Source organism: Mesorhizobium sp. M1252 (assembly GCF_040318265.1).
Taxonomy (GTDB): domain Bacteria; phylum Pseudomonadota; class Alphaproteobacteria; order Rhizobiales; family Rhizobiaceae; genus Mesorhizobium.
In genome coordinates, this window is sequence record NZ_JAMYLX010000025.1 from 1 (window position 1) to 57671 (window position 57671).

Below are 57671 nucleotides of genomic sequence, written 5' to 3' on the forward strand. Positions count from 1 at the left end.
AAGGCACCTTGCTCTCCTTGCAAAGGGCCGAAAGTGTAACCCATGTCTCCGGAATGAACTGTCACCCATCTCTCGGGAAGGGCAGTCATGCCCACTGACAGCCAGTACATCCTCGAACGCATCCGCCAGGGATGCGTGGAGTTGTCCGACGACGAGTTCGCCATCGACAGGCTGGCAAAATATGTCGGCAACGGGAGAATCCGCTGGCATGTCGAGTTCCGTGGGCATCGCATCGAGCTGACAACCGGCCAGATCAAGAAGCAGCCTACCTTTCGCAGGAAAATCCTCGAACAGGCTGGCGTTCTGCCGCCGCAGCGTGCCGGGGCCGATTACCGGCGATGGGCACTCGATCTCAGGCGGAATGCCATCGAGCTTCCCTGGCGCGACAGGCCGGTCGATGCCGGTTTTGCCATCGACAGGCTGACCAGCCACGGCGATGGGCGCTGGACGGTGGAATATCAGGGCAAGGCGATAAAATTCACGACGACGAAACTGCGCCGGCAACTCAGTTTCCGCAAACGCATGCTGGCCAAGGCTAAGGTGCTGCCGCCGGAATTGGCCCCGGCTGCCTATCGCAAGTGGATGGACTGGCTCATTCAAAACGCGACTGAGGAAGTGCCGCAGGCCGGCGAAACCTCGATCACAGAGAAAAGCTGGCTTGACGACCTGCCGGAGCTGGCCGGCTGGGAGGATGAAGCGCCGCCCGAGAATTGATTGGGTTCCAATAATCATGAAGTCGAGCGATGCTTCTCCGGAACTGCGATTGGGCAGCGGACGTTCTGGGGATACAGACCGAGATCGGAAGCCTGCCAAAACTGCCCTGCAATAACCGCGTGCCAAGCCTGATATCCTCCGGCAGGAGTGGCCGCCGCCAAAGCCAGCGGCCGGCGCCGCTCATCAAGAGATTGCCTGAGTAAGGCGCCGGCCAGGCGGGCATTGGGGTACCCGCCGATGCTACATTAGCATTCGCGCATAGATTCGATATGGCGCGAACGCGGAAGTGCCTTCACAGCAGCATTACCGCAACTTTTCCCAAGACCCCGAACCCGCAACGCTGCGATGGTTGGAACGCCCAGCGTTTCCGCGCGGCTTGCCCTTGACATAATCATGACGACGTTTCTCACCGCTCTTGCATCCGAGGGTCCGCCAGCCGACCGGGCGAAAGACATGGACCTCTATGGATGGTTGATCGGCAGCTGGGACATGGAGACGGTTCACCGCCGCACCGACGGCACAATTCAGAAATGGGATGGCGAGTGTCACTTTGGTTGGGTGCTCGAAGGCCGCGCCATTCAGGACATCTGGATCAGGCCCAGGCGCCCTGCCCCGTCCACCATGTATGGCACGACCTTGCGCGTCTTCGATCCCGGGATCGGTGGCTGGCACATTATCTGGAGCGATCCGCTCAACCAGGACTATTCGCGCCAGATCGGGCGGGCCGAAGGCAAGGACATCGTCCAGATGGGCGCCGACTCGCGCGGCCTGCAGGCGCGGTGGCGGTTCACCGAGATCACCGCCGCCAGCTTTCACTGGATCGGCGAGGAGAGACGAGCGGAGAGCGACCCCTGGCGGGTGACATATGAACACTTCGCGCGCCGGACGGGATCCTGAAGCACGCGGGCCGTTCGCTGTCAGCTTCTGGTATCAGCTGGGCATCTAGTGTCCCAGCACCTTGGCCTTGCAGGTTGGGCTGCGGTGAAAAGGATGCTTCCTCAGGCACGTGCCGATGTTGGCGTTCGGCGCACGACTCCGTTGAGTCTCAATGTCAATCTACGGTCCTCTGTCAGTCAAAACGGGGCTATCTCTACGACTTTTCATTCCATCAAACTGTGCCACGCTGATCGAGCGCTTGCGTCCGCAACAGTCTTGGGCGATGTTCCCCTTATGCCTTGGGAGGGGCTGGGGATGGAATATAGAATGCTGGCCGTCTTTACGGTCGCACTTGCGCTTGGTGGCTACCAATACAAAGCCGAACCAATGCCAATCGCTGCGTACAATCTGTATTCAAGTTATGCGAGAAACTACCTGGCAAATATTTGCTTTTCATTGATTCTACAGGCCTCAATAGGTCGATCAAACCGATATGAACTGCGCCGCTCACAGTTATCCGATCGACATGCGAGCCGGATTTTCTGGATCAGTTCGGAAGACGCTCGAGTCACTGGTCACTGAACTCGAAGTGGTTGATCAGCCAGTCGATGCCGCTGGGCTAGCCGAACGCAAAAGCCGTGGAATGATTGTAGTGAAAGGAGAGGAATTGAACGCTCGGCTTCGGGTCGTACCAGGCTTCTGGTCCGCCGGCATTGAGACTGACGTCGACCTGGTTGCCTCAATAACTGTCGATGGCCGTAAGGGTCGGCTACTCGGTTCGACGGTCGAGGGTCAAGGCAATGCTCAAGGTGATGCCGGCGTCGTTTGCGAGGGTGGCGCTAAATCGCTCACCGACTCCGCCGAAAAGGCGATGAAACAAACGGTGGGCCGTCTAGGTGAAGCTTTGACCAACTCGGAACGCGTCCGCAGCGGCATTTGAGGAACTGGAGACGATGGCGAGCCACCCGCTGCCTGATCGCTTCTCGCCGCCGAACGGCAGCCCGGCGCCCAGTCGGGATGGTTGATGCAGATACTGCCCGGTGCACCTGCGGGGAAGTACGGACATAGCCTAGCGCGATAGCGATCAGCACCAAACGAGTATCTCAAAACCCGCCGGTACAAGCGCGCCCAAGAACCTTCATATGTACTGAGCGCGAACAGAGGCTAGACAAGCGAAGATTCCAATAGCATTGTTGGCACTGGGACGGGGCTCGACCGGCAAGCGCAAACGATGCTTGTCGGTGGTTGGCAACTGCTAAACCGTACAGCCGCAATTGCCACGGCTGCGAGACCAAGGAGTCCCAAGGATGCCGAACCCAAGCCAAACCAGCGATCAATGGTGGGTCAACGACCAGACGCCGGACAACCCGTACGGCAAAAGCGAAGATTACGGGGCCTTCCTCACCTACCTTGGAGCGCTGGACCGGTCGATAACGCCGGCGATCGCGGCGGGAACGCTGAGGATCAATGTCTCCGAGCTCAATGACCATCCCGAATACAAGGCCGCCGCGATCGGCGCCTTGCAGATGTGGGCCAGTGTCACCCCGTTGAAGTTCGAAATCGTCGACAATGCACCATACAACAGCGCAACGGACTGGATGCAGGTTGTCAGCCCCGAACTGGGCGAAGAGGACGACGGCAGCGCCTATTCCAACGACCGCTATGTCAGCATCGGCCAGCGTTTCCACGACACCGAGGTCAACAAGACGGATATTGGCGGCTATGTCTTCGATTCCTTCATCCATGAATTCGGTCATGAGTTCGGCCTGAACCACCCCGGGCTCTACAATTACAGCGGCCCCGGCGGCGTACAGATCAATTATCTGAACAATGCGACCTGGACCTACGACCGTCAGCAATACAGCGTCATGTCCTATTTCGACGGGATCGATGTCGGTGAAACCAGCCGCTGGTCGGCGTCAACGCCGATGATGGCCGACATCGAGGCAGTCATCCGCCGCTTTTTCTCCACCGTCGACGAGAACGGCGTGCGCACCTATCAGCATATCGATCTCAACACGGGCGACAACGTCTACGGCTTCGGCAGTGCCGTGGATGGCTACCGGCTGACCTCGTCGGGCATGCAGCACGATATCGGTTTCGTCATCCATGACACCGGCGGAACCGACACGATCGACTTCTCCGGCTCGACGGCCGGCACGATCCTCGATTTGCGCGCCGGACAGTTCTCCAGCGTCAACGGCCACAGCAACAATGTGTCGATCTTCGCCGGGCACAACGCCGACGGCACCGACTATTACATCGAGAACGGCATCGGCAGCAGCTATGACGACGTCCTGATTGGCAATGACGGAGCCAACGTGCTGGATGGCCGCGGCGGCGGCGACCGCATGGCCGGCAATGGCGGCGACGACACCTACTTCGTCGATTCCCTCGACGACATCGTGCGCGAGGAAGCGAATGGCGGGAATGACACGGTCATTCTGCTGAACCGGAACTTGAATATCCGGAAAATCGCCAACGTCGAACACATCATCTATGCCGACGAGTCGACACTCCAGCCTGGAGACGGCGGCACCGAAACCCCGCCAATCATCGGCGACAACACGATGACCAGCGTCATCTTCGGCGACAATGGCAACAATACGCTCGACGGCGGCGCCGACGACGACACGATCTTCGGCCAAGGCGGCGATGATCTCATCATCGGCGGCCGCGACTCGCTCGCCAGCCGCGACATCAACAACACCATCGATGTCGCCGACCTTCCAGACCAGACCGAGAGCGACGACGGCAATGACACGCTCTATGGCGGCCGCGGCAACGATACGATCCTCGGCGGCCAGGGCAACGACATCCTCGACGGCGGCGACGGCGACGATACGCTGAGCGGCCAGGATGGCGTCGATATATTCAGGGGCGGCGCCGGCGTCGACACGGTCGACTTCAGCAAGGAGAGCCCCTTCCAACTGCTCGTCAACCTCGAGACGAACGTGGCCAGCGGCGGAACCGCCACGGGCGACACCTTCTACAGCATCGAGAACCTGATCGGCTCCGATGACCGCATCGACCGTTTCATCGGTACGTCGGCGGCAAATCATTTCTGGGGCCGGGGCGGCGGCGACTATTTCAACGGCGGCGGCGGCAACGACATACTGGATGGCGGCAATGACGGCGACATCCTGTACGGTGAAGCCGGCAACGACACGATCATCGGCGGCGCCGGCCAGGACTATCTGGATGGCGGCGCCGGCATCGATACGGTCGTCTACGAAGGCAGCTCCGCCGGCGTGACGATCGACCTCGCCAATGGCACGGCCAATGGCGGCGACGGCGATGGCCCGGTGCAGATCGTCGGGCGCGGCACCGTTATCCGGCACGACATCCTGGTCGGCTTCGAAAACGCCGTCGGGTCGTTCTTCGACGACCATCTCATCGGCAACGCCCAGGCCAACAAACTTTCCGGCGGCGCCGGCAACGACACGCTGACCGGCGGTGGCGGCGCCGATATATTGAATGGCGGCGCCGGCAGCGACACGGCGGACTACGCCGACGCGGCCAGCGGGCAAAACCTCAAACTGGGTGGCGGCAAATCCGGCGGCGACACCTATATCTCGATCGAAAATCTGGCTGGCTCGGGCTTCAACGATCACCTGACTGGCGATGGCGCGGCCAATGTGCTGACCGGCCAGGGCGGCGCCGACAAAATCGACGGCGGCGGCGGCGATGACACCCTGCTCGGCGATTTCGCCTATCAGGGCGATGCTCCGCCACGCCCGGGCATGGGCACCGGCTACGCCACGCTCGGACCGGACGCGACCAACAATTCGGTCTCGACCGCCTTCGACATCTCGAACAACTTCTCGCTGACCGCCGACCCCGACATCTTCGATTCGACGACCACCCTTCACACCACCGTCAATGCCACCGGAAACGGCTTGGGCGGATATTACAGCATCAACCTGGCGGCCGGCACGATCATCACCATCGACATCGATGGCATTGCCGACCCCAATGTCCATGACAGCATCGTCAGGGTGCTGGACAGCGATGGCAATATCGTCGCCCAGAACGACGATGGCGGCAACGACCCCGGCTCCAACAACGGCCGCGATTCGAGCACCAGCTTCATCGTTCAGGAAACCGGAACCTACTATATTGTGGAGGGCGAATGGTCGGACTCGGCTCCTGGCGATGGCTGGGTCGAATCCGTGCCGGAGGGCTCGACTTACAAGCTGAACGTGTCGGTCGAATTCCCGCCGGCACCAGCTCAGCCGGGCGTTGCGGGCGCCGATACGCTCAACGGCGGCGGCGGCAGCGACCTTTTGGATGGCGGGCTGGCTGCCGATACGCTGACCGGCGGCGCCGGGGACGACTATTTCCGCTTCTCGACAGAACTCGGGAACGGCAATATCGACTGGATCAAGGACTTCAAGGTCGCCGACGATACGATCCTGCTGGACAACCTCATCTTTGCCAGCGTTGGCGGCGACGGCGCCCTCGCTTTGGGCTCATTCTACACGAGCGCAGCCGGCGCTGCTCATGATGCCGACGACCGCATCATCTACGACACCGACAGTGGAATATTGTCTTACGACGCCGATGGTTCCGGACAGGGAGCAGCCGTTCAGTTTGCACACCTGAACACAAATCTGGATCTTTCGGCTGCAGACTTCATCGTCATCTAACGCGTTGCCGGGAGGGGTGCCGTCAGGCTGCCCTCCCGCATACCCCAGCGCAGTGAAAAGGGAGAGGACGCGATGACTGACCGCCGCACGGTGTTAATGGCCGCCGGAGTTGCGGCAGTCGCCGCGGCCACCGGGGCAGCGGCAGCGCAATCGCCAGATATTCGCGCGCCAGATATTCGCGCAACAGATATTCGCGGCGCCGTCACCTTTGTGGGCGGCAAGGCTATCCCGGAAGGTCATCTCGAGATCTATCTTGAGGATTCCGCCATTCAGGACAGTGGGCGACGCCGCGCCGCCAAAACCAGCCTCAAGAGCGAGGGCGGCTCAAAGACGATAGAATTTTCCTTGCCCCTGCCCGCAAGCTCGACCGCTTCACCAACGCTGCAGGTCGTTGCGCGCCTGGAGCGTGCGGACGGCTGGCTGGTGGCGCGGGGCAGCGCGCAGTTCCAGGCCGGCTTGCCCGTCCATGTCACACTCAAGGCAGTTATCTATTGAAGGGACGAGATGCCATATCCTGATTGCGAGCCTGCATGCAGCTGACGCCATCGACGCCGCTTACGCTGGTCGGAATCCTGGCGTCCTTTCGACGTGCGTTTTCGGGCATCGTACTGATGAGCGGGGTCGTCAACGTGCTGACCCTGACCGGCTCGTTCTTCATGTTGCAAGTCTATGACCGCGTCGTTCCGGGTCGCAGCGTGCCGACGCTGGTCGGCCTGGCGGTGCTTGCGGGAACATTGTTCGTGTTTCAGGGAGTGCTGGAGCTGATCCGCTCTCGCCTCATGGTGCGGCTGGGACAGGGGTTGGACGCAAAGCTGAGCCCGTCGGTCTATTCGGCGCTGATGCGCCTGCCGCTGCGCGCCAAGCCTTCCGGCGACGGGCTGCAACCCCTACGGGATCTCGATCAGGTCCGCTCCTTTATCGGCAGTGCCGGACCGACCGCTTTGTTCGACCTGCCATGGATGCCGCTCTATATCGGCATCTGTTTCATTTTTCATTTCTGGATCGGCGTTACCGCGCTTGCCGGCGCCGTTGTCCTGTTTGCACTGACGCTTCTGGCCGAGTTCCGGACCCGCGGCCCGACAAGGATCGCCGGACAGCACGCGGCCGTCCGCAGCACGTTGGCCGAGGCGACAAGGCGCAATGCCGAAGCCATGCAGGCCATGGGTTTTGGCGGGCGTATCGCCGAGCGGTGGTCTGCCGTCAATGCCGAGTACCTGAACGCCCATGCGGCAGCCAGCGATGTCGCGGGAACGCTTGGCACGATTTCCAAGATCCTGCGGTTGATGCTGCAATCGGCAATGCTGGCGATCGGCGCTTATCTGGTCATCAAGCAAGAGGCGACCGGCGGCATCATGATCGCAAGCTCGATCATGATGGGCAGGGCGCTGGCTCCGATCGAACTGGCGATAGCGCATTGGAAGGGTTTCATTTCGGCGCGGCAAAGCTGGGCACGCCTGAAGCAGCTTCTGTCCGCGCTGCCGGAAGGCGCAACCGGCGTGACCCTGCCCGCGCCTGTCAGCGCGCTGGCGGTCGAGAATGTCAGTGTCGCGCCGCCGGGCGAACGCACGCCGGTGGTGTGGGATGCAAGTTTTTCACTGGCCAGGGGAGCGGGCCTGGGGGTCATCGGCCCGAGTGCTTCCGGCAAATCATCGCTGGTGCGTACGCTTGCAGGTGTCTGGCTGCCGGCGCGCGGCGCCGTGCGGCTGGACGGCGCGACGCTTGACCAGTGGCCGGCCGACGAGTTGGGCAAACATATCGGCTATCTGCCGCAGGATGTGCAGTTGTTCGACGGAACGATCGCGCAGAACATCGCCCGCTTCGACCCGGATGCGTCGTCCGACATGGTGCTTGCGGCAGCCAAGGCCGCCGGCGTGCATGATCTCGTCGTGCATCTGGCCGACGGTTACGACACAAAGGTTGGCGAAGCCGGCGCCTCGCTGTCGGCGGGGCAACGCCAGCGTGTCGCCCTTGCCCGCTCTCTTTATGGCGATCCCTTCCTGGTCATCCTGGACGAGCCGAATTCCAATCTCGACTCAGAGGGTGAAGTGGCCTTGTCCGCCGCCATCCAGGGCATCAGGGACCGCGGCGGCATCGTTATCGTCGTCGCGCACCGATCCAGTGTGCTGGCCAATGTCGACACCGTGCTGGTGATGGCCAATGGCCATGTGCAGGCCTTCGGTCCGAAGGATGAGGTGCTGAACAAGGTCTTCCGATCGGCGGCACCGCTCAAGGTCGTTGCCGCCACGGAGAGAGGCGTTCCTGCATGAGCGAGGACAGATCCGCTTTGCATCATCGGCAGGTCCGCCGCTATCTCGTGGCTGGCGTTGCTACCTGTCTGCTGCTTGTCGGAGGTGTTGGCGGCCTGGCGGCAGTGACCAAGATGTCGGGTGCGGTGATCGCAGCTGGCCGGCTGGTGGTCGATTCCAATGTAAAGAAAGTTCAGCATCCGACGGGCGGCGTGGTCGGCGAGATCAGGGTGCGTGAAGGCGACCGGGTCAAGGCGGGCGATATTCTGGTGCGGCTGGATGAAACGACAACACGCGCCAATCTGGCGATCGTCTCAAAAGGTCTGGATGAGTTTTATGCACGGTTGGCGCGCCTGGAGGCGGAGCGTGACGGCAAGGACACGATCAGCTTTCCGGACGTTTTGACATCGCGGCGCGACGAAGCCGGTGTCGCCGCATCGATGGCCGGAGAACAATCGCTGTTCGATTTCCGGCACCAGGCGCGGTCTGGCCAGCGATCGCAATTGCGCGAACGGATCGCGCAGTTGAAGCAGGAGAGTGCCGGCCTGACCGAGCAGCTGCAGGCGAAACGCCGCGAGATCGAGCTGATCCAGATCGAGCTGGAAGGTGTGCGGTCGCTCTGGCATCGCAAGCTGATAGGAATCGACCGCATGACGTCGCTGGAACGGGACGCGGTGCGGCTCGAAGGCGAGCATGGCCAGTTGACCGCGGGAATTGCCCAGGTGAAAGGCAAGGCGTCCGAGATCGAACTGCAGATCATCCAGATCGACCAGGATCTTCGCAGCGAGGTCGCGACCGATTTACGCGATACCCAGGGAAAGATCTCCGAGTTCGTCGAACGCAAGGTAGCGGCCGAGGACCAGTTGAAGCGCATCGATCTGCGCAGCCCGCAGGATGGCGTGGTGCTGCAGTTGGCGGTGCATACGATCGGCGGGGTCATCACCCCCGGCGAACAGGTGATGCAGATCGTACCGGTGACGGACGGCCTGACCGTTGAAGCGCATATCGCACCCCAGGATATCGACCAGGTGACGATGGGCCAGAATGCGATTTTGCGCCTGTCGGCGTTCAATCGGCAAACCACGCCGGAGCTGACCGGGACGCTGTCGCGGATCTCGGCCGATCTCACCATCGAAGAGCGCACCGGAGCAGCCTTCTATGTGGCGCGGGTGACGCTGCCCAAAACCGAGGTCGCCAAGCTGCGCGGGCTGGCGCTGGCGCCAGGCATGCCGGCCGAAGTGTTCTTCCCGATGGGCGACCGGACGATGCTTTCCTATCTGGTGAAGCCGCTGTCGGATCAGATCCAGAAAGCTTTCCGGGAAGAGTGAAGCCGCACCTTTAAGAGCTGAAGCCTCGAGACCGGCTGGTTGCCGGTCCCCAAGGGTTAGGCCTACTCCGCCGCCTCGTAGCCGGCGATGCCCTTGATCTCGAGGAAATCCTCGAGCCCGTATTCGGCGTATTCGCGGCCGTTGCCGGATTGCTTGTAGCCGCCGAAAGGCAGGCCGGCGTCCCATTGCGGATAGTTGATGTAGACAGTGCCGGTGCGCATGCGGGCGGCGACTTCGCGGGCCTTCTCGATATCCTTGGCCTGGATGTAGGACGCCAGCCCATAGACAGTGTCGTTGGCGGTGCCGATCGCCTCTTCCACGGTGTCGTAAGGCATGATCGCCAGCACCGGCCCGAAGATTTCCTCGCGCGCGATGCGCATATCTGATGTGACGTCGGCGAACACGGTGGGGCGGACATAGTAGCCGCGGTTGAGCTCGGCCGGACGCCCCGGTCCACCCGCGACCAGCGTGGCGCCTTCATCTATGCCGGCCTGGATCAGGTCCTGGATCTTGTCGAACTGGATCTGGCTGACCACCGGGCCGAGCTTGGTGCCGGCCGCATCGGCCGGGCCGACGGTCAATTTTTCCGCCGCCGTCTTGGCGTAGACGGTGGCCTCGTCGTGACGGTCGCGCGGCACGAACATGCGGGTCGGCGCATTGCAGGACTGGCCCGAGTTGCTGAAGCAGCCGGCGACGCCCTTGCCGACGGCCTTTTCAAGATCGACATCGGGAAACAGGATGTTGGCCGACTTGCCGCCAAGCTCCTGATGCACGCGCTTGACCGTGTCGGCGGCCGCCTTGGCGACCAGGATGCCGGCGCGGGTCGAACCGGTGAACGACATCATGTCGACATCGGGATGGCTGGACAGCGCCTGGCCGACGCCCGGGCCGTCGCCATTGACGAGGTTGAAGACGCCCTTGGGAACGCCTGCCTCGTCGATGATTTCGGCGAAGATAATGGCGTCGAGCGGGGCGATTTCGGACGGCTTCAGCACCATTGTGCAGCCGGCGGCGAGCGCCGGACCGACCTTGCAGGTAATCTGGTTCAGCGGCCAGTTCCACGGCGTGATCAGGCCGACGACGCCGATCGGCTCCTTGACGATCAGCGACGAGCCCTTGACGTGGCGGAATTCGAACGACTTCAACACCTCGGCCATCTTCTGCAGATGCGCGAGGCCGACGCCGACCTGGCTGTCCAGCGCGAACTGGCGCGGCGCGCCCATTTCGCGCGACACGGCCAGCGCCAGATCGGCGCTGCGCTTCTTGTAGACCTCGATTATGCGGTTGAGGATATCGAGGCGCTCCTCGACCGAAGTGAAGCCGAATGTCTCGAAGGCGCGCTTGGCGGCCGCAACCGCCTTGTCGACATCGGCCTTTGAGCCGAGCGAAATCTGCGCGAAAGCATCTTCGTTTGACGGGTCGATGACGTCGAGTGTGCCGGGCACGACAGGATCGACCCACACGCCGTCAATATAGAACTGCAGATTGTGTGACATGGGCTTCTCCTCGGGGGATTTCTGATTGATGGGGGGCGATCGCCGGATCGTCGTATCGGCTCAGGAATAACGATGGGGCAAGAGCGATGTCAAACGCAAGGGCGGGCGATTGAGCCGACGGCTACAGAAGCGTGTGCCCCGCCGCGACCAGAAGCCCCCTTGCCGCGGCTTCATCCTTGGCTTTGACGAGCAGATGGTCACCATCGAAGGTGGATACCAGAAAAATGCCGAGTTCGCTTTCCGACAATGGCTTTATCACCGACAGGACGATGCCGGTTTCGTCGAAGGCAAAGGGACCTTGGAGTTTCAGGGCGACCCAGTCCCTGTCATGCTTCACCCCGTCCGGCACCCGATCCTGCAGGCAGACGACCGAAAGCTCGTCCTCTGTCCTGGTGATGCTGACGAAGCCCGGCCCGTCCGCCCAGCCGGGAATGCTGTCTTTTGCTTCGAGGCGCGAAACCGCATACCGCCCCGTGAGCGGCTTCAACCGGACCCTGACTGCCATCCGATCCTCCCTGTTATCGGCCATCACCCAGTTTCTTGCTCATATAGACCGTCATGCCGTTCATGAACGGCTCCTCCCGGTTGATCGTATAGCCATGCCGTTTGTACAACAACACATTGGCCATGAAGGCGCCGTTGGTCAGCAGGCGCAGCTCGAAGCAGCTGGCCTCCAGCGCCTTCTGCTCCGCCCGTTCCAGCAACAGCCGGCCGATGCCCCTGCCCTGCGCCTGTGGCGCGACGCAGACATTCTCGATCCAGAGATGATCGTCGGCCAGGATGGTCTCGATCATGCCGACGATGCGGCCATTTTCGATGGCGAGATCGAACGGATGTTCGGCGACCGCCTTGTCATAGTCGGCGCGCATCGGCAGCGGCTCGCGGCCGATCAGAGGCACCCATTTGGCATAGGCGGCACGCACAATGTCCCTGATGGCGGCAGCGTCCGCCGGTTGGGCCGGCCGAAACAGGATGGAAGAATTGGACATGGCAAAGGCTCCAGACATGAAAACCCCGCCGGCAGACGTCGCGGGCGGGGCTGGAACGAACGAACCGGAATTTTATTGGGCCGGTCCTTTTCGTCGCGCAAACAGCTTGCCGCGCTGCGTGGTGCAGGAACGGCGTCGCTTGGCGATGGCGAACGAGAAAACGAACATGACGCCACGCTGGAGCAGGAAGCGCGGCGCTGTCAAGATTTTGGCGTTGGCCCAGCCTCCGAGTTGACCCGCGCGGCTAGAGCGGGCGGCGCCGGCAAGGCCATAAGTGTACTGCCAGGCAACGCCAGTCTTCACCTTGCGCGGTGGTTGCTCGCCTAAACTGCTGCGCCGTCGAGTAGGGCTCTCGTACGCGTACAAAAAAACAGCAACAGCTAATATTGTTGGACATTCAACCTACCATTGGTTCAAATTTCTATTTGATCTAATCTTGGCATCATAATATAAGCGGAGAAGCACTGGACGGGCTGACGGGGGGGCGCCATGCATCGAGGGCTGGCAAAGCGTACAATCTCACGTTTGTTAGGCGCGATGACGGTCGTCTACGCGCTCGCGGGCACGACGTCAGCGCTCGGGCAGTCTTGTAGTCCCACACAGACAGCTCATGCTTTTAGCTTTACTGGCGGCGACCAGTCCATCTCGGTTCCTGGCAACACCCATTCCGCCACAGTATACCTCAAGGGAGCGCAAGGCGGGGTTGGCAAGAGCGGCGCCGGCACCATCGGGGGCAGCCCATTGAGCCCAGGCGGCGCCGGCGGGCTCGGCGGCCAGGTGAGCGGTTCCTTGACTGTCGCGCCGGGTGACATCCTTTCTGTCGGCGTTGGCGGCCGTGGCTCGCTCGCGGTCAATCCCGGTGGCGCGAGCGGTACTCCCGACGGCGGCAATGGTGGCGGGGCGACCGACCTGCGGCTGGGCGGAACCCGGCTGGCAATTGCTGGCGGCGGTGGCGGCGGTGGCAACGGGGGCTGGCACACTACAAATTCGATAGCTGGTGGCGCCGGTGGCAAGAGCGGGGGATCCGGCTCGGCAGGAACCGATGTTTCGGGCGGCCTTGGCCCCTTTGGCGGTGAAGGTGGCACTGTAGGTGCCGGTGGCGCGATCGGCGCTGGGTGCGATAGTTTTCCTGGCACGGCCGGTCAGACAAATGGCCAAGGCGGAACTGCACGAAATTTCTCAGGGTCTTTCCTGGGCGCCGGATATGCTGGTGGCGGCGGTGGCGGGGCTACTGTCGGCGGCGGTGGTGGCGGCGCAGGCGTCGGCACGACCTCGTGCCAGCAGAACTGGAACGGCGCCGGCGGCGGCGGCGGCGGCGGATCATCGGATGCCGGCTCGCTGCAATCGGCTGCGGTGGCGGAAGGCGTCAATTCAGGCGATGGGTCCGCATTGATCTGTTTTGATGAGCCGCTCTATGTGATCAGCGGCACGGCGAGCGGTCAGACCGGGACGGTGAGTTTGAAATTGACATCAAGCTCGCCGGCAGGGACGCAAACCAGGGACGTGAATGTCGGCGATACCACCTTTGCCTTTGCGGATGGCCTGCTGACCGGCTCCAACTGGAGCGTTGAGGTTACTGCCAAGCCGGCCGACCAGACATGCACGGTCACGACGGCCTCGGGCACGGTGGCGGGAGCCGACGTGACCAATCTTGTCCTGTCCTGCACCACGGTGACGGTGGAGTTTTCGCCGGCAACATTGCCGAATGCACATATTGGCACGCCGTACAGCCAGACCATCACCGCAAGCAGCCCCAATGGCGGCGCCGCACCCTACACCTTCACCGTGGTTTCCGGCTCGGTGCCTCCCGGCCTCGCACTCTCGCCTGGGGGTACACTGGCTGGCACACCCACTGTCGCGGCCAATTACGATTTTACGGTGCGGGCCACGGACAGCAACGGCTTTACCGGCCAACGTGACTACACTGTGGTCGTCGAGATCCACTTGCCGTCGGCACAGGACCACACGCTGGACGTGATGGCCGGAACGACCGGGTCCCTCGACCTGACGCAAGGGGCTACGAATGGGCCGTTTACCAGCGCCACGATTGCCTCGCCGCCGCCGAGCGAAGCGGGCACGGCTTCCATTGTGCCCGATGGCGGCGCTTATATCCTGCAGTTTGCCGCGGCAGCCACCTTTGCCGGCACAACCAGCCTGACCTACACGCTCTCGAATGCCGACGGAACGTCACCTCCGGCAACCGTGACCATCAACGTCACGGCACGGCCCGACCCCTCCCGCGATCCGGAAGTGATCGGCCTGATTCGGGCACAGGTGGAGGCGGCAAAGCACTTCGCCGACATTCAGATCCAGGGATTTGGACAGAGGCTGGAACAGCTCCACAATGAGGGCGACCAGCGCCACAATTCGATAGGCCTCAGCGTTGCCGTCCAGCAATCGTCGGACAATCCCGACGCATACGCTCAGCAGCAGAATGCGGCGAACGATCCGGCGCTCGCCGCAATCGCCACGGCATCGTCGCAGTCCACTTACGGAGCGCCCAATCCGGAGCGCATTCAGCCCAACGCCAACGCAAAGCAGGACAGGACTTCGACCGGCGCGTCGCCGATCAAGACCGGACAGTCTTCAACTGGCACGGACGTGGACACCCAGACGTCGTCACTGCCGGCCGAGAACCCATTTGGCGAACTGGCCTTCTGGAGCGGCGGCTACGTCAATTTCGGCACCGATGACGATGGAGCCATCAAGCTCGACCATACGCTGGTCGGCGTGAGCGTCGGTGCCGACTACCGCTTTTCCCCGACCTTCACCGCCGGTCTCGGGTTTGGCTATGGCCATGACGTCACCGACGTCGGGAGCAACGGCACCGAAAGCCGCGCCCATGCCATCTCGGTCGCCGCCTATAGCAGCTACCGCCCGGCGCCAGGTTTTTTTGTCGATGGCCTTGCCGGCTATGGCGCCCTCAATTTCGACAGTGAGCGCTATGTGACCGATACCGGCGATTTCGCGTCTGGAACGCGCGACGGAAGCCAGGTCTTCGGGTCGCTGACGGCGGGCTACGAATTTCGCCGGCCGGACTCTCTGATATCACCCTATGGACGTCTGTCGGGGTCCCACTCCACGCTTGGCGGCTTCACCGAGACGGGTGGCGACATCTATAATCTGACCTTCGGCAAGCAGACCGTCGACACGCTGTCGGGCACCCTTGGCCTGCGCATCGAGAACAACATTCCTACCAGCTGGGGTCTGCTCACACCGCGCGCGCGCTTTGAGTATACGCACGACTTTGCCGGCTCCAGCCGCGTCAGCCTCGGCTATGCCGATATCGGCACCACGCCCTACGCGCTGGACGCAGATGCCTTTTCCAACGACTATTTGTCAATCGGGCTCGGCGTCGATGCGCAAATCGGCGGTATTGCCTTCGGGCTGAACTACAGCACCGCGGTCGGCAGCAACGGCGACAGCCAGGACCATACGATCGCCGCGCGAATTGGGATGAAATACTAGGGCATGATCCCAAAAAGTGGGGTTAGATCGTGATGGGAATTCATCATGATCTAGGGGGGCTCCAGGTTTCGCCCGGCCGCTCTCTCATTCTGACCTCGGCCGCCCTAAACGTTCACAAAAATCGATCATTCCAACAAGAACAATTCGTTGGAAAGATCGATTCTGGAATGACATTCTCCTGAGGTACTTGCCTGGAGAATTGCATTGTCTGCCGCCGCCCAGCTAGCGAATGATATTCCGATCAGCATGATTTCCGCCGACCTGGCCGTGGGCCGGAAGCGGCTCGATTCCGTGTGGAATGGCGTCATGCCCGGTATCGTGCTGGTGGCGATGATCACGGGGGTGGCCTTCTCGGCTCATAATGTCTCCGGCTTCGCGCTGTTCAGCCCGATGATCCTCGCCGTCGTCGCCGGCCTGATCTATTCCAACGTGCTCGGCACCCCCGCCCACGCCAAGGCCGGCATCGCCTTCTCGCAGAAGCGCCTGCTGCGCTTTGCCATCGTGCTGCTCGGCTTTCAGCTGACGCTCGGCCAGGTCGTCTCCATCGGCGCCGGCGGCGTCGGCATCGTGGCGCTGACCCTTGGAGCGACCTTCGTCTTCACCATTACGCTTGGCCGGCTGATCGGCGTCGACGCCAAGCTGGCGCAGCTGATTGCCGCCGGCACCTCGATCTGCGGCGCTTCGGCGATCGTTGCCACCAACATCGTCACCGATGCGCGCGACGAGGACGTCACTTATGCCGTCGCCTCGATCACGCTGTTCGGCACCGTCGCCATGCTCGGCTTTCCGCTGCTGGCGCCGGTGCTCGGCCTCGAGCAGCACGCATTCGGCCTGTGGGCCGGCGCCTCGATCCACGAGGTGGCACAGGTCATCGGCGCCGGCTTCCAGAACGGCGCCCAGTCCGGCGAGATCGCCACCGTCGCCAAGCTGACCCGTGTCGCCATGCTGGCGCCGATGGTCATCGCGCTCGGCCTGATGGCGCGCCGCAAGACGAGCAGCGACCGGTCAAGCGATCAATCGGCGGCGCGGCCGCCGATGCCGTGGTTCGTCGCGGCTTTCGTCGCCGTCGTGGCGCTGAACAGCCTGGTCACCGTGCCGGCCGAAGTGAAGTCGGCAATGGCGCTCGGCACCACCATCATGCTGACCATGGGGCTCGCCGCCATGGGCCTGCAGGCCAACATTTCGCAGCTGCGCTCGCGCGGCCTGCGCCCGCTGGCGCTCGCCTTCTGCGCCTTCCTGTTCATCGGCGGCTTCAGTCTGATGCTGGTGAAGTTCGCTTAGTCCTCGAACGAACTCGCCGCGACATAGATCGCGGCAAGCGCCTCGATGCCGGCTTGGTCGTCCTTGTCGAAGCGGCCGGGCGTCGGGCTGTCGAGGTCGATCAGGCCGAAGACGCCGTCATTGTCCCTGAGCAGCACGACCAGTTCCGAGCGCGAGTCGGCGTCGCAGGCGATATGGCCGGCAAATTCGTGCACATCCTTGACCAACATCGACATTTCGAGGTCGATCGCGGTGCCGCACACGCCCTTGCCGACGGCGATGCGCACGCAGGCCGGCTTGCCCTGGAACGGCCCAAGCACCAGCTCCTCGTCGGAGGCCAGGAAATAGAAGCCGGCCCAATTGAGGTCGGGCACCATCTGGAAGATCAGCGCCGACGTGTTGGCGGCATTGGCGATCGAGTCGCTCTCGCCCTCCAGCAGCGCCTTCAACTGGGTGGCCAGTTCGCGGTAGAAGGCTGGCTTGTCGGAGCTGTCGATGGTCTGGGCCGCAAACATGGTTCGTCTCCGTTGCCGGCGGGCAAAAAAGCCCGCTATATCTCCTGTCTGCCACCAATGACGCGCCTGGGAAATACACAATTGTGAATACCGACCGTGCCAGCCAGACACACCACCGCGCGCAACCGGCAGCGCATGAAGGCCCCCTCACCTTCGCCGTGCTGGTGTTTCCCGGCTTTCCGATGATGGCGTTCAGTTCGGTGATCGAGCCGCTGCGCGCCGCTAATGTGCTGGCCAAACGGGATTGTTACCGCTGGGTGATCGTCGGCGCCGACCAGGGCACGGTCGAGGCGTCCAATGGGGTTGTCATACAACCGGGATTCTCAGCTTCTGGCGCGCCGAAGGTCGACCGCATCGTCGTCTGCTCGGGCGGCAATGCCGACCTCGTCGTAGCCGACGATGCGGTTGCCTGGATGCGCAAGAGCCTGCGGGCCGGCGCCCATATCGGCGCGGTGGCCGACGCCGCCTTCTTCCTCGCCAGGGCCGGCCTGCTCGACGGCCATGCCTGCACCTTGCACTGGACCAGCCAGGCCGCCTTCACCGAGGCATTCCCGGATATCGAGCTCCGGCGCGATCTCTACGTCATCGACCGCAAGCGCTTCACCTCGGCCGGCGGTGTCGGCAGCCTCGACATGATGCTGGAGATCATCACCAACGACTATGGCGGCGAGCTCGCCGCCGGCGTCGCCGAATGGTTCGTGCACAGCCCCTTGCGCTCGAGTGTCGACCGCAAGCTGATGCCGCTGCGGCTGCGGACCGGCGTCCAGAACGAGCTGGTGCTGTCGGCCATTGCCATCATGGAGGATGCGGTCGAGGAACGGCTCGGCATGACGCAACTGGCGGCAAGGCTCGGCGTCTCCTCCGACAAGCTGGAGCGCAATTTCCGCACCGAGCTCAGCATTTCGCCTAATGGCTACTACCGGCGGCTTCGGCTGCGGCGTGCCGCCGACCTTTTGGCGCATTCGACGCTGATGGTGCGCGACGTGGCACTGGCCTGCGGCTTCGCCTCGATGTCGAGCTTTGCCCGGGCTTTTCGGGAGGAGCATGGGCATGCGCCGAAGGCGATGCGGCGGCATTAGGGGGGCGCTTATCGCCCACGTCGAGTTCCCGCCCACCCCCCTCTGCGCTGCCGGGCATCTCCCCCTCAAGGGGGGAGATCAAGCGCTCGCCTGCTTTCGCCAATCACCAACGCTGAGGGTGCTGACGCGGCCAGCGAAGCTGCTGATCTCCCTCCTTGCGGGGGAGATGGCCGGCAGGCCAGAGGGGGGTGCTGTCCCGCCAGCGTTCTGCGGCATTTCGCACGACATTTGCGGGATTGCGCACAGCCTTTACCCAATGCCGAGCTATGTTCGAGCCTTTCAGGAGGCGCACCCATGAGCATCGTCGTATTCGACCCCGACAGCACCGAGGATGTGGACTTCAAGGACCGCATGCGCCACCCGGCCGCGGCTGACTCTGCCGGCGGCATGTGGCTTTCGGACACCGAGCCGTCCTTCATCGATGCCGACGCGCTGCGCAAGGGCAGGCTGGCCAAGCTGCGCGGCTGGATGCGCGAGGCCGGCTATGGCGGCGTCGTGCTGTTCGACCCTTACAACCAGCGCTATGCCACCGGCTCGCGCAACATGTTCGGCTATTTCCTGCGCAACTCGACGCGGTATTTCTTCATCCCGACCGACGGGCCGATCGTGCTGTTCGAATATCCGCAGAGCTACCACGTCTCGATGGTGCTCGACACGATCGACGAGGCGCGCCCGTCCAAGCTGGTATGGTCTTCGGTGTCGGGCCGCGACGACGAGACGGCCGGCCCCTTCGCCGACGAGATCGCCGAGCTCCTGAAGAAGCACGGCGGCGGCTCGATGAAGCTCGGGCTCGACCGCTGCAGCCATCTGCAGGCGCTGGCCTTGGAAAAGCGCGGCTGCGAGGTCAGGGATTGCCAGGGCGAAATCCTGGCTGTGCGGGCGGTGAAAACACCCGAGGAAGTAAAATGCCTGCAGGTGTCGATGGCCGGCGCGGAAGCCGCTGTTTATGCCGTGCGCGAGGCGATCAAGCCCGGCGTCTCCGAAAACGATCTGTTCGCCATCATGTATGGCGAGGTGATCCGCCAGGGCGGCGAGTTCATCGAGACGAGGCTGCTCACCTCGGGACAGCGCACCAATCCCTGGTTCAACGAGGCCAGCGGCCGCAAGATCCGGCCGGGCGAGCTTCTGGCGCTCGATACGGACACGATCGGCTGCTATGGCTATTATTCCGATTTTTCGCGCACCTTCCGCTGCGGGCCGGGCAAGCCGACCGGCTATCAGAAATCGCTTTACCGCATGGCACACGACCAGGTTCAGCACAACATTTCGATCGTCAGGCCGGGCATGGCTTTTCGCGAGATCGCCGAAAGAGCGTGGAAAATCCCGGACCGCTTCGTCGACCAGCGCTATACCTCGGTGATGCACGGCGTCGGCATGCATGGCGAGACGCCGTTCATAGCGCACGCCATGGACTATGAAACCTACGGCCGCGACGGTGTTGTCGTGCCCGGCATGGTGGTGAGCGTGGAAAGCTATATCGGCGAGAAAGGCGGCCGCGAGGGCGTCAAGCTGGAGGACGAGATCCTGATCACCGACACCGGCACCGAGCTTCTGTCGCGCTTTCCCTATGAGGATGAGTTTCTGGAGAAACAGGTTTGATGGTCGTTTCGCATCCCTTGGCAACCAGCGCGAACGCCAATCCCGTCGTCATCCTAGGGCGAAGCAAGGAGCGCAGCGACGCGGCGCAGACCCTAGGATGCATGCCGGGACTCATCCGCGCCGCAACGGTGCAAGTTTTGCTCCGCCGCACTCTCCGGCCAGCGTCACGGCATGGATCCTCGGGTCTCCGCGACGGAGCTTCGCTCCTGCTTCGCCCGTGGATGACGAAGGTGGGGAGGCACCGGCCAATCACCACTGTTGGCGCCACTTCGCTGAACGGAATAGCGTTGGTCGCGAACCAAGGCCTATCCGCATGAAAAGCCCGATCTCGATCAAACGCGGCACGGTCGCCGCGGCGTTCATCGACCTCCAGGAAGAGCATCGGCAGGACAAGCGCTATCTGGTCGAAGGTTTTGGCGAGGTGCTTGCCAACGTCCAGCGCCTGCAGGCGGCGGCGCGGCGCAACTTCGTGCCGCTGTATCACTGGGCCTATATCGTCGATACCGCCAAGGCGCGTCCGTTCCATCCGCTCGACGCCGACGGCAAGTCCGCCTTTTCCGACAAGAGCGATCCTCTGACGGAAATCTGCCCGGAGGTGGCGCCCGCGGCCGGCGAGACGATGCTGGTCAAGACGCAGGCCAGCGCCTTCGGCGCCGGACCTGGCGCAACCGAACTCAAGGCGCGCGGCATCGAATGGCTGATCGTCGCCGGCGTCTGGACCGAGGCCTGCATCGACGCCACCGTGAAGGACGCGGTGGCATCCGGCTTTCGCGTGCTTCTGGTCAAGGATGCCTGCGGCAGCGGCAGTGCCGCCATGCACCAGACCGCCATCCTCAACCTTGCCAACCGGCTCTATGGCGGCGCCGTCACCAACACGATAGACGCGTGCCGGCTGATGGCGGGCGACACCATCGATGCATGGCAGGTCGAAGGCTCGGTACCGCTGCGCTTCACGTTTGAAAACGCCGAACGGCTCTACGGCGAGCTCTGAGAGATGGGCACGGTCCACAAGCTCAAGACCGCCAGGCGGGGGAAATACGCCACCCTGCTCGATCCGGCGCTGTGGGAGTATATCGACCTGGTCAATGACTGGTTCCCGCCAGAAATCGCCGAACTTCCGATCGCCGAGCAAAGGTCGGTCTATGATGCGATGTGCCGCGCCTTCCATCAGGGTTATCCCAAAGGGGTTTCGGCCAGCGGCGGCATCATCGCCGCCGATGCAGGGCACGCCATCCCGATCCGCTACTATCGGATGGCGGGCAAGCCCGTGCGCGCCGTCATCGTCTACTATCATGGCGGCGGCTTTGTGCTTGGCGGGCTCGACAGCCATGACGACATCTGCGCCGAGATCTGCGCCGGCACCGGTTTCGACGTTGTTTCGGCCGACTACCGGTTGGCGCCGGAACATCCCCACCCGGCCGCCTTCGACGACGCGCTGACCGTGTTCGAATGGGCGGCGGTGACAACGGACCTGCCGATCGTGCTCGTCGGCGAAAGCGCCGGCGGCAACCTTGCCGCCGTGGTCGCGCACGCGTCTCGCCGCCACCTGCGCCAGGCGGCCGGCCAGGTGCTGATCTATCCCGGCCTCGGCGGCGACGAGAGTGCCGGCTCCTATGTCGAACATGCCGAGGCACCGTTGCTGACGCTGCGCGACATCGCGTTCTACCGCACCATTCGCGCTGCCCCGGCACAGTCGCCCGACGACCCGACTTTTTCTCCGCTGAAAGACAACGACTTCTCCGGCCTGCCGCCGACTGTCATCATCACTGCCCAGTGCGATCCGCTGTCGTCGGACGGCGAGACCTATCGCGACCGCGTCGTTGCCGCCGGCGGCCGCGCCTGGTGGTATGAGGAGCCGCGGCTGGTGCACAGTTTTCTGCGCGCCCGCAAAAGTGTTCCGCGCGCCGGCGAGGCGTTCGTGTGCACGCTTGCAGCCATCGCCGCCGTCGCCGTGCTCGGCAAGAACGACTGGCCATATTGAGGCGGCGAAGCGCTGATCTCCCCCTCATGGGGGTTGAGGAGTGGTCCGCGTAGCGGATGGAAAGCCAATTGCTTGGCTTTCCGAACGACGAAAGCCGGCAGGCCAGAGGGGGGCGCGAAGGATCGCGGCCCTTCAGTATCCTAAATCAACGCACGATTATCTGTGAAGATACTCCAGTCGGCAGACGGGATGGCGGGACAGCGCCCCCCTCTGTCCTGCCGGACATCTCCCCCACAAGGGGGGAGATTGGCCGTCTACCTCTGCGGAATGGCGCACAAGAATTGCGGAAATGAGAACATTTCCCGGGATCGGCCCGCTTTATCATCACCTGCTCAGGCAACGGCGCCCGATGATCGCATCCGCCCCCCAGCGGAGGCGGACCGTCGGGGCGCCCGACAAAAGAGGGAACAACGATGAAATTCATGCTGACCGACCGCAATTTGCACCCGCAGGCGAAGCCCGTTGCCGATGATTTCAGAAAAGGCGGCGTCAACCGGCGCGAATATCTCGCCATCATGGCCGGCTTCGGCGTCAGCGCGGCCGGAGCACTGGCATTGGGCGGCCTCAGCGCGTCGCCCGCCCGGGCAGAGGAGCCGAAGCGCGGCGGCACCTTGCGCGTCGCCATGAACGTCAAGGGTTTCAAGGATCCGCGCACCTTCGACGGTGTCGAGATGTCCAATGTGGCGCGCCACTGCAACGAATATCTGGTGCGCTGGAACCGCGACTTCACCTTCGAGCCGTGGCTGCTCGAAAGCTGGGAAACCAGCGACGACGCCAGGACGCTGACGCTGCATGTGCGCAAGGGCATCGCCTGGTCGAATGGCGACGCCTTCAACGCCGATGACGTCATCCACAATCTCAGCCGCTGGTGCGACGCTTCCGTCGCCGGCAATTCGGTCGCCGCGCGCATGGGCGCGCTGGTCAATGCCGACACCAAGAAGCCGGTCGATGGCGGCATCGAGAAGGTCGACGATTTCACCGTAAAGCTCAATCTGCCGAAACCCGACATTTCGCTGATCGCAGGGATGGCCGACTATCCCGCGCTGATCATGCACCGCTCCTATGAGGGCGGCGACGATCCGATGAAGGCGCTCGCAATCACCACCGGCCCTTGCGAACTGGACAGCTGGAATGCCGAGACCAGTGCGGAGGTGAAGCGCAAGGACAAGCCCTGGTGGAAGGGCGACTTCTACCTCGACGGCATCAAATGGGTCGATTACGGCTCCGACCCCAACGCGATGCTGTCGGCGTTCGAATCCGGCGAGATCGACACCGACCATGAGACCGCTTCCGACGCCGTGTCGCAGACCGAGCAGATGGGCTTGCTGAATTCCGAGATCGCCACCGGATCGACCATCGTTGCCCGTTTCAATGTCGGCAACGCACCCTATGACGACGTCAAGGTGCGCCGCGCCGCCCAGCTTGCCGTCGACAATTCCGCCGTGCTGGCGCTCGGCCTCGGCGGCCGCGGCAAGCCCGCCGACAACCACCATGTCGGTCCGATGCATCCGGAGTACGCCGATATCGGTCCGGCCAAGCGAGATATGGATCAGGCGAAGAAACTGCTCGCCGAGGCCGGCAAGGCCGACCACGAATTCGAGCTCATCTCGGTCGACGTCGAATGGCAAAAAAGCACCGGCGATGCGATCGCCGCGCAGATGCGCGAGGCTGGCCTGAAGATCAAGCGCACAGTTTTGCCGGCCGCGACCTTCTGGAACGACTGGAGCAAATACCCCTTCTCCACAACCGAATGGCTGGGCCGCCCGCTCGGCGTCCAGGTGCTGGCGCTCGCGTACAAATCGGGCGCCGCCTGGAACGAAAGCGCTTATGCAAACAAAGAGTTCGACGAACTTCTCGACAAGGCTCTGGCAACGCCGGACGCCGCCCAGCGCAAGGAGATCATGGGCAGGATCGAGCAGAATTTGCGCGATGCCGGCATCATCATCCAGCCCTACTGGCGCTCCGTCTACCGCACCTATCGCAAGGGCGTGCAAGGCTGCGAACAGCACCAGTCGCTCGAGCAGCATTTTGAGAAGGTGTGGCTGGAGGGGTGATCCTTCGGGGACGCCGCATACCGGCTGGCACCTGAGCGGTATGTCGCTCAGGTAGATACCTGCAGCGCACTCCGAGCATTTACGACGGTGTCTGTCTTGACGCGGCGACCGTGGATCGGTCTGGTGTGTCGACGAGGCGCCGCTGTGGGCTCGCGTCATTCCGGAGAATACACATGCGCGCCCGTTGGGCTTTCATTCTTGCACCCATTATTCCGGCGATCCTGCCCGGCTACAATTGGCATGCGAACCACCCTGAGACGGGGCCGTTGTCGGGCTTTATCTTCGTAACCCTTGTTTTCTATGTTGTGGAGGCGGTGGTAGGAATTCCGGCCTTCTATGTCCTGACCCGACGGCGCTGGCAGTTTTTTTGGGTATACGTCGTCGTTGGCTTTCTGGCAGTTTTTGTTCCAGCGTTTGTCTTCGGCCTCAGTAAGTGGAGTCCTCCATTGGGAATCGGCGGAGTTCTCTATGCATGCTCCTTCATAGGGATACTCGGTGGCGCTACAGGGCTGATCTTCTGGCTTTTGGTGCGCCCAGACAAGGACCCTGTCGAACAGATTGCTTCGCACTTTACCTAGGTCAGCACCCCAAGATTGAGTTCAAGGCCTGATACACTTTGGCCGCGATATTTTGCACGAGAACGCATGGACCACTTCGACCTCGGCACCTATCGCCGTCCAATCTCCACCGCCTCGGCCGAGACGCAGCGCTGGTTCGATATCGGGCTGAACTGGTGCTACGGCTTCAACCATGAGGAAGGCATAAAGTGCTTCGAGAAGGCGCTGGAGACAGATCCTGATTGCGCCTTCGTGCATTGGGGCATCGCCTATGCCGCCGGGCCTTTTTACAACCTCACCTGGAACGAGCACGGCAAGGACGAGGCAGACCGTGCGGCCAAACGCTGCTTCGACCATGTCCAGCTCGCGCGGGATGTGGCGATCACCTCGTCGTGCCTGTGTCGGACGAGCGCGGAGGCGGGGCCAAGCTGTTGTCACTGAAATCCCCGCCGCCCGACCAGCCGAGTCGGCTTCCGCCAGTTCGTCTACGCTGGTGCCTTCCCTAACCTGGCGCAGTTCAACATAGGCGACCGCAATGGCCACCGATGCCACCGTGGACACGACCGTCGCGATAAGGACGCTTCCGATAGCGCCGAAAATCAGGGCGACCGTCGAGAGGCCGCTGAAGAAAGCGACAATCAGGCCGATCAGCAAGGCAAACATCATCTGGAAGGCAAGCGCCACCAAAAACAGGATCAGAAAGACACCGAACATCGGCCAGCGGCTGCCCTTTGTCAGAGCACGGCTGCGCGACATCGCGCCAAACATGCCAAGCCGCTCCTGCATCAGCACCGGCACGGAAACCGATATGCCGAGCAGCCACCTGATGCCGGCAACGAGCAACACCACGAAGGCAATGATCGCTCCGAAGATCGGCACCAACATTCCGGCGATGCCCATCACGATGAGGCCAAGGATCATGGCCAAAAAGACAATCAGCCCCACCCCCAGCGTCGGGAATATGCTGCGCAAGGCTATCTGGATGCGGTCGCCGATCGCCGGGCGCTTGCCGTTCAGGTCCTCTATCGTCGCTTGCACCAGCGAGGACTGGAACAACAGCGCGCAAACGAAATAGATCAGGCTTAAAACGAGCGATAAGAACGAGCTGCTCATAATGACCCACTTCGCGCCGAGCGGAGGTGTGGCGATGTAGCCGTTGGGGCCGCCATTCCAGTGGTTCGACAGATTGAGCGCAACTGCTGGGAGGACCAGGAAAAGCGCCGCCAAAGCAATCATCAGACCGGGATTGCGGTCGATCACGGGGAAGGTGTTGTTGAAAACCCTGCCGATCTGGAACTTCTCAAGCCGCGCCGACGCCGTCGATGCCACGATTACCCCTTCCGGCCCGAGCTAGATCCCGGCCAATCGCGCCAACATGACTGGCTGTTCTCGTGCCAAAACCTTCGTTACGAGAAGATCTCCGCCAGTTCGTCGACGCTGGTGCCTTCCCTGACCTGGCGCAGCTCGACATAGGTGACGGCAATCGCCACCGAAATCACCGCCGAAACGATTGTCGACAGCAGGCTGCTTCCGATGGCAGCGGCAATGAGACCGATCGTGCTGATCCCGCCGCTCGCAATAGCAGCCTGAAACAGCAAGGTGAAAACCACTTGTAGCCCTATCGCAACAATGCCGAGGACCAGAAACAGCGCGAATATCCGCCAGCGGCTTCCCTTCGTCAGCGCCCTGCTTCGCGAAATCGAGGCGAAGACGCCAGGCCTTTCCTGAACTGCGACGGGCACAGCCACCGATATGCTGATCAGCCACATGGCTATGGGGATGAGCGACAGAAGTGCAATCACACCGCCGACGATGGGGATGGCCATGGTGATGACCGTTAATATCATCGCCACCAGAAACATTGCCACGATGATCACAAGACCAATTCCGAGCGTGGGGAGGAAGCTGCGCAGGGCTATCTGAATGCAATCGCCAATCGACGGGCGCTTGCCGTTCAAATCTTCGATTGTCGCTCGTACCAGCGCCGCCTGCGCCAGAAAGGCCAAGATCAGGAGCACCAGGCCGGCAATCATCGAAACGGCACCATAGCCCGCCATAGCCGATTGCTCGAAGCTCGCCCCAGGTACTGCTATCTTTGCAATCTGTCTAAAGCTCCAGATGTTGTACAGCAGCGCAGGCAGCGTCGAAAAAAGGCCGACGATGGCGGCAAGTGGGACGAAGCTGCGTCCGATTACCGAAAACGTATTGCTGAAAGCCCTGCCGACGCTGAACCGTTCCGGCCGCTCGCTCGCGATTGACGTCATGTTACATTCCCCCCGACTAATGGATACCCGAAATCAGAAAGTATAAATCACCGATATTGATACTTGCGGTTGCCGCCGCTTGCAATTGCCTTAGCGTATTGCCAGTGTCGGCTCGCGAACCGCAGGTTCATGGGGGCGAAAAGGTGACTGCTGCACAGCCGGACGCTGCGCAAGCCGAATGGCTGGCCAAACTGCACAAGCAGTTGCTGTCGGACGATTCGATCCAGTTCGACCTGCCGGCCTACGTACAGCCCAAGACGCCCGAGTGGCTAAAGCCGCTGGCCGAATTCCTGGCACAGCTCGGCCCTTACATGATCTATCTGTTCTGGGGGGCCGTGATCACAGGTGCCGCAATGATTCTGCTGCTGATTTTGCTTGAGGTGAAAGGCGTCGCCTGGCGCCTGCCTTGGTGGCGCAAAAAGAGCGTGACCGAGGCGGAAGCGACATGGCACCCCGACGTTGGCGCCGCGCAGGTCCTGCTGTCGGAAGCCGATGCGCTCGCCGCCCGGGGCAATTACGACGAGGCGGTGCATCTCCTGCTTCGCCGCAGCGTTGCCGACATTGCCGGCCGCCTGCCCGACTTCCTGCGCCCGTCGCTGACCGCGCGCGATATCGCGGGAGCGGCGTCGCTGCCAACGCGGGCGCGTGGCGCCTTTACCCAGATCGCGCGCATCGTCGAGGCCGCTCTGTTCGCGCGCCGGCCGGTCGGGCCCGAGGGCTGGCAGGAGGCGCGCAGCGCCTATGAGCGATTCGTCTTCAGGGATGCCTGGACGTGAGTGACGCGACAGCCGACATCGCCCAGCAGGAACCGTTCAGCCGCAGGACGCTGTTCTGGGGTATTTTCGCCAGCCTGCTCGCGGCCGCAGGCTTCTTCCTGTTGTCAACCTATGCCCCTGATTTCCGCCAGCCGAATGTCGGCGGCGCAACGCCGCTGTCGAAGAGCGGCATCGGCTATGCCGGTCTGGCTGAATGGCTGAAGCTGACCAACCAGTCGCCCACCATGGCGCGTTCCGACAGCGATCTCGGCGCCGAGATGCTGCTGATCGTCACCATTTCGCCCGACAGCGACCCGGATGCGCTTGCCAACATCATCAACCTTCGCAAGGGCCTCGATACGCTGTTCGTGCTGCCCAAATGGGCAACCTTGCCGCTGGCGGGCCACGAAGGCTGGGAGATGAAAATCCTGCGGCTGCCCGATGTCATGGTGAACGACTGGCTCGGCCGCATCGCCAAGGCCAAGCTTGGCGAAGGCGGGACCACGGTCAAGCAACTCGACGTGGCGGGACAGACGGTCAGCGTTCCCGATGAACTGCAATGGGTGGCCGACAAACATCCCCTCATTGCAGCCGGCGATGGCAAGGCGGTGCTGACCGAGGTGGAGGACGAGCGATTCTACGTCCTGACCGACCCCGACCTGATCAACAATGCCGGGCTCAAGGATCCTGACAAGGCGGCGGCGGTGCTGAAGCTGATCGAGCTTCTGCAGCCCGACGACGGTCATGTCATGTTCGACCTGACGCTGCATGGCGTCGGGCGAAAATACGATCTCGCCAAGCTTCTGGTCGAGCCGCCCTTCCTGGCGCTGACGCTGACCATCCTGGCGGCGGCGGCACTTGCCTTCCTGCATGGCCTTGGCCGGTTCGGGCCGCCACGGGCCGATCAGCGCGCCATCGCCTTCGGCAAACGCGCGCTGGTCGACACCACGGCGATGCTGTTGCGCCGCGCCGGCCGGCTGGAGGAACTGGGCGACCGCTATGGAACCCTGGCGCGGGTGCGCGCCGGCGCGCTGCTCGGCGCGCCGCACGGTTTGCAGGGCGAAGCGCTCGACCGCTGGCTCGATTCCCGCGATAAGGACGAAGCCGGCGGGTTCACGACCCGCCTGCAAGCTGCGAACGCGGCAAAGACCCTGACACAAATGCATGATGCAGCCGAAAAGCTGCACGACTGGACGGCAAGGAGGCTCGGTGAACGTCGATGATGTGAAGGCCCTGGCGACACAGATCAGGGAAGAGGTGGCCAAGGCCATCACCGGGCAACACGATACGGTCGATCTGATGCTGACGGCATTGTTCGCCGGCGGGCATATATTGCTCGAAGGACCGCCGGGTACGGCCAAGACGATGACGGCGCGCTGCTTTGCCCAGGCGCTGGGCGTCGCCTATGGCCGCATCCAGTTCACACCCGACCTGATGCCCGGCGATATCGTCGGTTCCAACATCTACAATTTCCAGACCGGGCAATTCACGCTGACGCGCGGCCCGATCTTCTGCGACCTTTTGCTCGCCGACGAGATCAACCGCACGCCGCCCAAGACCCAGGCTGCCCTTTTGGAGGCGATGCAGGAGCATGCCGTCACCTTCGACGGCACCACTCATGCGCTCGGCCCGAACTTCATGGTGGTGGCGACGCAGAACCCTATCGAACATCAGGGCGTCTATCCTCTGCCCGAAGCCCAGCTCGACCGTTTCCTGTTCAAGCACCGGGTGAGCTACCCCGGCGCGCAAGAGGAAAAGGCGATCATCATCCACCATGGCGGCGGCACCGCCTCGCACGATATCAAGCAATACGGCATCACCGCCCAGGCCAACCGCAAGACGCTGGAAAAGGCGTTGGCGACCGTCGGCGGGGTCACGCTTGTCGACGACGTCGTGGACTATATCGCAAGGCTGGTGCGGGCCACGCGCGCCAGCCCCGATCTGGAAGTCGGCGCCAGCCCGCGTGCGGGCGCCATGCTGGCGAGAGCCGCACGCGCCCGGGCAGCGCTCGACGGGCGCGCCTATGTCATCCCCGACGACGTCAAGGCGCTTGCCGTGCCGGCGCTGCGCCATCGCGTTATCCTGTCGCCGGCGGCGCAGATCGACGGCCGCCTGGTCGAACAGATCGTGACCGACCTTGTAGACCAGACGGAAGCGCCACGTTGATTTATCCGAGCGGCCGGGCAGTCTGGGCAGGTGCGGCCGGTGCAATACCGGCCTTCCTGATCGCGCTCGCGCTGCCGTCGCTGTGGTATCTCGGCCTTTTGTGGATCTGCGCGCTGCTTGCTTTCCTGGCCGTGGACGCGGCCGCCGGGCGCGGACGGGCTTCTCTGAACGCCAGCATCCACGCCCCGCCGCAGGTCAGCGTCGGCGGCCAGCTCACCGTCAATGTCACCGCCAGGCTCGGCGGACGGCCGCGCGCCGTGCAGGCGCGTCTTGGCCATGACGAGCGGCTGCAACCGCTGGGCGGCACCGGCGGCGCATCGACCGCCGAGGCCGGCAGCGCATCGCTCGATCTCAGATTTCAGGCGCTGCGGCGCGGCATTGCCAGGTTCGATCGCCTGTGGGTGCGCTGGCGCGGGCCGTTCGGGCTGGTCTGGAACCAGGTGGTTCTGCCGATGGACGGCAAGGTGGCGGTGCTGCCCAACGTCAGCAGCGCCCGCGACGAGGCGATCACGCTTCTGCAGCGCCAGGCGCTGCCCGACGGACATGCGCAGCGCCGCGCCGGCCAGGGCCGCGAATTCGAGGCGCTCAAGGACTACCAGCCCGGCATGGGCCGGCGCATGATCGACTGGAAGCGCAGCGCCCGCCACGGCAGGCTTCTGGCGCGCGAATTCCGTATCGAGGAGAACAACAACATCGTGCTAGCCATCGATAGCGGCCGGCTGATGTGCGAGCCCGTCGACGGCGTGCCGAAGGTCGACCGCGCGGTCACCGCCGCCTTGCTGTCGGCGTTCATTGCGCTGAAGGGCGGCGACATGGTCTCACTGTTCGGCTTCGATGCGCGGCCGCGCGTCTCCAGCGGCGCCGTGCGCGGCTCCGCCAGCTTCGCCATGATCCAGAAGCGGGCGGCGGAGATCGACTATTCCACCGAAGAGACCAATTTCACCCTGGCGCTGACGACCCTTGCAGCAAAGCTCGACCGGCGTTCGCTGGTGATCATCTTCACCGACTTCGTCGATCCGATCAGCGCCGAACTGATGCTGCGCACCGTCGGTCGGCTCACCGAACGGCATCTGGTGCTGTTCATGATGATGAAGGATGTCGAACTGGAGACACTGGCCGACATGCCGCCGGACGCACCGGAGGATGTGGCGCGCTCGGTCGTTGCCGGCGGGCTGCTGCGCGAAAGGCAGGTCGTCATCGGCAGGCTCAGGCTGCTCGGCGCGCATGTCATCGAAGCCGACCATCAGAGGCTCGGACCGGCGCTGGTCGAGCGCTATCTCGAGCTAAAGCGGGAGGATCTGTTGTGAACGCGCTGGTCGGCAAGGATGCGGTGCGCCAGTCGCTGGCGAGCTTCCGTTCGGAGCGCGAGGCCGACTGGAAGGCGTTCGAGGCGCTGCTTGCCCGGGTCGAGAAACGTGCGCCGCGCACGCTGTCGGAAGACGAGCTTTTGTCGCTGCCGCTGCTCTACCGCTCGGCGCTGTCCTCGCTTTCGGTGGCGCGGGCGACGTCGCTCGACAATGCGCTGGTCAGCTATCTCGAAGCGCTGTGCCTGCGCGGCTACTTCTACCTCTATGGCGCGCGTCGCGGCTTGCGGCAGCGCATCGGCGATTTCTTTCTGCATGACTGGCCGCATGCCATTCGCGATTTGTGGCGCGAGACCTTGCTGTCGGTCGTCCTGACCTTTGTCGGCGCCGGCGCCGGCTACTGGCTGGTGGCCAAAGACAAGGGCTGGTTCGACGCCATCATTCCGCCGAGCCTGGCCGGCGGGCGCAACCCGGATGCCTCAGTCGAAGTCCTGCGACAGGTGCTTTATGACGGCGCCGACAGCAATTTCCTGTCGGGCTTCGCCGCCTATCTGTTCACGCACAATGTCCAGGTGGCGATCCTTGCCTTCGCGCTCGGCTTTGCTTTCGCGGTGCCGAGCGTGCTCCTGATCCTGATGAATGGCTGCCTGCTTGGCGCGATGTTCCAGATCTACATCGCCAAGGGGCTCGGGCTGGAGCTGGGCGGCTGGCTGTCCATCCACGGCACCACCGAGATGTTCGCGATCGCCTTGGCGGGCGCCGCCGGCATGCGCATCGGCACGCGCATCGCCTTCCCCGGCGAACTGACGCGGATGACGGCGGCAGCCGATGCCGGGCGCGTGGCCGCAACCACCATGGTCGGGGTGACGATCATGCTTTTGTTTGCCGGCCTGCTCGAAGGCATCGGCAGGCAGGTGATCACCAGCGACGTGACACGCTACGCCATTGGCGGCGGCATGCTGACGCTGTGGCTCTGTTATTTCTATGTGTTCAGGGTGGTGCGGCATGGCGACCGCTAGGCGTGCTGCCGTCTCGACGATACGGCCGCTGATCACGCCGGAAGGGGTCGATCTCCGGATCAAGCTCGCCGATGCCGGCACTCGCGCCGCCGCCTTCTTGCTCGACTTTGTCATCATCATCGTCACGGCGATCGTGATCTCGATCGTTGCACTGTTCGGGCTGGCCGGCCTCAAAGGCGAAGGCGCGCAGCCGCTGTTCATCGTCTGGATCATCCTGATCTTCTTCCTGCGCAACGCCTATTTCATCGTCTTCGAGGCCGGCCGCCGCGCCGCCACGCCCGGCAAACGGATGCTCGGCATCCGGGTGGCTTCGCGCAGCGGCGCCGGCCTGTCGGTGGATCAGGTCATCGCCCGCAACCTGATGCGCGAGATCGAGATCTTCCTGCCGCTGTCGATCATCCTAGGCCGCAGCCAGATGGGGCTCGCCGACACGCTGTCGACGATCTTCGGGCTGGTGTGGACGCTGCTGTTTGCGCTCTTCCCGCTGTTCAACCGCGACCGCATGCGCATCGGCGACCTGCTGGCCGGAACCTGGGTGGTGGAGGCGCCCAAGCTGGCGCTGGTCGAAGACCTGTCGCAACGCCAGGATACCACCACCCGCGCCTTCCGCTTCACCCAGGCGCAGCTCGATGCCTATGGCATCGCCGAACTGCACAAGCTGGAAGAGGTGCTGCGCCGCGACGACTATTTCGCGCTGAAAGCCGTGGCCGAAACGATCGGGCGCAAGATCGGCATGACAATCGAGCCGGTCGATTCCAGGGCCTTCCTCACCGCCTATTATGGCGAGCTGCGGGCACAGCTTGAGCGCAAGCTTTTGCTGGGGACGCGCAAGGCGGATAAGTACCAGCGGTAGAAAGAGGGGCCCACTGCTGCGATGGGTGAGTCCAACCGTCGGCGCCGCCCCTCATTGCCCTGCCGGGCATTTCGCCCCGTAGTGACGGGGAGAAAGAGGCTGTTGCCGAGGATTTTGCCAGCTCGGCAGAATGGACGCCGAGGTTTGCGGTCAGCCCCTTCTCCCCGTCACTATACGGGGAGAAGATGCCGGCAGGCAGATGAGGGGCAGCACCAGCCGATGGATATGGAGTGCCTCTCGCCTACCCCACCCACTTCTCGTAGTCGGACACCAGCAGGTGCAACGGGGCGACGTCCTCGTCGATGTTGGAGAAGCGGCCGATCGGCTCGCGGAAGACGTTGTCGGTAAGGTCGTCATTGACGGTCGAGACCTCGCCGATCAGCACATCCTTGCCCTCGGCCCAGAAGGCGTGCCAGACGCCGGGCATCAGCGTCACGCTCTGGCCCGGGTCGAGCTTCAGCAGCCCGCCTGCCGGCAGCCTGTGGATGGTGCCGTCGACCGGCACCGACACTTCGGCCTTCGGATCGATGCCGCCGTCGCGATCGTGCATGAACAGTTCGAGCACCAGCTTCCCGCCGCCGCGGTTGATGATGTCCTCGGCCTTGATGTTGTGGCGGTGCATCGGCGACAGCTGATCCTTGCGCGAGATCATGATCTTCTCGGCATAGAGCATGCCCATGCCCTTCTTCATGTCGGCGTAGACGCCGTTGCGAACGGTGAACAGGAACAGGCCGAGTTCGTCGAATTTTTCCTGGCCGTAATCGGTGATGTCCCAACCGAGCCGCGAGGTGAAAATGGCGGCGGAGTCGGCCTTGCGCGCCTTCATCTCTTCCGGGCTCCAGTAGGCGAAGGGCGGCATGATGTAGCCGAACGAGCGGATGAAGGCGTCTGCATCGCGGATGATGTCGTTGACGGTGGAGCGTTTCATGATCGTGATCCCTTCGCGTCGCGTTCCCTGGAGTTATCTGAAGCGCATAGCCGAACAGCGCTGCGGTGTCGACGCAAACTGCATGCTGGCCCCATGACATCCATGCGGATCGGGGCCATAAGTCCAGCCAGATTTCCCAGGGTGACATTCATGCAAGGCATAGACGACCTCGACACGCCGGCGATCCTCATCGACGCGGCCCGCGCCGAAGCCAACATCGCACGAGCGCAGGCGCATGCCGACCGCCACGGGCTGAAACTCAGGCCGCACATCAAGACGCACAAACTGCCTTATTGGGCGAAGAAGCAGATGGCGGCCGGCGCGGTCGGCATCACCTGCCAGAAGATCGGCGAGGCCGAAGTGATGGCCGATGCCGGGCTGACCGATATTTTCCTGCCCTACAACATCCTTGGCCGCGCCAAGCTGGAGCGCCTCAAGGCGCTGCATGGCCGCGTGACACTGTCAGTGACGGCCGACAGCCTCGAAACGCTGGAGGGGCTCGCCGCCACCTTCACCGATACCGGGCACCCCCTGCCCGTCCTGGTCGAATGCGACACCGGCATGGGCCGTTGCGGCGTGCAGAGCGCCGCCGAGGCGCTGGCACTGGCGAAGTTGATCGACCAAGCCAAGGGGCTCACCTTCGGCGGGCTGATGACCTACCCCGCGGCCGGCCGCGCCGCCGAGGCTGAATCCTGGCTGGCCGGCGCCAAGCAAACGCTCGCGGCCTCGGGTCTCGCCTGTGATCGCATTTCAAGCGGCGGCACGCCTGATATGTGGCGCTCCGGCGAGGACAGCGTCGTTACCGAATACCGCCCCGGCACCTACATCTATCTCGACCGCTACCAGGTCGCCAAAGGCGTCGGCACGCTCGACGATTGTGCGCTGACGGTGCTCGCCACCGTGGTCAGCCATCCGACGCCGGCCCGCGCCATCCTCGACAGCGGCAGCAAGGCGCTGTCCAGCGACACGCTGGGGCTCCCCGATTTTGGCGAGCTGCTCGGCATGCCCGGCGCCCGCGTCACCAGCTTGAGCGAGGAACATGGCACGGTCACGCTTGGAAATGGTGCAAAGCTTCGCATTGGCGAGCGCGTGCGCGTGGTGCCTGATCATTGCTGCGTCGTGACCAACCTGTTCGACCAGGTGCATCTGATCGACGGTGACAAGGTGCTGGAAACGCTGAAGGTGGAAGCGCGTGGGCGGATGGAGTGAGGCTTTTCGTTTTGGAGGCTCGCCCTATTTCGACATTGACGAATTGTAATTTATAACTTACTAGCCACCATGGCAATCCTGAAGCAGACAGCCACCTTTCGGAGGTGGCACCAAAAGCTGAAAGACGGAAGAGCCAAGGCGGCAATTGCCGTTCGGCTGCAATGTTTGATTGTAGGAAATCCCGGCGACGTGGCCCCAGTGGGTGAAGGCATCAGTGAATTGCGCATTCACTATGGGCCCGGCTATCGCGTTTATTTCACAAGCGCGGTGAAACGGTCATCCTGCTCCTGTGCGGCGGGGATAAAAGTTCACAAGAAACCGACATACGGACAGCAAAGCGCCTGGCCGTAGAATGGAGTGACGACAATGGTTGAAAAAATCTATGATTTCGATCCCGCCGAAATGCTCGATTCCGATACGGCAATCGAGGCGTTTCTGGCAGAGGCAATGGAAACCGGAGACGCCAAATTCGTCGCGTCCGCCCTCGGTGTCGTTGCCCGCGCCAAGGGGATGAGCAACATTGCCAGAAAGACCGGCTTGGCTCGCGAGCATCTTTATACCTCGCTCAGCGAAAACGGTAATCCTACGCTGGAAACCACACTGGCGGTCATGAAAGCATTCGGCTTTCATTTGGCCCCAAAGCACGATGCAACTCAGGTCTAATCTACGCCAGCGCGCGTCGAGCGCGAGGTTGTTCGGGCCAACTGAAATCAGGACGGATAAACCGGACCCAGCGCCGCCTTCAGCGGATCCAGCGCGTCGCCATACAGCTTCCAGCGCTCGACCGAGGATGAATAGATCGGCTGGCGCACCTGCCAGCGGCTCGGCGTCCGCACGGTGCGCTCGGTCTCGTTGAAACGCAGGCAGGCATCGTCCCACTCGATGCCGAGGAATCCGATCAATCCACGGGCGCGATTTTCGAAATCGGCGACCGTTTCTTCGTAGGGCATGTCGTGGATATTCAGCGGGATGACCTTGGTCCAATGGCGCATCAGGCGGTCATACTGCCGGTAATACTGCCCAAGCTTGGTAAGATCGGCATTATAGCCGTGCGCCTCGGAAAAATTATGCATGAAACAGGACGCGCAATTGTCCATCGGGTCACGCCGGCAATGGATGATGCGGGCGTTCGGCAAGATCAGGCTGATGAAGGCCAGCAGCTCGAAATTATGCGGCATCTTGTCGACGACAAGCCGCGCCTTGCTGTTGCGTCTGCTGAGATCGTCGAGATACTTCGATCCAAGCTCCTTGGCCTTGGCCGCAGTGAGCGCCGCCATGCCCTTGGTGAAAATGGCTGGGTCGAGCTTGTCGAACCCAAGTTCGCCGGCAAGTGAACGAATGGTCGACAACTCGCCGGCGCCATAGATATCGCGATGGCTGGCGCATATCTGCTCGGTCAGCGTCGTTCCCGACCGGGGCATGCCGACGATGAAGACCGGGCGCCTGGATGGATTTCCCAAACTGGCTCGCGTCTTGAAGAAGCCAGCGTCGAAAGTGTCGATGAAGCTGTCGTAAAGCTGGGTGTGCCGGTCGATGTCGAAATCATTGCCGGAAATCGCCTTGGCCCTCGCGAAATGGCGGATGGCCGGGCCATACTCGCGCTGATCGTTGAGCATCTTGCCGGCGGCGTGGTGCAGCACTACCCGCTCGCGATCGGTGGTTGTCGGCAATTCCAGGCGTTTCAGCACCAAAGGCAACGTCGGATCGTCCTTGACCGCCCGGCGCGCAAGCGCCATTCCAGCCAGCGCCTCGACATGGCCCGGGTCGATGGCAAGGGCCTTGCTGAAGCATTCGACCGCCTCGGCCGGCCGGCCAATGTCGGTGAGCAAATCGCCCATACCGGCAAGTGCCATCACCGACTGGCCGTCGATAGCCAGCGCCTGGCGATAGAACCCTTCGGCAATGTCGCCCTCGAGCTGGCTACGATAGGAGCGGCCGAGATTGCACAGCGCTTCGATGAGCCCTCCGTCGAGCTCGATCGCCTTTCTCAGATGTCTGCGCGCCTTGTCGACGTTGCCGGTGACATTGTAGGCATTGCCGAGATTGTTGCGGAAGATGGCGTTGTCCGGTTCGAGCTTGACCGCCCTTTCCATATAGGCAATGGCGGCGTCATGATGCTCGGCCTCGATGGCGAGCGTGCCCATCAGGTTCAGCGCCATGGCATTTTTGGGCTGCGTGCGAAGCACCGTCTGGTAGCAGAACTCGGCCTCGCGAAAACGCTTGCGCCGTTGCAGGTCGATGCCGCGCTGCAATGTCTTTTCCGCCGGCTCACCGGCGGTCGGCAGCGAGGCTGAGATCATTGCCGGCAGACCCAGGGGTTGCCGGCGTGGCAAGAGCGGCATCCGTCAGATCCCGGTCGCGACCTGCGACGAACCAATCAGAACTTTAGGGTAACGCCAAGCTGGAGATTGTGGGAGTACAATTTGGCGTTCTCGTATGTGCCGCCGCCATCATTGTCGTCTAGATCCACGCTTGTCACGGCCTTGAAGCGGTAACCGAAATCGAGGTCGACATTCTGCGTTACCGCGTAGGTAACACCGGCGCCCACCTGGCCGGCGAAACCCCAGCCGCCAGGCCCGTATCCATAGGCGTGGCCATCAAAATGAGTATCGGCGGTAACATAGGCCGCGCCGAGACCGCCGCCGACATAGAGTTTGGCATCACCAAAATGCGCAACATCGGCCCAGACGTTGGCGAGAAGATAGGTGGCCGACAGATTGCCGGAAGCTGGGCCGGAACCTTGGTCGGCAGGAGGGAAGCTGAAGCTGTACTCGCTTGCCTTGTAGCGCGCGTAGGACAGTTCGCCTTCCACGCGGAACGTGTCGTTGATCCGCCGACCGACAGCGCCGCCGATCACGAACCCACTGTCAAGATCCACGGAATACCGACCACTATCGTAGTCCGTCTTCACATTGTTGGCAAAGCTGGCGCCGCCGAAGAGCGTGACGTACCAGAGATCCTCCGCCCTCGGCACGTCGACAAGCGCGTCTGCGGCGTAGGCCGAACTCCAGCCAAGCGCCAATGCAAATGTCGAAACGCCAGCCAGCAGGCACAGTTTCATCGTCGAATCCCCTCGCAACAACTAGTGACTAATATCACTCTTGCTTGGCGGCCGAGCTGTCAAGAACGCAAACGAGATCAAGGAGCAAAGCGAGGTCGGGAACGATCTTTTGAGAATTCTTGTTGCCGCACCGCAACATAGCAGCACATGCTAATGTTTCTGGCGGCAGGCGCATGGCTGTCCCTTCCGTTTGAAATCGCGCTAGTCGGCCTGCCTTGCCGCCACCCTGCGCATGGAGATCACCCGCCGGCGGCGGATCTCGGTGCGCATCACCGTCAGGTGCAGCGCGAAGAACAGCACGGTGAAGCCGAGCGCCATCACCAGCAGCGGCCATAGCAGGCTGGGATCGATCGTCGGTCCGCCGAGCCGGAACACCGAGGCCGGCTGGTGCAGCGTGTTCCACCAGTCGACCGAGAATTTGATGATCGGGATGTTGATGAAGCCGACCAGCGTGATGATGGCGGCGGCCCAGGCGGCACGGCTGGCGTCATCCAGCGCGCGCGTCAGCGCGATGATGCCGAGATACATCAGGAAGAGGATGAAGACTGAGGTCAGGCGGGCATCCCACACCCACCAGGTGCCCCACATCGGCTTGCCCCAGATGGAGCCGGTGACCAGCGCAAGCGCGGTGAAGGTGGCGCCGATCGGGGCTGCAGATTTCAGCGCGACGTCGGCCAGCGGATGGCGCCAGACCAGCGTACCGAGCGCGGCGACCGCCATCACCGTGTAGCACATCATGGCGAGCCAGGCGAAAGGCACGTGGATGTACATGATGCGCACCGTGATGCCCTGCTGGAAATCCTCAGGCGCGGCAAAGCTCATATAGAGACCGATGGCTAGCAGGATCGCGGCGATCGACGCCAGCCACGGCACCAGCCTGTCGGCCAGCCCGACAAAGCGCGTCGGGTTGGCGAGGTCGGTCCAGCCGGCGAGGCGTGAGGAGGTGTCGCTCATAAGGTCTAGATAGACCGGCGGCGCGTTCGGGGCAATCGAGCGGTTGTCGCAGTGCTTACCCTCTCCCTTGTGGGGAGGTCGCTGCAAAGCAGCGGGGTGGGGGTGGTGGGGCACTACCTCCACCCGGACCCTACGGGTCCGACCTCCCCACATGGGGGAGGTAAAAAAGCCTACGCCGCTTCGATATTCACCGTGCGGCTGAGACGGCGGACTTCCTCGTCGTTGAGCAGGCCGCCGGCGCGCAACAGGCTGGCGAAACGGCCATTGCGCAGCGACAGTTCGGCGAAGCCGCCCATCTCGACCACCTTGCCCTTGTCCATGAACACGACCAGGTCGGCGTCGCGAACGGTGGTCAGGCGGTGGGCGATGATGAAGGTGGTGCGGTTGCGCCTCAGTTCGTCGATGGCTTCCTTGACGCGGTCCTCGGTCTCGACGTCGAGCGCGCTCGTCGCCTCGTCGAGCACCAGGATCGGTGCGTCCTTGAGCACGGCGCGGGCAATGGCGATGCGCTGACGCTCGCCGCCCGAAAGCTGGCCGCCGCGCTCGCCAACGACGGTGTCGTAACCGGCGCTCTTGGCAAGGATGAAATCCTGCGCGGCAGCCGCGTTGGCGGCGGCGTGAACCTCGTCATAAGTCGCCTCGGCACGACCGACGCGGATGTTGTCCTCGATCGAGCGGTTGAGCAGGCCGGCATCCTGGAAGACGGTGGCGATCGAATGACGCAGCGACTTGCGGGTCACCGTGCGGGTGTCGATGCCGTCGATCAGGATACGGCCATGAGACGGCGAGAAGACGCGCTGCAAGAGGTTGATCAGCGTCGTCTTGCCGGCGCCGGTCGGGCCGACGATGGCAACCGTCTGCCCGGCCTGGACCTCGAAGGAGACGTCGTCGACGCCCTGCCGCGAATTGGCAAACTCGAAGCCGACATTCTCGAAGCGGACATGGCCGGTGACGTTGGTGAGGTCGCGCAAGCCGTCCGGCTCGGCGGAGTCGGCGGCCGAATCCTCGAGGTGATAGAAGTCCTCGAGCTTGGCGCGGGCTTCGGAAATCTGGTTGGCGAAAGCCGACATCTGGTCGAGGCGGGCAATCAGCAGCGTGGCAAAGCCGGTGAAGGCGATGACGTCGCCGATCTTGAGCTGGCCATGGGTGACCAGATAGGCGCCGATCAAAAGCACAACCATCATCGAAATGGTCGACGACAGGCGGTGCAGCGCATTGGCCATCGCCCACCAGTCGAGCACCGGGTTCTGCGCGTCGAGCAGGTTCTTGACATAGCGGCGCAGCGTATCGGCCTCGTGGCCGAGACGGTTGTAGCTCTGCAGCACGGCGACATTGCTGACCGAGTCGGTCACATGCGCGAACACCTGATGGTAGTGGCGCTCGACCGCGGCCTGGCCCGCCTTGGTGCGCTTCATCACAAGCCGGCCGATGCCGACATAGAGAACGCCCAGCGCCATCAGCACCAGCGACATGCGAAGATCCATGCTTATAGCGGTCGGAATCAGCAGAGCCAGCGCAACAGCCGTCGACAGATGCTGGCGCATGAATTCAAGCCACAGGCTGAACAGCGTCTCGACGGCGCGCAGCAGCGTGTGCAGCGCGTTGGAGGTGCCGCGCTGGTGGTGCCAGGCGAGCGGCATGGTGATCACGCGCTCGAACGACTGGCACAGCACCTCGCTGCGCCGCTTGTGGGCAAAACGGTCGGCGCCGCGCGCCACCAGCACGAAGGCGACGATGTTAAAGGCGCCGAGACCGGCCCACAGCGCCAGCGTCGAAAACACCGAACCCTTATCGGAGATGGCGTCGATTACCCGGCCGAACATGATCGGCTCGAGGATGGCGATAATGGCGAGCGCGACATTCGCACCGCAGATAAACGCAACGCGCTTCCTGTCGGCTGCGAGATAACCCAGCGCTCTCCAGTAGATTTGCAGAAGTGACACTTCAGCTACTCCGCCCAAAACATTATTGTGCACCGCACCATTTCTTGACACGTACCGGTTAACGGGTCGCAAAACAATGCCCGTCTACCTCTTCCGTTCCCATTCTGCGAACAAAAGATGACGACGTTGCGAAATCTGCCGTGATCACCTAACGGTTTGAGATAAAAGGTGAAATGTCAGTCTTGCGGCAAAATCATGGCAGCATCTAGCGCTGCCACATTTTTAATCACTGCACGCTTGACCCGCCGGTATCCGGGAAGGCACGCCGTACTGCGCCAGGAGCATGCCCAAGTAGAAAACGCGCGCCTCGAAAGGCGCGCGTCAATAACCTGAAGCCTTTGATTTTACGAGGGTATCTTGACGACCACCTCGGTCTTGTCGCCGGCTTTCGGCTGAAAACCGGAAGATTTTGTCTTGGTTCCATTGACTTCGAGCGAGATGGATTTGGCCTTTTTGTCGCGGATGACGCGAACCTTGATCTCCGACCCCAGCATCTTCAGCGTGGCAGAATAGCCGTCCCAATGGCTGGGCAGTTTCGGCCGGAACGTGATCTGCTTGCCCCGCCGCTCAATGCCCAGAATGCCTTCGACCGCAGCACGGTAGAGCCATCCCGCTGAGCCCGTATACCAGGTCCAGCCGCCGCGACCGCCCTTGTCCTCACCGGAATAGATGTCGGCGGCGACGACGTACGGCTCGACGCGATAATGCTCGGCCGATGCATCGTCGAGCGCATGGTTGACCGGGTTCAGCATCGAGAAGCAGCGATAGGCATCGTCGGTGCGGCCCATTTCGGCGAGCGCGATCACGAACCAGGTCGCCGCATGGGTGTACTGGCCGCCGTTCTCGCGCACGCCCGGCGGATAACTCTTGATGTAACCAGGGTCCTTTCTCGTGTTCTGGAAGGCCGGGGTAAACAGTTTGACGATCTTGAGCTTGTCGTCGACCAGCAGGTTCGTCGCCTGCTGCATCGCCGTGGTCGAGCGCGCGGGGTCGCCCTCGCCGGAGAGCACGCTCCACGACTGCGCGATGGAGTCGATCTTGCACTCGTCCGAATTGTGCGAGCCAAGCGGCGTGCCGTCATCGTAGCTGCCGCGGCGATACCACTGGCCGTCCCAGGCGGTGCTTTCCAGCGCCCGCTTCAGCACATCGGCGTGTTTTGTCCAGGCCTGCGCCCGCTTGGTGTCGCCCTGCCCCTTGGCCACGGTGGTAAAGTCGCCCAGCGTCTTCAAAAGGAACCAGCCGAGCCAGACACTCTCCCCCTTGCCGGCTTCGCCGACGCGGTTCATGCCGTCGTTCCAGTCGCCGCCGAGGATCAGCGGCAGCCCGGCCGGGCTGCTGCGCTTGACCGCAAGGTCGAGCGCGCGCGCGCAATGGTCGTAAAGCGAAGCGTTCGTCTTGGAGATTTCCGGCGTGAAGAAGGCGTCGTGCTCGCCCTCGCCCAACACCTGCCCGTCGATGAAAGGCAGCTGCTCCTTCAGGATCCCTGTATCGCCGGTCACCTCGATGTAGCGATTGGTGGCATGCGCCAGCCAGACCACATCGTCGGAGATCATGGTGCGCACGCCGGCGTCGGTGCGCGGCAACCACCAATGCTGGACGTCGCCTTCGGGGAACTGCCGGCGCGCCGCATTGAGGATCTGGTCGCGCGCCAGTTTCGGATCATGCGCAAGCAGGGCCAGCGTGTCCTGCAGCTGGTCGCGGAAGCCGAAGGCGCCGCTTGCCTGATAAAAGGCCGAGCGGGCGCGGATGCGGCAGGCCAGGCTCTGATAGGGCAGCCAGTGATTGACCATGGCGTCGAGCGCCTTGTCGGGCGTCTCTACCTGGATGGTGTCGAGGAAGCCGCGCCAGACGCGTTCATTGTCGGCCAGCCGCTGGTCGAAATCCTTGCCCGAATGGGTCTGCACCAACGCGCTCGCTTCGGCTGATGTAGCGGCGTCGCCAAGCAGCCAGACCAGCGTGACGTCGCCGCCGGCAGGGATGTCGATGTCGCTGGCGACAGCTGCGCACGGATCGTCGCCGGCCTCGACGCGGCCCGACAGGCCGGCGCCGCTGACGACCGCGTGCGGGAAGGCGCTGGTGCCCTGCCTGCCGATGAACTCGCCACGATCGGCTGTCACCGAATGCACCGGACCGGTGGCGGCCAGGAAGGCCACCCGGTCGCCGAAATCGAGACCGTAGGGGTTTTGCGCCAGAAGCGCGCCGGTCGCTGGATCCCTGGACGGGATGATGGTCGCAGCCGTGCTCGAGCGATGGCTGCCGAGAACCCATTCGGCATAGGCATAGACGCGCAGCCGCGCCGGCGCCGAGCCTGAGTTCTGGATGCGCAGCCGCGTGATCTTCACTGGATCGACGGGATCGACGACGTGCGTCAGATCCATCGACAGCGGGCCGCGTTTGGACCGGAAGGTGGAGAAGCCCTGGCCGTGCCATGTCTCATAGGTCATCGAGGGATCGCGGACCACGGCAGCCAGCGGCGAGAATGCCTTGCCGCTGGCCTGATCGTAGATGTAGATGCCCTCGCCCGGCCGGTTGGTGACCGGATCATTCGACCATGGCGTCAGCTGGTAATCGCGGCTGTTGCGGCTCCAGGTGAAGGCAGCGCCTTCGGCCGAGACATGGAATCCGAACGAGGCGTTCGAGACGACGTTGATCCAGGGCTGCGGCGTCGAGCGCCGCCCGGCAAGGCGGGTGACATAGTGGCGGCCGTCGCCCTCGAAACCGCCAAAGCCGTTCCATTGGCTGAGGCCGCTGCCGTCGGCGCTGCTGTCGGACGCGGCATGGTATGCAGGCGCCGCCGGCACCGGCAGAGACGGCTCGCGCAGCGACGCGGGGGGCGCCGGCTGCAGGGCATCGCGTGCTTGCAAGGCTGCCGCCTCGGCGCGTTCGATCTGGTCGAAGATGGTGCCGTTGCGGGTGTGCAGAACCACGCGGGCAACCGCCAGCAGCGTCTTGTAGGTCGCCTCGTCCATCAGGTCGCGGCGCACGGCGAAGATGTGCTGGCGCGGCCCGAGTTCCTTGCCGCGCAGGCGGCTGTTTTCGCACAGCGTCTCGACCGCGCGCTGCAGGTCCTGGACATAGGACGATGCCTGCTCGTTGACGACCACGAAGTCGATCATCATGCCGCGGGCGCGCATATACTCCTGGAAGCGCAGCGCCTGGGCGACAATTTCGAGGTCGGCCACGTCGCCGATGCGGACCAGGAAGATCGGGAAATCGCCCGAAATGCTGGTCGGCCACAGGCTGGACTGCTTGCCCAGCCCCGAAGCGATGGATTCGCCGGGCAGGCGCAGGAACGGATCGGGATAGATCAGGAAACGCGCCAGCTTCTGCACATTGGCGGCGTCGGTCAGGCTGAGACCAAGATGGCGGGTCTGCACCTGCGAACGCGTCCAGGCAAGCATCGCCTGGCGAGCAAAACTTTCGGGATGGTCGAGCCTGGCGATGGCCTCGTCCAGTTCGGCGCGGTTGGCGCCGACGGCGGTCCAGAAGGTCAGCGATATCTTCTTGTTGGCCGGCACCCGCACCTGGCGGCGCAGGGCCGCTACCGGATCGAGGGTGAAGCCGTGGTGACCGCCAAGCTTGGCGCCGGGATCGAAGGCCGCCGCTTCCGCGATGGTACGGCCACGGCCGATGAAGGCACGGCGGTCGGTTTCGGCCTCGGCATCGCGCGCCGACCCGGACGGATCGGTGACGAAATGCACCATGGTGACGTCAGGCTCGTTCTTGTCGCGCTTGCGCCTGGTGGCAAAGATGGCACCGTTGTTGGCAGCGATCTCGGTCTCGATAAACATTTTCGAGAACGCAGGATGGGCATTGTCGGACGCTTCGTTGCCCAGCACCAGCTCGGCAAAGGAGGTCACCTCGATATGCCGGTCAGTGGCGCCGTCATTGTAGAGCGTGACGCGCCGTCCCTCGCCATTGCCTTCCGAGATGACGATGCATTCGACCTCCGAACGCAGCGAGCCCACTGTTTTGACGAAGCTCGCCTTGTCGTCGGAAAACAGCGTCTGCACTCTCTCGCCGGTCGCCTGCTTCGGCTCCGCGGTGGCCGACCACCAGTCGCCGCTGCCGGCGTCGCGCAGGAAGATGTAGGAGCCGAGCCGGTCTTCGGTCGGATCGGGCTGCCAACGGGTGACGGCGAGTTCGCCCCAGCGGCTGTAACCGGAACCGGTGGCCGAGACCATGACGGAGTAGCGGCCATTGGACATGACGCTGGTGGCGCGCAACGCCCTCAGCGGGTCGAGGACGATGCGCGAATCCGGGCTCTCGACCTCGGTCTCGTCCTTCGAGCGCTCGTCGGCTTCGGTCCTGACCGTGGCGGTCGGGATGTCGCGCGGCGCCCTCTCCTGCAGCAGGAGTTCGGCAGACTCGATCACCGGATCGCTGTGAAAGCGGTCGCGCAGCCGGCCCTCGAAGATGGCGTCGGCAACGGCGGCGATCGACATGCCGGAGTGATGCGCCATGTAGTTCAGGACAACGGCATGGTCGGTGCCTTCCGGCACGCGCTGCGGCGTGAAGTCGACGGCGTCGTAAAAGCCATGCCGGCCGAGAGCGCCGATGGAGCGCAGCCTGGCCAAATTCTGGACGGATTCGCGCGGTGTGAACTGCGCCGCGAGGATCGTGGCGTAAGGCGCGATCACCGTGTTCTGGCCAAGGCCACGCTTGAGCCCAAGTCCGGGCACGCCGAAATTGGTATACTGGTAGGTCAGTTCGCGGTCGCGGGCATTGTAGGCCGCTTCCGAAATGCCCCAGGGCACGTTCTTCGAACGCGCGTACTGGATCTGACGCTTGATGATCAGCTTGCTGGTCTGGTTGAGGATCGAGCCCTGCGGTTCCTTCATCACCAGTGGCGGCATCAGATACTCGAACATCGAGCCCGACCAGGACATCAGCGCACCCTGGAAGCCGATCTCGACGATCGGCCTTCCAAGCCGGAACCAATGCTCCGTCGGCAGGTCACCCTTGGCGATGGCGAACAGGCTGGTCAGCCGCGCCTCGGAGGCGAGCAGATCGTAGCAGCTCTCATCGAGCTGATGCTCCTCGACCCGGTAGCCGATCGACAGCAGTTTGCGCTCCTGACGCATCAGGAAAGAGAAATCCATCTCGAAGGCATAGCGGCGGCAGCGTTCGCGCAGCGCCAGCAGCTTGGCGCGCAAGGCTTCGACGGCGTTTTCGTCGCTGTGCGAGTCATGCACATGCGCCTCGCAGGTCGCTTCCAGCCGTGCCGCCCAGTCGGCGATAATGTCGCTGCGCTGCGATCCGGCCTCGGTGTGGATGGCGGTGGCGAGCTTGCGGATCTCGCCGGCAAGCACGGCCAGGTTAATGGTGCGGATCGAGGCCATCTCCGGCTGCGCCTTGATGGTCATGACGGCGCGCCGCATGCCATCGAGGCGATCGGCCAGACGCTGGCGCAACGGCCGCAGTTGCCGGCGGTCGTCAGGCAATTCCTCGAGGCTCTCGTCGAGGATACTCACCGTGTCGAGGACGCCTTCGAAATCGCCCTGCAGGTGAACGGACGGGGCTTCCGCCCATTCGGCGCAGGCAGCCGCCACCGCGACCAGATGTCCGGCGAGATTGCCGCTGTCGACGGCGGAGATGTAGAGCGGATAGAGCGGTTTGAGCGTCGTGGTGTCGTACCAGTTGAAGAGGTGGCCACGGTTGCGCGGCATGCTCTCGATGGTCGTCATGGTGGCGTCGATCCGGGTGATGGCGTCGGAGAGCGCAATCCAGCCGAAATCGCGTGCCGACACCACCGACAGCAGGTAGACGCCGATATTGGTCGGCGACGTCCGCGGCGCTACAACCGGCGCCGGGCTTTCCTGGAAATTGTCGGGCGGCAGATTGTGGTGCTCGGCCGTGACGAAGGTTTCGAAATAATGCCAGGTGCGGCGCGCCACGGTGCGCAGCGCGTGGATGTCGGCCTGCGATATGCGCAGGCGGTCCTCGGTCTCGGCCGAGCGGCTGATCCAGCAGGCAACCGCCGGCGAACCGATCCAGAACAGAGCGAAGAAGAAGGCGACGAAGGCACCGGTGGAATCGGCCAGCACGGGGATAGCGAGACCGACGACGCCGATGATCACGGCGCCATACATCATGCTGTAATAGGAGCCGATATCGTTGTCGCCGCCCTTGTGCGCCTGCGACGCGGTGCGCCATTCCAGCAGGTTCTGGCGGCTGACGAACAGGCGGTAGAGCGTGCGCACGATGGCGTCGCCCATCATCCAGGCATTGTGCGCCATCAACAGCACTTTCAGCGCCACAAGGGCCGTGCCGAAGACGGTGTCGTGCGCCAGTGCGGAGAAATGGCCGCGCGGCGTCTGGTCGCCGCTCTTGGGCAGGATGGCGTTGACGACATCGAAGGTCGGCGCCATGAACAGCGACAGGATCAGCAGCGCCTGCCACTGCGCGGCCTGCGTGAAGGGCAGTAGCGTCCAGCCGGCGATCGCCGCCATCACCCAGAAGATCGGGGTCAGCGAGCGGCGCAGATTGTCGACCATCTTCCAGCGCGACAGCGCCGGCACGCCGGAACGCGGCGAGAAGATGAAGCGCAGCAGCTGCCAGTCGCCGCGCGCCCAGCGGTGGTGGCGCGAGGCGTCGACCGAGTAGCGGGTAGGATAGTCCTCGACCAGTTCGACGTCGGTGACAAGTGCTGCGCGCGCCAGCGCACCTTCGAGCAGATCGTGGCTGAGGACGGTGTTTTCCTCGATGCGGCCCTGCAGCGCCGCCTCGAAAGCGTCGACGTGATAAAGGCCCTTGCCGGTGAAGGAGCCGTCGCTGAAGACGTCCTGGTAGAGATCCGAGACGGCAAAGACGTAAGGATCGAGACCGCTGTTGGACGAGAAGACGCGCTGGAAGAAAGAAGCGTCGTCGCCGCTGGTGAGCGAGGCTGTGATGCGCGGCTGCAGAATGGTGTAGCCGGCGGTAACGACGCGCTTTGTCGCGTCGAAATGCGGGCGGTTGAGCGGATGGGCGAGCTTGCCGACCAGTGACGACACGGCGTCGCGCGTGGTGCGCGTGTCGGCGTCGAGCGTCATGACATAGACGACCTTTTCCGGCAGCGGCACGTCGAGCGGCAGGAAGGTGGTGTCGCTGTCGCCGCGCAAGAGAAGGTTCAGCTCATGCAGCTTGCCGCGCTTGCGCTCCCAGCCCATCCAGGCGCCCTGCGCCTGGTTGTAGAGCCGGCGGCGATGCAGGATATAGAAACGCGGCGCGCCTTCCGAGGGATAACGGGCATTGAGCCTGGCGATCTCGTCGCGCGCATATTGCAGGATCTCGATGTCGGCGGCGTCGATCTCGGTCTTGGAATCCGGCCAGTCGGACAGCAGCGCGAAATGGATTTCTTCGGCCGTGTTGGCGAGGTGATGCACCTCGATGTTGCGGATGTTTTCCTCGACATCATCGCGCGAGCCGATCAGCGACGGCACCACGACCAAGGTGCGTGATGCCGCCGGAATGCCGTGCTTGTAATCATAGCCGACGAGCCGCGTCGGCTTCAGGAACAGTGAAACAACGGTGTTGAAGAAGGCGAGCGCGCCTTCGCTGGCAGGCACCGCAAACAGCGCCAGCATCAGCGTGATGGATTCCACCGACAGGCCGAGATGGGCAAGCGCATTGCCGGAGACAACCAGCAGTAGCACCGTCAGCAGGAAGACCGGCACAACGATGCCGAGCCAGCCCGTGGCGGTGAAGGCGCGCTTGAAGGTCACATGGAAGGGCGGCCGATAGCCGATCGCCTTTTCCAGATCCGGCCGGCGCGGGCCGACCAGGAAGAAGCCGACATCGGTATGCATGGCCGGATCGGCTGATGCATCCGGCACGCCGGAGGCATCGGTGACCCCGGGAACATGGCTGGCCAGCTCGATGGCCTTTTCGGCGACACGGAATTCGGACAGGTCGGAGCGGCGCGCCAGTTGCTCGATCGACGTGCGGTACTGGTCGCGCGAAAAGAAATCGAGCGCGGCGAAATCGGTGCGCTCGCGCAACAGCGTGTCGATGCGGCTGACGCCCTCGAACCACACTGTCCAGTCGACGTCGTTGATGAGGCGCAGGCCGCGGATGATGTTGCCGGTGGTGACATTGCCGCTGGACAGGGTGCGATGCTCGGAAATGATGATTTCCTCGGCGTCGGAGCCGGTTTTCTCGAGCTCGACCTCCAGCCATTCCAGCGCCCTGCCGGCATTCTGCGAGCCGTCGCGCAGACGGTAGAGCAACTGGGTGGCGAAGGTGGTGTCCTGCGCATGCGCGCCGTAGCCCGACAGGATCTTCCGGCGGTCTGCATTGTCGTCGGTCGCCAGCACGCGGTCGGCGACCTCGTTGGCGATATGGCGCATCTGCCTGGTGCGGTCGACGCGCACGGCGATGCGGCGCAGATTCTCGATCAAAACGAAGCGCAGCAGCGACGGCAGCGCCCAGAGCTCGCCGATCTTGAGCGGCTCGACCGACTGAAAACCCTCGACGATGGATTTGAACATGGTCGCCGAAACCGAACTGTCGGAATGGGCGACATAGCTCCAGGCCAGGGCCAGCGCGCGCGGCACCGCGGCGCGATCGGCCACTTCCAGGGTCGGCAACTGCCGGTAGAAACGGCGCGGCAGGTCGCGCTTGACCTGAAAAATGGTCTCCTCGACGAGATAATTGTTGTCGAGCAGCCATTGCGCGGCAGGCGTGATGGTTTCGCCCTTGGCCTGGGCGGCATTGGTCGAGCGGTAGACTTCGAGGATTTTCTTGGCGCTGTCGCGGATGCGGGCCTGGAAATCGAACTGCGTCAGGCCGAACAGGTCCTTGATGTCGCCCTTGGCGAGGCTTTCGCCCAGCGCGCGCAGCCGCTCTTCGGGCAGGAAATTGGAGCGTATCGGCTCTTCGGTGATGACCGGGAAGCCGGCGCTGGACTTTTCGATATGGGCAGGATTTGTCTGGATATTCATTGAAAATTCCGCATGGGGGACGCGATGCGGCGCCACCGCCACGGCAATGTCCCTAAAACCGATTCAAATGCAATTGGTTGCATGATTACACTGGCCGAAAGTTTTGCTTCGCACCACGCTAGAGGCGTTATCCCTTCGACATTTTAAGTGGGGCTTTCGACAACTTAAGGACGAGCACCCCTGCCCTCCCGTCCGCCTTGGAACGACGGAAGGATTCTGGCTTTTTCGTGATCCAGACAACAGCTTACGCCAGATTTCTCCGGCGTGCGATCATGTTTGGCAACAGGCGTTAATCGTTGTGCTGGCGGTGCGGCTAGCCCAGGCTGGCTATCCGGACGACGAACACGATCGTCGGCCGCACCGGTTCAAGCCGCAGTTTCGCGGCCTGCGGTCCGAGCAACAGCGTGTCGCGAGGTCCAAGGCGCGACGATGTCGCGCCGGTCACGCCGACCTCACCGTCGAACGGCAGGATCAGGGTCATAGCGCTGGTCGGCCGGATATCGGTCGGAACCGAAACTATCAGACGCTGGACCGAGTGCGTTGCCCGCCCGCGGCGGGTCATGACGTTGAGGTCGGTGATCGGACCGGAGATCAGCGCGGCCGTGGTCGGCACATCGGCCGGGAAGGACAGCGGGGCGGAAGCCGCCGTCACTTCGGCCGGCCGCCGGCCAGCAATGTCGAGGACGATGCCCTCGCCTTCCAGCACGGCCAGCGTGCGGTCGACGCCGGCAAAGCCCGAGAACGGGCCGCTGCCCTCGACCCGCGCCATCGAAACGCGCCAGTCGAAATCGTCCAGCCCGGCGCCGTCCGGCGAGACGGCGATCTCGGTGGTCGTGCCGCCGCCATTCTTCCACGGCATGACGCGGTAGTCGGCGGCCCGTAGGATGCGCATCATTTAAGCCAATCAGCCTAAAATACCGGGCAGATTGAGCTGGTGCTCCTTCGCGCACTCGATGGCGATGTCGTAGCCGGCATCGGCGTGGCGCATGACGCCTGTCGCCGGATCGTTCCACAACACGCGCTGCAGGCGCCTTGCGGCGTCCGGCGTGCCGTCGGCGACGATGACCATGCCGGCATGCTGCGAGAAGCCCATGCCGACGCCACCGCCATGATGCAGCGACACCCAGGTTGCGCCCGACGCGGTGTTGAGCAACGCATTGAGCAGCGGCCAGTCGGAGACGGCGTCGGAGCCGTCCATCATCGCTTCCGTCTCGCGGTTGGGCGAAGCCACCGAGCCGGAATCGAGGTGGTCGCGGCCGATGACGACGGGCGCCTTGAGTTCGCCCCTGGCCACCATCTCGTTGAAGGCGAGCCCCAGCCTGTGGCGGTCGCCGAGGCCGACCCAGCAGATGCGCGCCGGCAGGCCCTGAAAGGCGATGCGCTCACGTGCCATGTCCAGCCAGTTGTGCAGATGGGTGTTGCCGGGGGTGAGTTCGCGCACCTTGGCGTCCGTCTTGTAGATATCCTCGGGATCGCCCGAAAGAGCAGCCCAGCGGAACGGGCCGATGCCGCGGCAGAACAGCGGCCTTATATAGGCCGGCACGAAACCCGGGAAAGCAAAGGCGTTCTCGAAGCCTTCGTCCTTGGCGACCTGGCGGATGTTGTTGCCATAGTCGAGCGTCGGCACGCCGGCATTCCAGAACGCGACCATCGCCTCGACATGCTCGCGCATTGAGGCGCGGGCGGCCTTCTCGACAGCCTTGGGGTCGGAGACGCGCTTCTCGCGCCACTCAGCCATCGTCCAGCCCTTGGGCAGATAGCCGTTAATCGGGTCATGCGCCGAGGTCTGGTCGGTGACCATGTCGGGGCGGATGCCCCGCTTGAACATTTCCGGCACGATGTCGGCCGCATTGCCGAGCAGGCCGACCGACTTCGCCTCGCCGGCCTTGGTCCAGCGCTCGATCATTTCCATCGCTTCGTCGAGCGTCTCGGCCTTCTCGTCGACATAGCGGGTGCGCAGCCGGAAATCGATCGAGTCCGGATTGCATTCGATGGCGAGGCAGCAGGCGCCGGCCATGACGGCGGCAAGCGGCTGGGCGCCGCCCATGCCGCCGAGGCCGCCGGTCAGGATCCATTTGCCCGTAAGGTTGCCATTGTAGTGCTGGCGGCCGGCCTCGACGAAGGTCTCGTAGGTGCCCTGCACGATGCCTTGCGTGCCGATATAGATCCAGGAGCCGGCCGTCATCTGGCCGTACATCATCAGGCCTTTTTTATCGAGCTCGTTGAATTTATCCCAGGTCGCCCAATGCGGCACGATGTTGGAGTTGGCGATCAGCACGCGCGGCGCATCGGTGTGCGTCCGGAAGACGCCGACCGGCTTGCCGGACTGGACCAGCAGCGTCTCGTCTTCATTGAGGGTCTTCAACGAGGCGACGATGCTGTCGAAATCGTTCCAGGTGCGCGCGGCCCGGCCGATGCCGCCATAGACGACGAGCTCATTGGGGTTTTCGGCGACATCGGGATCGAGGTTGTTCATCAGCATGCGCAGCGGCGCTTCGGTCGTCCAGTATTTGGCGTTGAGCTTGTCGCCGCGGGGCGCGCGCACTTCGCGGATGTTGTGGCGAGGATTGTTCATCATTGTCCCTTTGGAGTAAGGCGGCGTCTCAGCGCCCGGCCCAGTCAATGGCGGATTGGAGGATTTTCGTCAGTGTGGCGCGCATCGGCGCGGCGAACTCGGCATCATAAGGCACCGGCCAATTGTCCGGTTCGCCCTTGCCCTCGGGCTCGCGCAAATAGCCGCGATCGGCAAGTTCCATCTGCAGCGCATGGTAGCCGCCTTGCGGATTGCCGAAATAGCGGGTGATCCAGCCGCCCTTGAAACGACCGTTGATGACATTGCTTTCACCGCTCTCGGCCATGATCTGACCAACCAGCGCCTGCAGCGTAGGATCCGCGGTCTGGCCGTCATTGGTGCCGAGATTGAATACCGGCAGCGTGCCGTAGAACAGGCGCGGCAGCACCGACCGGATCGAGTGGCAATCGTAAATGACGACCTTCTCATGCAGGCCGCGCAGCCTGACGGCCTGGGCCGCCAGCATTTCATGGTAAGGCACGAAATACGCTATGCGGCGCTGGTCTATCTCCGACGGCGTTGGTTCCGCGCCGGGCAGATACAGCGGATCGCCGTCGAAGGTCTCGGTCGGGCATAGCGTCGTTGTCGTCTGCCCGGGATAGAGCGAGGCGCCGGAAGGATCGCGGTTGACGTCGATGACGGTGCGCGAGATCGACGTGTGCACGACAGTCGCGCCAAGGCCGGCGGCAAAATCGTAGAGATTGTCGATCCACCAGTCGCAATCGCGGCGGCCGAGCCAGGGCGAGACCAGCCGATTGTCGATGCCGGCGAGATCGGTACCCGTGTGGGGGATCGACACCAACAGGGGTGCCGTGCCTTCGGTCACTGTCAGCCAGTCGGTCATGTCAGACTCCCGAGATCGAAGGCAATGTCACCGCGCTCGCAGCCTTGATGGCAGCGCCGCTGCGCACCATGGCGATGGCTTTTTCCATGTCAGGGTGGAAATGCCGGTCATTGTCGAGATGCGGCACCTCGGCGCGGACCAGCTTGCGAACAGCTTCCAGAGCTGCACTCGACGCCAGCGGCGCATGGAAATCGCAGCCCTGCGCGGCGGCCAGGAGTTCGATGCCGATGACGGCCGTGGCGTTTTCGATCATGCCGATCAGCCGGCGAGCGCCGTGTGCGGCCATCGATACATGGTCTTCCTGGTTGGCCGAGGTCGGGATGGAATCGACACTTGCCGGATAGGCCTTCTGCTTGTTCTCAGAGACGAGCGCCGCCGCCGTCACCTGCGGGATCATGAAGCCGGAGTTCAGGCCGGGCTTCGGCGTCAGGAAGGCCGGCATGCCGGACAGCGCGGGGTCTACCAGCATGGCGATGCGGCGCTCCGACAGCGAGCCGATCTCGCAGACGGCAAGCGCGATCATGTCGGCAGCGAAAGCCACCGGCTCGGCGTGGAAATTGCCGCCGGAGAGCGCTGTGTCGTCCTCGGCGAAAATCAGCGGATTGTCAGTGACGCCATTGGCCTCGGTGCCAAGCGTGTCGGCGGCCTGACGCAGCACACTGAGCGCGGCGCCCATCACCTGCGGCTGGCAGCGCAGGCAGTACGGATCCTGCACGCGCTCATCGCCGACGCGGTGCGATTCACGGATGGCGCTGCCGGCCATCAGATTGCGCAGCGCTGCCGCCGTCTCGATCTGGCCCGGGTGTTTTCTGAGGAGATGGATGCGCGGATCGAAGGGTGCATCGGAGCCCTTGGCAGCGTCGGTCGACAGCGCCCCGGCGACCAGCGCCGACTGATACAGCACTTCGGCTTCGAACAGAGCGGCCAGCGCGTAGGCGGTGGAAAACTGCGTCCCGTTGAGCAGCGCCAGACCTTCCTTGGCGCCAAGCGTCACCGGCTCCAGGCCGTGCGAGACGAAAGCGACCTTGGCCGGGAAGCGGCCATGCGGTGTAATGCATTCGCCAACGCCGATCATCACCGCCGTCATGTGCGACAGCGGCGCGAGATCGCCGGAGGCGCCGACCGAGCCTTGCGCCGGCACCACGGGAATGACGTCGTTGGCCACCATCGCTTCCAGCAATTCGATGGTTTGCGGCCGCACGCCCGACGCACCCTGCGCCAGGCTGGCGAGTTTTAGCGCCATCATCAGCCGGACAATCGAAACCGACATCGGCTCGCCGACACCGGCGGCATGCGACAAAACGATGTTGCGTTGCAGGGTTTCCAAATCGGCGGCCGGAATGCGGACGCTGGCCAGTTTGCCGAAGCCGGTATTGATACCATAGACCGGCTCGCCCTTGGCGACGATGCGGGCGACTGCCTCGGCGCTGGCCTTGATTTTTGGCCGGCAGGAGGCGTCGAGCTTCGGCACGGCGCCGCGATAGATAGCGCGCCAGTCGGCCAGCGTCGCATTGCCGGGCTTCAGGTTAAGTTCGGTCATTGTCCTCTCCAGATGCGGGCATGGAGCGGGTTGAAGCCCATGCGGTAGACGAGTTCGGCCGGACGCCCGACGTCCCAGATCGCCAGGTCGGCAGATTTTCCTGCCTCCAGCGTGCCGGTCTGGCCGAGCAATCCCAGCGCGCGGGCAGCCTCGCGAGTGGTGCCGGCCAGGCACTCCTCGACGGTCAGGCCGAAAAGCGTCGCGGCCATGTTCATGGTCAGAAGCAGCGAGGTCAGCGGCGACGTCCCGGGATTGTTGTCGGTGGCGACCGCCATCTTGACGCCGTGCTGGCGGAACAGGCCGACCGGCGGCTTCCTGGTTTCGCGGATGAAATAGTAGGCGCCGGGCAGGATGGTCGCCACGGTGCCGGCCTTGGCCATCGCTGCGGCGCCGGCCTCGTCGGTGTATTCGAGATGGTCGGCCGACAGCGCGCCATAGCGGGCGGCGAGTTCGGCGCCATGCAGGTTGGACAGCTGGTCGGCATGGAGTTTGACCGGCAGGCCAAGCGCCTTGGCCTTGTCGAAGACGCGGGCAATCTGTTCCGGCGAAAAGGCAATGCCCTCGCAAAAGCCGTCTACGGCGTCAGCCAGGCCCCCGGCGGCGATTGCGGGCAGGATCGTGTTGGCGACGAGATCGACAAAAGCGTCCTTGTCGCCTTTTGCTTCCGGCGGCAGCGCATGCGCGCCGAGGAAGGTGGTGCGGACCGTGACCGGGCGTTGCTTGTCCAGCTGCCGCGCGGCGCGAAGCGACTTCTGTTCATTTTCGAGATCGAGCCCGTAACCCGACTTTACCTCTACCGTGGTGACGCCCTCGGCCATCAGCGCATCGAGGCGTGGCAGCGTCTGCGCAACCAGTTCGTCTTCGCTCGCGGCACGCAGGGATTCGACCGAGGAGACGATGCCGCCGCCGGCACGGGCGACTTCTTCATAGGTGGCGCCGGCCAGCCGCATCTCGAACTCGTTGGCACGGTTGCCGGCATGGATGAGATGGGTGTGGCAGTCGATGAGACCGGGCGTGATCCAACGGCCTTCGCAATCGGTAGTCTCGCCGCCCTGAGCCAACGCTGACGGCATGTCGGCTTCCGGACCGGCATAGACGATGAGACCGTCGCGGGCGGCAATCGCGCCCTTGTCGACAATGCCCAGTCCGGCGTCGCCTTCGGCCATGGTTGCCAGGCGCGCATTGCGCCAAAGGTGAAGGCCCCCTGCCCGGCTTTTGTTCTGTGCCGCCATCATCTTTTTCCGTTTGATTGGATGGCGATTATGTATATACATATTGAAAAGCACTGCAAGTGCAATTGTTCAGGGAATGCGGAGAAAAACGTGACGGCGATCTTTGCGGAACAGGCGCTGCTGCCCAATGGCTGGCACGACAAGGTGCGGATTTTGTTGAACGACGGTCGCATCACGGCAGTCGAAGCCGGCACGTCGATACAGGCTGACGACGAACGCCACGCCATTCTGGTGCCGGGCATGCCGAACCTGCACAGCCACGCCTTCCAGCGCGGCATGGCCGGGCTTGCCGAACTGCGCGGTCCCTCCGCCGACAGCTTCTGGAGCTGGCGCGAGGTGATGTACCGCTTCGCGCTGTCGATGACGCCGGACCAGGTCGAGGCGGTCGCCGCCCAGCTTTATGTCGAAATGCTGGAGGCCGGCTTCTCGCGCGTCGGCGAATTTCATTATCTCCACCACGATCGCGACGGAAAACCCTATGCCAACCTTGCCGAGATGGCCGAACGTATTGCCGCGGCCGCCGGCGAAACCGGGATCGGCCTGACGCTGCTGCCGGTGTTTTATGCCCATTCCTCCTTCGGCGGCGCTGCGCCCAACGAAGGCCAGCGGCGATTCATCAACGATGTGAATCGGTTCGAACGCTTGCTTGAGAAAAGCCGCGAATCGGTTCGTGCGTTGAATCAGGCTGTCGTCGGCGTCGCCCCGCACAGCCTGCGCGCCGCGACGCCGGAGGAACTCAGCGCTGTTGCCGCCATTGCGCCGGACGGACCGATCCACATCCACGTCGCCGAGCAGGCGAAGGAGGTCGAGGATTGCCTGGCGTGGTCGGGTGCGCGACCGGTCGAATGGCTGCTCGCCAATGCCGGGATCGACAAGCGTTGGTGCCTGATCCACGCCACCCACATGACCGAGGCTGAGACAACCGGCATGGCCAGAAGCGGCGCCATTGCCGGGCTTTGCCCGATCACCGAGGCCAATCTCGGCGACGGCACCTTTTCAGCACCTCTGTTCATCGAACATGGCGGCCGCTTCGGCGTCGGCTCGGATTCCAACGTGCTGATCGGCCTGCCGGATGAATTGCGCCAGCTCGAATATTCGCAGCGCCTCGCACACCGCGCCCGCAATGTGCTGGCGGTGACCGGCGGCTCGACCGGGCGGGCTCTGTTCGACGCCGCCCTCGATGGCGGCAGCACCGCACTCGGCGCCGGCCCGTCGCGGATCGCCGCCGGCGCCGCGGCTGATTTCGTCTCCCTCGACGAAAACCATCCTTCGCTGGCCGGAAAAAGTGGCGA

At 63.4% G+C, this 57671-nt stretch carries 41 protein-coding genes and 1 pseudogene (1 of these 42 running past the window's edge); 25 read left to right on the top strand and 17 right to left on the bottom strand.

Going from position 1 to position 57671, the window contains the following annotated elements; translation table 11 throughout:
• The first annotated feature begins 87 nt into the window (after positions 1 to 87).
• From NKH22_RS29365 to NKH22_RS29395, 7 genes are all read left to right on the top strand, one after another.
• The gene (locus NKH22_RS29365; protein ID WP_352807698.1) at positions 88 to 714 is read left to right on the top strand and encodes a hypothetical protein; all 627 of its coding nucleotides are present in this window, start codon (positions 88 to 90) and stop codon (positions 712 to 714) included.
• Between the two features lie 393 nt (positions 715 to 1107).
• The gene (locus tag NKH22_RS29370) at positions 1108 to 1611 is read left to right on the top strand and encodes a hypothetical protein (RefSeq protein WP_031208806.1); all 504 of its coding nucleotides are present in this window, start codon (positions 1108 to 1110) and stop codon (positions 1609 to 1611) included.
• Between the two features lie 472 nt (positions 1612 to 2083).
• Positions 2084 to 2530, top strand: coding sequence for a hypothetical protein (locus NKH22_RS29375; protein ID WP_023694374.1), 447 nt, complete (start codon positions 2084 to 2086; stop codon positions 2528 to 2530).
• A gap of 367 nt (positions 2531 to 2897) precedes the next feature.
• A complete protein-coding gene (locus NKH22_RS29380; protein ID WP_352912130.1) occupies positions 2898 to 6239 on the top strand; it encodes a M10 family metallopeptidase C-terminal domain-containing protein in 3342 nt (1113 codons plus the stop codon).
• 72 nt (positions 6240 to 6311) lie between these two features.
• On the top strand, positions 6312 to 6734 hold the full coding sequence (locus tag NKH22_RS29385) for a hypothetical protein (RefSeq protein ID WP_023750467.1): 423 nt from the start codon (positions 6312 to 6314) through the stop codon (positions 6732 to 6734).
• Positions 6735 to 6769: 35 nt separating this feature from the next.
• Positions 6770 to 8506 (top strand): type I secretion system permease/ATPase, encoded by a 1737-nt coding sequence (locus NKH22_RS29390; RefSeq protein ID WP_352807703.1) that lies wholly within the window; start codon positions 6770 to 6772, stop codon positions 8504 to 8506.
• Positions 8503 to 9813, top strand: coding sequence for an HlyD family type I secretion periplasmic adaptor subunit (locus NKH22_RS29395; protein WP_352912132.1), 1311 nt, complete (start codon positions 8503 to 8505; stop codon positions 9811 to 9813). The genes NKH22_RS29390 and NKH22_RS29395 overlap by 4 nt, the downstream gene beginning before the upstream one ends.
• A 62-nt stretch (positions 9814 to 9875) precedes the next feature.
• Here the strand turns inward: NKH22_RS29395 and NKH22_RS29400 are convergent, their stop codons facing one another.
• The 3 genes from NKH22_RS29400 to NKH22_RS29410 all read right to left on the bottom strand — a co-directional run bounded on the left by NKH22_RS29400 (position 9876) and on the right by NKH22_RS29410 (position 12298).
• Positions 9876 to 11309, bottom strand: coding sequence for an aldehyde dehydrogenase family protein (locus NKH22_RS29400; protein WP_352912134.1), 1434 nt, complete (start codon positions 11307 to 11309; stop codon positions 9876 to 9878).
• Between the two features lie 121 nt (positions 11310 to 11430).
• Positions 11431 to 11814: an ACT domain-containing protein gene (locus NKH22_RS29405; RefSeq protein ID WP_023705798.1), complete on the bottom strand. Its 384-nt coding sequence runs from the start codon at positions 11812 to 11814 to the stop codon at positions 11431 to 11433.
• Positions 11815 to 11827: 13 nt separating this feature from the next.
• On the bottom strand, positions 11828 to 12298 hold the full coding sequence (locus NKH22_RS29410) for a GNAT family N-acetyltransferase (RefSeq protein WP_352519306.1): 471 nt from the start codon (positions 12296 to 12298) through the stop codon (positions 11828 to 11830).
• 537 nt (positions 12299 to 12835) lie between these two features.
• Between NKH22_RS29410 and NKH22_RS29415 the strand changes: the two genes are divergently transcribed.
• Both NKH22_RS29415 and NKH22_RS29420 read left to right on the top strand, forming a co-directional pair.
• A complete protein-coding gene (locus tag NKH22_RS29415; protein ID WP_352912136.1) occupies positions 12836 to 15766 on the top strand; it encodes an autotransporter domain-containing protein in 2931 nt (976 codons plus the stop codon).
• A gap of 246 nt (positions 15767 to 16012) precedes the next feature.
• Positions 16013 to 17047, top strand: coding sequence for a YeiH family protein (locus NKH22_RS29420; protein ID WP_352912138.1), 1035 nt, complete (start codon positions 16013 to 16015; stop codon positions 17045 to 17047).
• Here NKH22_RS29420 and msrC read toward each other — a convergent pair.
• Complete coding sequence (gene msrC, locus NKH22_RS29425; RefSeq protein WP_352912140.1) at positions 17044 to 17541, bottom strand: free L-methionine (R)-S-oxide reductase MsrC; 498 nt, start codon at positions 17539 to 17541, stop codon at positions 17044 to 17046. The two genes, NKH22_RS29420 and msrC, sit on opposite strands and share 4 nt — an antisense overlap.
• A 182-nt stretch (positions 17542 to 17723) precedes the next feature.
• Here msrC and NKH22_RS29430 point away from each other — a divergent pair, with 182 nt between their 5' ends.
• From NKH22_RS29430 to NKH22_RS29455, 6 genes are all read left to right on the top strand, one after another.
• Positions 17724 to 18620: a GlxA family transcriptional regulator gene (locus NKH22_RS29430; RefSeq protein WP_352912163.1), complete on the top strand. Its 897-nt coding sequence runs from the start codon at positions 17724 to 17726 to the stop codon at positions 18618 to 18620.
• A gap of 294 nt (positions 18621 to 18914) precedes the next feature.
• On the top strand, positions 18915 to 20219 hold the full coding sequence (locus NKH22_RS29435; RefSeq protein ID WP_352912142.1) for a M24 family metallopeptidase: 1305 nt from the start codon (positions 18915 to 18917) through the stop codon (positions 20217 to 20219).
• Between the two features lie 313 nt (positions 20220 to 20532).
• Entirely contained in the window at positions 20533 to 21210 is a 678-nt protein-coding gene (locus tag NKH22_RS29440; protein ID WP_023694383.1) for an isochorismatase family protein, read from the top strand.
• Between the two features lie 3 nt (positions 21211 to 21213).
• On the top strand, positions 21214 to 22200 hold the full coding sequence (locus NKH22_RS29445) for an alpha/beta hydrolase (protein WP_352912144.1): 987 nt from the start codon (positions 21214 to 21216) through the stop codon (positions 22198 to 22200).
• Positions 22201 to 22613: 413 nt separating this feature from the next.
• A complete protein-coding gene (locus NKH22_RS29450; RefSeq protein WP_352912146.1) occupies positions 22614 to 24254 on the top strand; it encodes an ABC transporter substrate-binding protein in 1641 nt (546 codons plus the stop codon).
• 173 nt (positions 24255 to 24427) lie between these two features.
• Positions 24428 to 24832: a hypothetical protein gene (locus tag NKH22_RS29455; protein ID WP_023742726.1), complete on the top strand. Its 405-nt coding sequence runs from the start codon at positions 24428 to 24430 to the stop codon at positions 24830 to 24832.
• Between the two features lie 21 nt (positions 24833 to 24853).
• On the opposite strand, the gene NKH22_RS31590 is transcribed toward NKH22_RS29455, so the two are convergent.
• Positions 24854 to 26140 (bottom strand): hypothetical protein, encoded by a 1287-nt coding sequence (locus NKH22_RS31590; protein WP_502908613.1) that lies wholly within the window; start codon positions 26138 to 26140, stop codon positions 24854 to 24856.
• Positions 26141 to 26217: 77 nt separating this feature from the next.
• Positions 26218 to 27075: a hypothetical protein gene (locus tag NKH22_RS29470; RefSeq protein WP_023821147.1), complete on the bottom strand. Its 858-nt coding sequence runs from the start codon at positions 27073 to 27075 to the stop codon at positions 26218 to 26220.
• Positions 27076 to 27218: 143 nt separating this feature from the next.
• Here NKH22_RS29470 and NKH22_RS29475 point away from each other — a divergent pair, with 143 nt between their 5' ends.
• Genes NKH22_RS29475 through NKH22_RS29500 form a run of 6 tightly spaced genes read left to right on the top strand, consistent with a single transcriptional unit; the run spans position 27219 to position 33172 of the window.
• On the top strand, positions 27219 to 27851 hold the full coding sequence (locus NKH22_RS29475; RefSeq protein WP_352912150.1) for a DUF4129 domain-containing protein: 633 nt from the start codon (positions 27219 to 27221) through the stop codon (positions 27849 to 27851).
• Positions 27848 to 29053, top strand: coding sequence for a DUF4350 domain-containing protein (locus tag NKH22_RS29480; RefSeq protein ID WP_352912152.1), 1206 nt, complete (start codon positions 27848 to 27850; stop codon positions 29051 to 29053). Before NKH22_RS29475 ends, NKH22_RS29480 begins: the two co-directional genes overlap by 4 nt.
• Positions 29040 to 29996, top strand: coding sequence for an AAA family ATPase (locus tag NKH22_RS29485; protein WP_023711603.1), 957 nt, complete (start codon positions 29040 to 29042; stop codon positions 29994 to 29996). The genes NKH22_RS29480 and NKH22_RS29485 overlap by 14 nt, the downstream gene beginning before the upstream one ends.
• Complete coding sequence (locus NKH22_RS29490) at positions 29993 to 31303, top strand: DUF58 domain-containing protein (RefSeq protein ID WP_023711604.1); 1311 nt, start codon at positions 29993 to 29995, stop codon at positions 31301 to 31303. Before NKH22_RS29485 ends, NKH22_RS29490 begins: the two co-directional genes overlap by 4 nt.
• A complete protein-coding gene (locus tag NKH22_RS29495) occupies positions 31300 to 32319 on the top strand; it encodes a stage II sporulation protein M (RefSeq protein WP_023698035.1) in 1020 nt (339 codons plus the stop codon). The genes NKH22_RS29490 and NKH22_RS29495 overlap by 4 nt, the downstream gene beginning before the upstream one ends.
• Positions 32306 to 33172 carry an RDD family protein gene (locus tag NKH22_RS29500; protein ID WP_023698034.1) on the top strand — a complete coding sequence of 289 codons (867 nt, stop codon included), beginning with the start codon at positions 32306 to 32308 and terminating at the stop codon, positions 33170 to 33172. The genes NKH22_RS29495 and NKH22_RS29500 overlap by 14 nt, the downstream gene beginning before the upstream one ends.
• A gap of 241 nt (positions 33173 to 33413) precedes the next feature.
• On the opposite strand, the gene NKH22_RS29505 is transcribed toward NKH22_RS29500, so the two are convergent.
• Entirely contained in the window at positions 33414 to 34100 is a 687-nt protein-coding gene (locus tag NKH22_RS29505) for a D-lyxose/D-mannose family sugar isomerase (RefSeq protein WP_023711606.1), read from the bottom strand.
• 150 nt (positions 34101 to 34250) lie between these two features.
• Here NKH22_RS29505 and NKH22_RS29510 point away from each other — a divergent pair, with 150 nt between their 5' ends.
• The 3 genes and pseudogenes from NKH22_RS29510 to NKH22_RS29520 all read left to right on the top strand — a co-directional run bounded on the left by NKH22_RS29510 (position 34251) and on the right by NKH22_RS29520 (position 35972).
• Positions 34251 to 35309, top strand: coding sequence for a D-TA family PLP-dependent enzyme (locus NKH22_RS29510; protein ID WP_023711607.1), 1059 nt, complete (start codon positions 34251 to 34253; stop codon positions 35307 to 35309).
• 69 nt (positions 35310 to 35378) lie between these two features.
• Positions 35379 to 35683: pseudogene (locus NKH22_RS29515) on the top strand (type II toxin-antitoxin system RelE/ParE family toxin).
• Positions 35676 to 35972 carry an addiction module antidote protein gene (locus NKH22_RS29520; protein ID WP_023672893.1) on the top strand — a complete coding sequence of 99 codons (297 nt, stop codon included), beginning with the start codon at positions 35676 to 35678 and terminating at the stop codon, positions 35970 to 35972. The pseudogene NKH22_RS29515 and the gene NKH22_RS29520 overlap by 8 nt, the downstream one beginning before the upstream one ends.
• 47 nt (positions 35973 to 36019) lie before the next feature.
• On the opposite strand, the gene NKH22_RS29525 is transcribed toward NKH22_RS29520, so the two are convergent.
• The 10 genes from NKH22_RS29525 to hutI form a co-directional block, all read right to left on the bottom strand.
• Complete coding sequence (locus tag NKH22_RS29525; protein WP_023705781.1) at positions 36020 to 37609, bottom strand: tetratricopeptide repeat-containing sulfotransferase family protein; 1590 nt, start codon at positions 37607 to 37609, stop codon at positions 36020 to 36022.
• A gap of 77 nt (positions 37610 to 37686) precedes the next feature.
• Complete coding sequence (locus NKH22_RS29530; protein WP_023672895.1) at positions 37687 to 38370, bottom strand: outer membrane protein; 684 nt, start codon at positions 38368 to 38370, stop codon at positions 37687 to 37689.
• Between the two features lie 201 nt (positions 38371 to 38571).
• On the bottom strand, positions 38572 to 39324 hold the full coding sequence (locus tag NKH22_RS29535; protein WP_023672896.1) for a heme ABC transporter permease: 753 nt from the start codon (positions 39322 to 39324) through the stop codon (positions 38572 to 38574).
• A gap of 170 nt (positions 39325 to 39494) precedes the next feature.
• Positions 39495 to 41267, bottom strand: a complete 1773-nt coding sequence (locus NKH22_RS29540; RefSeq protein WP_023672897.1) for a glucan ABC transporter ATP-binding protein/ permease — start codon at positions 41265 to 41267, stop codon at positions 39495 to 39497.
• A 344-nt stretch (positions 41268 to 41611) separates the two neighbouring features.
• On the bottom strand, positions 41612 to 50191 hold the full coding sequence (locus NKH22_RS29545; protein ID WP_352912155.1) for a glycoside hydrolase family 94 protein: 8580 nt from the start codon (positions 50189 to 50191) through the stop codon (positions 41612 to 41614).
• Positions 50192 to 50504: 313 nt separating this feature from the next.
• A complete protein-coding gene (locus NKH22_RS29550) occupies positions 50505 to 51083 on the bottom strand; it encodes a HutD/Ves family protein (protein ID WP_352912165.1) in 579 nt (192 codons plus the stop codon).
• A gap of 12 nt (positions 51084 to 51095) precedes the next feature.
• Positions 51096 to 52766, bottom strand: coding sequence for a urocanate hydratase (gene hutU / locus NKH22_RS29555; protein WP_502908614.1), 1671 nt, complete (start codon positions 52764 to 52766; stop codon positions 51096 to 51098).
• Positions 52767 to 52794: 28 nt separating this feature from the next.
• Positions 52795 to 53607 (bottom strand): N-formylglutamate deformylase, encoded by an 813-nt coding sequence (gene hutG / locus NKH22_RS29560; RefSeq protein ID WP_352912159.1) that lies wholly within the window; start codon positions 53605 to 53607, stop codon positions 52795 to 52797.
• 1 nt (position 53608) lies between these two features.
• Positions 53609 to 55147, bottom strand: a complete 1539-nt coding sequence (gene hutH, locus NKH22_RS29565) for a histidine ammonia-lyase (RefSeq protein ID WP_023821152.1) — start codon at positions 55145 to 55147, stop codon at positions 53609 to 53611.
• Positions 55144 to 56379 carry an imidazolonepropionase gene (gene hutI, locus NKH22_RS29570; protein WP_023821153.1) on the bottom strand — a complete coding sequence of 412 codons (1236 nt, stop codon included), beginning with the start codon at positions 56377 to 56379 and terminating at the stop codon, positions 55144 to 55146. The genes hutH and hutI overlap by 4 nt, the downstream gene beginning before the upstream one ends.
• Positions 56380 to 56469: 90 nt before the next feature.
• Between hutI and NKH22_RS29575 the strand changes: the two genes are divergently transcribed.
• Positions 56470 to 57671: the 5' portion of a formimidoylglutamate deiminase gene (locus tag NKH22_RS29575; protein ID WP_352912161.1), read on the top strand. 151 nt of this gene lie beyond the right edge of the window; only the first 1202 of its 1353 coding nucleotides appear in the window; the start codon lies at positions 56470 to 56472; the stop codon falls past the right edge of the window.

What these genes read in the sequence shown, in the direction of transcription:
- NKH22_RS29365 (WP_352807698.1), top strand. Translation starts at nt 88, where the DNA reads ATGCCCACTGACAGCCAGTACATCCTCGAACGCATCCGCCAGGGATGC.
- NKH22_RS29370 (WP_031208806.1), top strand. Translation starts at nt 1,108, where the DNA reads ATGACGACGTTTCTCACCGCTCTTGCATCCGAGGGTCCGCCAGCCGAC.
- NKH22_RS29375 (WP_023694374.1), top strand. Translation starts at nt 2,084, where the DNA reads ATGAACTGCGCCGCTCACAGTTATCCGATCGACATGCGAGCCGGATTT.
- NKH22_RS29380 (WP_352912130.1), top strand. Translation starts at nt 2,898, where the DNA reads ATGCCGAACCCAAGCCAAACCAGCGATCAATGGTGGGTCAACGACCAG.
- NKH22_RS29385 (WP_023750467.1), top strand. Translation starts at nt 6,312, where the DNA reads ATGACTGACCGCCGCACGGTGTTAATGGCCGCCGGAGTTGCGGCAGTC.
- NKH22_RS29390 (WP_352807703.1), top strand. Translation starts at nt 6,770, where the DNA reads ATGCAGCTGACGCCATCGACGCCGCTTACGCTGGTCGGAATCCTGGCG.
- NKH22_RS29395 (WP_352912132.1), top strand. Translation starts at nt 8,503, where the DNA reads ATGAGCGAGGACAGATCCGCTTTGCATCATCGGCAGGTCCGCCGCTAT.
- NKH22_RS29400 (WP_352912134.1), bottom strand. Translation starts at nt 11,309, where the DNA reads ATGTCACACAATCTGCAGTTCTATATTGACGGCGTGTGGGTCGATCCT.
- NKH22_RS29405 (WP_023705798.1), bottom strand. Translation starts at nt 11,814, where the DNA reads ATGGCAGTCAGGGTCCGGTTGAAGCCGCTCACGGGGCGGTATGCGGTT.
- NKH22_RS29410 (WP_352519306.1), bottom strand. Translation starts at nt 12,298, where the DNA reads ATGTCCAATTCTTCCATCCTGTTTCGGCCGGCCCAACCGGCGGACGCT.
- NKH22_RS29415 (WP_352912136.1), top strand. Translation starts at nt 12,836, where the DNA reads ATGACGGTCGTCTACGCGCTCGCGGGCACGACGTCAGCGCTCGGGCAG.
- NKH22_RS29420 (WP_352912138.1), top strand. Translation starts at nt 16,013, where the DNA reads ATGATTTCCGCCGACCTGGCCGTGGGCCGGAAGCGGCTCGATTCCGTG.
- msrC (WP_352912140.1), bottom strand. Translation starts at nt 17,541, where the DNA reads ATGTTTGCGGCCCAGACCATCGACAGCTCCGACAAGCCAGCCTTCTAC.
- NKH22_RS29430 (WP_352912163.1), top strand. Translation starts at nt 17,724, where the DNA reads ATGATGGCGTTCAGTTCGGTGATCGAGCCGCTGCGCGCCGCTAATGTG.
- NKH22_RS29435 (WP_352912142.1), top strand. Translation starts at nt 18,915, where the DNA reads ATGAGCATCGTCGTATTCGACCCCGACAGCACCGAGGATGTGGACTTC.
- NKH22_RS29440 (WP_023694383.1), top strand. Translation starts at nt 20,533, where the DNA reads ATGAAAAGCCCGATCTCGATCAAACGCGGCACGGTCGCCGCGGCGTTC.
- NKH22_RS29445 (WP_352912144.1), top strand. Translation starts at nt 21,214, where the DNA reads ATGGGCACGGTCCACAAGCTCAAGACCGCCAGGCGGGGGAAATACGCC.
- NKH22_RS29450 (WP_352912146.1), top strand. Translation starts at nt 22,614, where the DNA reads ATGAAATTCATGCTGACCGACCGCAATTTGCACCCGCAGGCGAAGCCC.
- NKH22_RS29455 (WP_023742726.1), top strand. Translation starts at nt 24,428, where the DNA reads ATGCGCGCCCGTTGGGCTTTCATTCTTGCACCCATTATTCCGGCGATC.
- NKH22_RS29470 (WP_023821147.1), bottom strand. Translation starts at nt 27,075, where the DNA reads ATGACGTCAATCGCGAGCGAGCGGCCGGAACGGTTCAGCGTCGGCAGG.
- NKH22_RS29500 (WP_023698034.1), top strand. Translation starts at nt 32,306, where the DNA reads ATGGCGACCGCTAGGCGTGCTGCCGTCTCGACGATACGGCCGCTGATC.
- NKH22_RS29505 (WP_023711606.1), bottom strand. Translation starts at nt 34,100, where the DNA reads ATGAAACGCTCCACCGTCAACGACATCATCCGCGATGCAGACGCCTTC.
- NKH22_RS29510 (WP_023711607.1), top strand. Translation starts at nt 34,251, where the DNA reads ATGCAAGGCATAGACGACCTCGACACGCCGGCGATCCTCATCGACGCG.
- NKH22_RS29520 (WP_023672893.1), top strand. Translation starts at nt 35,676, where the DNA reads ATGGTTGAAAAAATCTATGATTTCGATCCCGCCGAAATGCTCGATTCC.
- NKH22_RS29525 (WP_023705781.1), bottom strand. Translation starts at nt 37,609, where the DNA reads ATGATCTCAGCCTCGCTGCCGACCGCCGGTGAGCCGGCGGAAAAGACA.
- NKH22_RS29530 (WP_023672895.1), bottom strand. Translation starts at nt 38,370, where the DNA reads ATGAAACTGTGCCTGCTGGCTGGCGTTTCGACATTTGCATTGGCGCTT.
- NKH22_RS29535 (WP_023672896.1), bottom strand. Translation starts at nt 39,324, where the DNA reads ATGAGCGACACCTCCTCACGCCTCGCCGGCTGGACCGACCTCGCCAAC.
- NKH22_RS29545 (WP_352912155.1), bottom strand. Translation starts at nt 50,191, where the DNA reads ATGAATATCCAGACAAATCCTGCCCATATCGAAAAGTCCAGCGCCGGC.
- NKH22_RS29550 (WP_352912165.1), bottom strand. Translation starts at nt 51,083, where the DNA reads ATGCGCATCCTACGGGCCGCCGACTACCGCGTCATGCCGTGGAAGAAT.
- hutU (WP_502908614.1), bottom strand. Translation starts at nt 52,766, where the DNA reads ATGAACAATCCTCGCCACAACATCCGCGAAGTGCGCGCGCCCCGCGGC.
- hutG (WP_352912159.1), bottom strand. Translation starts at nt 53,607, where the DNA reads ATGACCGACTGGCTGACAGTGACCGAAGGCACGGCACCCCTGTTGGTG.
- hutH (WP_023821152.1), bottom strand. Translation starts at nt 55,147, where the DNA reads ATGACCGAACTTAACCTGAAGCCCGGCAATGCGACGCTGGCCGACTGG.
- hutI (WP_023821153.1), bottom strand. Translation starts at nt 56,379, where the DNA reads ATGGCGGCACAGAACAAAAGCCGGGCAGGGGGCCTTCACCTTTGGCGC.